We start from the raw sequence: 43,369 nt of genomic DNA, 5'->3' as shown, positions 1-43,369 counted from the left end.
AGCTACCAGGAGGCCCTTTCTTCATGCCCGCACAGCGGCGAACTCACCCGATCCAGCACCCTGTTCGATCAAGAACGACCGCACGATCGGAAAGACAACAGCTTGTCAGCCTCACTGGTCACGGAGATTCCCTTCTGAGCGCCAACGTCGTCGCATCACGCCGACGTGGTCTCAGCCCTTGGTGAGTAGTTCCCTGGCCGCGTAGTAGGCGTGCAGTGCAGCCTCGCTGCCGGAGCCCAAGGCAGTCATGATCCGCTGGAAGCGGGCGGAGCGGAGGTCGCCGGCCACGATGACGCGGGGGTGCTGGTCGGTCGGCGGGCAGTATCCATCCATGCCGCGGATGAGGTCGCCGGACGGGGCGGTCGGCGCGTTCCCGATGCTGAGGTAGGCAGCATCCGCCGTGATCGTCTGCCGTGCGCCGTCCTGGCCCACCGCTTCCGCTGTCACCGAGGTGCCTTCTGCCAGGCTCAGCGTCAGGTGCTCGACGGGGAAGAGGGTGACTCGGGGGTCCTCGCGGATCTCCTCGATCTTGTACTCGTCCGCCGCCGGGTACGCGACGAGCAGGCGGGTGGCGGTGGTCGGATTGGCGCGCAGGAAGGTGCCGATCGGACGGTCGCCGCCGAGGACGAGGAGAGTGCGCCCTTCGGCGTCGTCCGCCTCGGCCTGCCAGAACGGGGGCAGGGTCAGGCCGCTGGGGGCGGTGATCCAGGCGACGTCGCGGGGCTGGAGGGGGCCGACGCCGGTGGCGACGATGACGTACGAAGCGGTGAGACGGGCGCCGGTGTCGACCGTGACAGTCACGCGGACGTCGTCGGCGCGGAGTTCGGTGACGTACTGGCCAAGTTCGAGACGGCACAGCTCCGTGCTCTTCAGCTCCGAGACGATGGAGTCGGCCAGCTCGGGGCCGCTGATGTAGCCGCCGAGGACGTTGTTCAGGGCCTGGATTCGGTAGAGGTTGCGGCACAGCCGGTCCGGCTCGACCAGGATCGAACGCATGCCGACGCTGGCAGCCATGCGGGCGGCGGCGCAGCCGGCTGGGCCACCGCCGATGATGATCAGGTCTGTGTCGTGGGTGGCGGGCGAACCTGTGCGGGGCGGCGTGTCGGCCATGGTGCTATTCCAGCACCGGGGCCCCATCGTGCGCAGTGAGTTGGCCCATCAGGTGGTCGGTGGTGACGAGTTGACCGGTTCCGACCAGGCGGCGGGCGACGAGGAGGCCGGCGTCGTGGACGTCCGGGCCGGCATCGCTGGCGCAGGCGTCGGTGACGATCCAGGGCGCGTAGTTGTGCTCGAAGGCGTCGGTGGCGGACTTCAAGACACAGCTCTCGGTGGCGATCCCGCAGAAGACGAGGCCGGTCCAGCCAGCCTGGCGGATCAGTTCAGTCGCCTCGGGGGTGAAGAGCGTGTACCCGGTCTTGTCGACGACCGCGTGTGCGTGGGTAGCTGCTTCTGCGAGCTCGGGAACGATGTCGGTCTCGGGCGGTTCCTGGAGTCGGCGCCACTGGAAGAAGCGCTCGTAGGGACTGTCCGGATAGTTGAAGTACCGGGTGAAGACCACAGGACGGCCAGCGGCGGACCACTGGGCGACCAGGTCGGAGACTGCTGGCACGGCGTGGCGGCTGTGGTGGTTCACGAAGCCGTTCTGCATGTCGATCACGACCAGCGCGGCGCTACCGATGTCCATCCGCTGTCTCTCCTGCCCCGTGTTCTCAGCCAACGCTCTCGCGTAGAGCGTCCTGTGCGGCGCGCAGCCGTTCGGCCAGTCCGCTGGTCTTCATGATGGCCTCCCGCATCAGGACGTGCTGCGCGGTCTCCTGGGCACGGGCGGTGGTGAGCCGGGAGCACGCGGCGCGCAGGAAGCGCCAGCCGTACTGCTCGGGCATGGAGGGGTCCTGCCCGTCCTCGATCATCTGCTGGATCTGACGGGTGAAGCACCACAGGACCTGGACAGTCAGTTCGCAGGCGACCAGCTCGTCGATGGTGAGGCTGCGCTCGCGGGAGTGGGAGGCATAAGCGACGCCCGACCAGCCAGCGTAGGCGATGGAGACTCCCCGTACGCCGAAGGACACGATATCCGGGTGGTCGAAGCCGGTGGCGAGGAGCGACTCCTCGACCGTGCCGTCCAGGGGCGCAGGCCCTCCCGGGGCGCCGCGGTCGACCAAGACCGAGGGCGTGGACAGCAGGCGCAGTGCGGTGTCGTAGGCGTCTCCGGTCCACGGGCGTAGTCGATGGCCTGTCCGATGCGCTGCCGCTGCCCGGCTGCTTGGTGGCTCCGGTAACCAGCCGCGTTGGAGGGGGCGGACTGGTTGGGGGGCGTTGTTGACATAGGCGTACGGCGAGGAGTTGGGCGTTCCGGCCGTGGAGGGTTCCGGGTCGATGGTGGTGAAGCGGCGGTTGGCGGGGCATGGGTGTGGTCGCGTGGGTTCATCCGGCCGCCTATGTATGGGTTTCACGGTGCGGGGGCCTGCCGGTGCGGGACCACGTGCCACCAACCATGGCCGGCTCCGCAGAAACCCGCCGGGCCTGACCGCAGGCGCGCGGAAGGGGAGAACACTACCCGCCCGATCCGCCCCGAATGCCGAAGTTCAACGCAGCGTAGTCAGCACCAAGTCAGCACGGGACAGGTGATCAGGGGTGCTGACATGCGGTTTCAGGTCAGCACCAAACCAGCACGGGAGTCAGCACCAGGGCAATAAACCATGCCAAATAGCGCAATCCTGACAGGCGCCTGCCGACCTTCAATACAGTCCTCGAAGCAGTCTCGACGTGCCTGTCATGGTGGCCCCGCGCACACCCGGCCCGAGAACTATGGTGTCCCGCCACATGTGCCTCTGACCTGCCCATTCCTACGGTGTGGCGACACGAATCCGTCCCCGCCAACCGTCCGGAAGTGGTGTTCATGGCTGCCTCGCCATCCGCCCCGCCGACCACCCGCTCACTCAGACGCATCGTCGCCGCAAGCCTCATCGGCACCACCATCGAGTGGTACGACTTCTTCCTGTACGGGTCAGCTGCCGCGCTGGTCTTCAACGAGCTGTTCTTCCCCGAGTCCGACCCGCTCGTCGGCACACTCCTCTCCTTCCTCACCTATGCGGTCGGTTTCGCCGCACGGCCGCTCGGTGCCCTGGTGTTCGGGCACTACGGCGACCGGCTCGGCCGTAAGAAGTTGCTGGTGCTCAGTCTGTTGATGATGGGCGGAGCGACGTTCGCCATCGGGCTGTTGCCGACGCATGCCACGGTCGGGGCCATTGCCCCCGTACTGCTCACCGCCCTGCGTCTGGTGCAGGGCTTCGCCCTCGGTGGTGAGTGGGGTGGGGCCGTGCTGCTGGTGTCGGAGCACGGGGACGCCAAGCGGCGCGGATTCTGGGCCTCCTGGCCGCAGACGGGCGCACCGGCCGGGCAGTTGCTCGCCACCGGGGTGCTCGCCGCGCTCACCGCGCTGATGTCGGACTCGGCCTTCGGGGAGTGGGGCTGGCGGATACCCTTCCTGCTTTCCGGGGTCCTAGTGGTCGTCGGCTTGTGGATTCGTCTCTCTGTCGATGAATCGCCGGTCTTCAAGGTCGCGCTGGCGCAGGCCGAGGAGCGCAAGTCGGCCGCCGGGGCGACCGAGAAGATGCCGCTCGTCGCCGTGCTGAGGCACCACTGGCGCGATGTACTGATCGCCATGGGGGCACGGATGGGGGAGAACATCAGCTACTACGTCATCACGGCGTTCATCCTCGTCTATGCGACCACGACAGTGGAACTGAGCAAGCAGACGGCACTCAACGCAGTACTCATCGCCTCGGCCGTTCACCTCTCCGTCATTCCGATGTGGGGCGCGCTGTCGGACCGGGTCGGACGCAAGCCTGTCTATCTGGTCGGTGCAGTCGGCGTGGGGCTGTGGATGTTCCCGTTCTTCGCGCTGATCGACACCCAGAGCTTCGGAAGTCTGCTGCTCGCCGTCACCGTCGGGCTCATCTTCCACGGCGCGATGTACGCACCGCAGGCGGCCTTCTTCTCGGAGATGTTCGCGACCCGGATGCGGTACTCGGGTGCGTCGATCGGTGCGCAGTTCTCGTCGGTCGCGGCCGGTGCTCCGGCGCCGCTCATCGCCACCGCGCTGCTCACGGACTTCGGCAGCTCGACGCCCATCTCGCTGTACGTCATCGCCGCGACGCTCATCACCGTGCTGGCGATCGTTTGCGCCAGGGAGACCAGGGACCGGGATCTCGCGGACATCGGACGGGCTGCCACGGAGCCGGACGCGCCCGCCGCTCCGCAGGCCGACTCCCGTACCGTCTGAGCCGTGCTCGCCGTACGGGCCGGGAGCAACCGGGCACGTACGGCGAGCACCGCATGTCACCGCCGGGCGGTGGGCTCGAACCAGGTGGGTTCGTCGGTCAGGGACTGTTTGATCCTGAAGAGCGAGAACTCGTTCAACGCCGGCAGCGCGTCGACCGGGAACCAGCCCACCTCCAGCGACTCGTCGTCGTTGACGCGCGCCTCGCCACCGGTGGCCCGGCAGCGGAAGGTGACGTCCAGATACTGACAGCGGTCGCCGTTGGCGTACTGCACCGGTGCCAGGGCCTGCGTGAGCACCACCCGCTCCGCCACACAGTGCACGGCGGTCTCTTCGTACACCTCACGCTCCGCCGTTGTCGCCGGCTGCTCACCCGGCTCGCAGATGCCGCCGATGACAGACCACTTGCCGGTGTCGGAACGGCGTCCGAGGAGCACTCTGCCCTCGTCGTCGAAGACCACGGCGGTGACGCCCGGCAGCAGGAGCAGCTGCCGGCCCGCAGTGGCACGGATCTCGCGGATGAAATCAGGAGTAGCCATGGGGCCGACCCTACGTGGCACGTGAGGTGAGTCAGCGGCTCCGCCGCAGCCGTACCGAACGGACAGCGACCCAGCCGAGCCCCGCCACGGCGATCAGTGCGAGGACCGCCTCGGGAAGCGCGCCCATCCGGGTCGCGGGCGTCAGCGAGGACCTCAGCGGCACCTCTTCCACAAGTGCGTCCGCGGTGAACAGCTCCGTCTCCTGCACGACCGTCCCGTCCGGCCGGATGATCGCGCTGACCCCGCTGGTGACGGGGACGACGACGGACCTGCCGTGCTCGACCGCCCGCACCCTGGACATGGCCAGCTGCTGGTAGGTCATCTCGCTGCGCCCGAAGGTGGCGTTGTTGCTGGGTACGGCGATCAGTTGGCCGCCGTGCTCGACCGTGTCCCGTACGGCGTCGTCGAACGCGGCCTCGTAGCAGGTCACGAGCCCCACGTCCGTACCCGCCAGATCGAAGACGCCGACCTTCTCCCCGGGGCCGAAGTCTCGCTGCACACGGTCCACTTCGGAGCTGAAGAGGCGTACGAAGGAACGCATCGGGATGTACTCGCCGAACGGCTGGATGTGGCGCTTGTCGTACGTGTCGACGGGCCCCTTCTTCGGATCCCACTGGATGAGAGTGTTGCGCAGCTTGCCGGTGTCGGGCTGGAGCACCGCCCCGATCACGGTGGGTGCGCCGATCGCCTTCACGGCTTCGTCGATCACCATCCGCGCGTCGGCGTTCCGGTAGGGGTCGAGGTCGGAGGAGTTCTCCGGCCACAGGACGAAGTCGGGCTGGGGCACCTTGCCCGCCTTCACATCTTGGGCGAGCTGCTCCGTACGACGCGCATGGTTGTCGAGGACGGCGCGGCGCTGGGAGTTGAAGTCGAGTCCGAGCTGCGGCACATTCCCCTGGATCGCGGCAACGGTCGCGGTGCCGTCCTCAGCCGAGGCATCAACGAGCGGCAGGGCGGCGAATGCGGCGGCGACGGGGACGACGACGGTCGCGGCCGCCGCGGCGACGGCGGCCCGGGGCGCCTCCTGCGTGCTGCGGTAGGCACGGAACTGACGTACCGCTTCATAGAGACCGAAGCCGCACAGCACCACCGCGAAGGAGAGCAGCGGCGTGCCGCCCACGGCCGCGAGCGGCAGGAACACGCTGTCCGCCTGCCCGAAGGCGATCTTTCCCCAGGGAAAGCCGCCGAACGGCACCCTGGCCCGGATCCCCTCATCGAGGATCCAGACCGCGGCGGCCCACACCGGCCAACAAGCGAGACGGGAGACGGCGGCGATCCCGATGCAGCCGACCGCGATGAACAGCGCCTCGGCTGCGGCGAGTGCCAACCACGGCAGCGGACCGACCTCCTCGCCCGTCCAGCGCAGCAACGGCAGCATGAACCCCAGTCCGGCGAGAAGGCCGAGGCCGAACCCGGCGCGCAGTCTGCGTTCATGCAGCACCCAGCCGAGCAGGGCGAAACCGGGCAGAACCAGCCACCACAGGGGCCGGGGCGGGAAGCTCAGGTACAGCAGCACTCCCGAAATCACTGCGGCTGCAGGCCGTACGAGCCGCGGCAGCAGCCGTCTCCCCCGGAGCGCGGGGGTGGGTGCGGGCTGCTGCGGGTCGTCGACTGAGGTGATGGTGGCGCTCACCCGGCGGAGTCTACGGTGGTCGGCTGTGCGCCGGGCAGTCCCGCTCACGTGACGGATCCCTTGGCGCCGGATCGTTTCGCCACTTTCCCGCACAGATCCGGGCCTCTGTCATTACCGTGTCCGCCAGTCCCCCGCCGATCGGCGGGATCCGGCCGTTGCGAACGGGACGGTCACAGGTCGGGGGCGAACGTGACGATTGCACCGCGGGGCAGGCCGGGCACGGGAACACGGCAAGGCTTCCGACGGAGCCGTGGCCGTGATTCTCACCGCCTGCGCGATCTGGTCGTTGATCAGCGCCGCTGGACGGGAGACCGGCGCAAAGGGTGTTCATCCGGCTCTGCTCACCGTCGCCGCGGGCTTCGCCCGTGGGCGGATCTGCGAAACGCTGCTGCCTGTGGGCCACGGCGACGGTTGCCGTCGTCCGGGCGCTGCTCATGGGTCTCCCGCGCGTCATGGCATGCCGGGCGTTACGGCCACGGTGGACACGGCGCCCGGTCACACCGGGGCAACCGCCGCGATGTCGGCGCTCGCAGCGGGCGCTCGCAGCGGCGGGCCCGGCAGGCACCCCTGCGGCTGCCGGCGCTCGGCACGGCCTGCGCAGCGCCGACTCTGCGCTCGGTGGCGGGATTCGCCCACGAAGTTCAGCGCATCGGGCCGCGGGCCATGTCCTGGATCAGGCGCCTGCCGACGCGCCGCTCGCCGGCAGGTGCAGGCGCTCGCGGATGAACCGTACGCCCGCCTCCGCATCGTCGACCGTGATGGTGAACGTCCGGCCGTCACCGAGCCGGAGCACCAGGCCCTCGCCCCTGCGGACCACCACGGCCGTGCCCTGCTCGGGGCGCCAGCGGTAGCCCCAGCCGCCCCATTGGCGCGGGGTCACCTGGGATACGAACTCGGCGCCCACCACATGGGTGAGCAGAATCCGGCGGCGCGGCAGGCCCAGGTGGCCGCAGCGCACTTCGAGGGCGTCCTCGTCGACCCTGACAGCCACGTTCACAAAGGCGAGGGTGCCGAACAGCATGAGCAGTCCGGCGGCGACGCAGCCGACCACGGACATCAGCAGCGGGGCGATCCCGGAGCTCCAGCTGGAGGTGACGGCCAGCTGGATGCCGAGCGCCAGACAGGCCGCGCCTGCGGCGGCGAGCACCCACTGGGCCCGGTTGGTGGCCCGCCCGATCCAGACGTCGGAGTCGGGGTCGGCTCCGGTGCGTCTCGGTTTTCGGGAGTGATCCCTCATGTCAAGCAGCGTACTTAAAATTCCGCATGCCGGGGACGGGTCCGATGGCCCCCCGACGGGTCAGCGGGCGGGGCTGACGGCCTCCAGCAGTCGCCCCTCGGCGTAGGCCAGAGCCGCTTCCGGCAGCTCGGCGGTGCGCCCGCTGAGGAGCACGGTGAGACCGGCGGCCGGTTCGGCCGACGGAGCGGGTCCGACCCCGATTCGGCGCAGTGCCTGGGCGGCGACGGCACCGGCGGAGCCGTGCAGTGCGACGGGAGGCAGACCGGGCTGTCGCACGGCGGCGCGGATGCGTTCGGCGAGCAGTTCATAGTGGGTGCAGCCCAGGACCACGGCCCGCACATCGCACGGGGTGAGTGCGGCGGCGGCGGCGATGGCCCGGTCGATGGCCGGATCGTCCGCGTGCTCCACGGCGTCGGCGAGACCCGGGCACGGGACCTCGGTGACGGCGACGGAGTCGGCGAATTCGCGGATGAGTCCGCGCTGGTACGGGCTGCCCGTGGTGGCCGGGGTGGCCCAGATCGCGACGGGGCCACCGGCGGCGACGGACGGTTTGATGGCGGGAACGGTGCCGATGACCGGCAGCGCGGGTTCCAGCTCGGCGCGCAGGGCCGGTAGGGCGTGCACGGAGGCCGTGTTGCAGGCGACGATCAGTGCGTCGGGCCGGTGGGCGGCGGCCGCGCGGGCCACGTCCAGCGCGCGGGCAGTCACGTCCTCGGGGGTAAGCGGCCCCCAGGGCATGCCTTCGGGGTCCGAGGAGAGCACCAGATCGGCGTCGGGCCTCAGCCGACGTACCGCGGCGGCGGCCGCGAGCAGGCCGATTCCGGAGTCCATGAGCGCGATCTTCACCCGGTCACCATAGTCGACCGCCCTTGCGGTTCCGTCCTGGTGGGGCAGACTGCGGCGAATGAGTGCCGTTGCCTGGATCGCCGTGGGTTCGCTGGCCGCATGGGTGTGGCTGCTGCTGGGACAAGGATTCTTCTGGCGGACCGACCAGCGGCTGCCGCGCCGGCAGGCCCCGGAGCACTGGCCGTCCGTGGCGATCGTCGTGCCCGCGCGTGACGAGGCCGACATGCTGCCGGTGAGTCTGCCGTCGCTGCTGGCGCAGGACTATCCGGGGGTCGCGGAGATCTTCCTCGTCGACGACTGCAGCAAGGACGGCACCGGAGCTGTCGCCCGCGCGCTGTCCGTACGGCACGGAGGACTGCCGGTGACGGTGGTGTCGCCCGGTGAGCCGGAGCCCGGCTGGACGGGCAAGCTCTGGGCCGTGCGGCACGGGATCTCGCTGGCCCGGGCTCGGGAGCCGGAGTATCTGCTGCTGACGGACGCGGACATCGCGCATGAGCCGGACAGCCTGCGGGGACTGGTCGCCGCTGCCGTGTCGGGCGGGTTCGATCTGGTCTCGCAGATGGCCCGGCTGCGGGTGTCGAGTGTCTGGGAGCGGCTGGTCGTACCGGCCTTCGTGTACTTCTTCTCGCAGCTCTATCCGTTCCGGTGGGTGAACCGGGCGGGGGCACGGACGGCCGCGGCGGCCGGGGGCTGTGTGCTGCTGCGGACCGGGGCGGCGGATCGGGCGCGGGTGCCGGAGTCGATCAGGCAGGCGGTGATCGACGATGTGTCGCTGGCGCGGGCGGTGCAGCGCAGCGGCGGGCGGATCTGGCTGGGGCTCGCGGAGCGGGTGGACAGCGTGCGGCCGTATCCGCGGCTGGCGAATCTGTGGCGGATGGTGTCGCGGAGCGCATACGCCCAGTTGCGGCACAGTCCGCCGCTGCTCCTCGGGACGGTGCTGGGGCTCGCGCTGGTCTATCTCGCGCCGCCGGTCACGCTCGTCGCCGGGCTGCTGGGCGGCGCTCCGGTGGCGGCGTGGGCGGGCGGGTCGGCGTGGGTGGTGATGGCCGGGACGTACATGCCGATGCTGGGCTACTACCGGCAGTCCCTGTGGCTGGCGCCGCTGCTGCCGTTCACCGCCGTGCTGTATCTGCTGATGACGGTCGATTCTGCGGTGCAGCACCACCGAGGGCGAGGCGCGGCCTGGAAGGGGCGTACGTACGCCCGCCCCGAGGCCGCGCCGGACCGGTGAGCGGGGCCGGCCGTGGGCCGATGGCCGCACTGACGGCCGGCCCCCCGGGGGGTCATTTGCGGCCGGGTGTCCAGTTCATGCCCCACCCGTAGGCGTAGTCGATGGTGCGCTGCGGGCTCACTCCGCGCTCGGGTACGAGATAGCGGGCCTCGCGCTGCACCGAGAGGTCTCCCCCGTTGTTGGTGAGGAGCGCGAGCGCGCAGACGGTGGACGGGACGGTGCATTCGTCGAGCGAGAAGACGATCGGGGCACCGTGCTGGGGCTGGAGGGTGACGGTCGCATGGAGATCGGCGAAACTCCGGGCGCCTTCGTAGATGGTGACGAAGATCAGGACGCGCCGGAGCTTGTCCTTCTGGTCGAGGTTGACGGTGAGGTTCTCGCCGGTGGAGACGGCGCCGGTGCGGTCGTCTCCGTCGAGATGGATATAAGGGGGCTGCCGGAGTGCCCCGAACGCGTTTCCCAGCGCCTGCACGACTCCCTTGCGGCCGTCGGTGAGTTCGTAGAGAGCGCAGAGATCAAGATCGAGGTCCGCATGGTTGGCGACCGCTCTGCCGAATTTGCTTCCCCAGCCCTTGAACTGATGGCGCACTTCCCAGTTGAGATTGACCCGGAGGGCTCCTGAAGTGCCGCCCTGTTTGGCGAGGGAGACCGATGGCGCGTCCTTGGTGAGTGTCACCTTCGACAGGCGGACAGGCGGGGTGACAGGAGGTACGGGAGGTACCGGGGGTGCCGTCGGCGGCGCGGGCGGAAGCACCGGCGGGGGTGGTGGCAGATCGCCACCCCTTGTTGCGCGCTGGGACTGTTGAGGCGATTGGGGTTGCTGATACGGCTGGGTCTGCTGTGGTTCATCGACGGAAATACCGAAGTCCGTCGCGAGTCCTCCGAGGCCTGTGCTGTATCCCTGGCCGACGGCGCGGAATTTCCAGGCGCCCTGGCGCCGGTAGAGCTCCCCGAGAATGAATGCGGTCTCGACCGTCGCGTCCGCGCTGTCGAAGCGCGCGATCTCCGAGCCGTCCGCCGCGTCCATGATCCGTACGTACAGCCCCGTCACCTGCCCGAAGGTGCCACCGTCCGCGGAAGCCGCCAGGACCACGCGCTCAATGGCCGGCTCGATGCGCGCCAGGTCGACCGCGAGGCTGTCCGTCACCCCGTCACCGGCGGTCCGCTTGCCCTCGTGGCGTACCGCGCCGGATGCGTGGGAGGGCTGGTTGTAAAAGACGAAGTCGGCTTCGCTGCGCACCTTTCCCGACACGAGAAGGAGCGCCGAGCCATCCACATCCGGTGTCCCCGGGGAGGCGCGCCACCCCAATTCGACCCGCACGGCGTGAGCCGCCACCGGAACATTGGTTCCTTTCAGCATGTTCATGCTCGCCCCCATCGCGAGTCCGGCTGCCCGAAGGCCTCTCTCCGCCAACCTAATCCCCGGATCGACGCGAGGCCGCCACATGGGCCGCGCTTTGGCGCACCGGTGCCGCGATGAGGCGATCAGGCCGGTCCCAGACGAGCAGCACACCCGAAACGGCTACCCCGTCCCTTCGGGGAGCGGTCGGTCAAGGGCAACAACCGTCCGGGGTCACGCGGCGGGGTGGCTGCGGCGCCGTGGGCGGGTTCGGAAGCCGAACACATGCAGCGACCTGCCTGCCACCGGCAGGGTACGACGCCCGCACCCGCACCAACCGGACTGTGCATCCCCTGCGCCAGCCACGACGGGACGCACAACCGATCCATATTCAGCGGCAGTTCAGCCACTCCACTGATCCGGTGACTAGAACTCAAACCCCGTCCGGGCCCAATCAGCCGCTACGGATGCACCGTTCCGGCCGCGATTCCCCAAAGGGCCAACCCAGCTCCCTGTCGTAGAGACGACATGTCGCAATCACGGCACCCGCAGCAGGTGACACACGCACCTCGGAAGCCGGAGCCTTGATCCGAACCGCGCGCTCCACCCCCGCACCTTCTCGAAGAGGCTTCCGATGCACCCACGGCTTTGCCCCGCCGCGCTCATAGCGGCAGGTGCCCTCATCGCCGCCCTGGCCCCTGTCCTGGCCCCCTCCTCCCACGCGGCCGCCGCCACCGCCCGCCCGGCGGCCCCCGCCTCCCGGACCTCCACCGTCACCACCGCCTCACCTGGGACGACAGCAGCCCCCTGACCGCCGGCATGCTCCAGCCGACGCGGGCCTACCGGCCCGGTGAGCGGCTGACGGAGAGCTGGTTCGCCCCCGTCGTACGCCCCGCCATCCCGCGCGGCGTCAAAGGCACGGCCTCCTACCGCAAGGAGGACGAGCTGATCGTGCGCATACCGGAGTTCACCGACGCCACCGCAGGCCACTACAGCAGGCCCGACGGCGGCGACTGGGACGGTACCCCCTCTTACGACAGCCACCCCCGCCGCGCCGCCTGCCACACCAACTGCGTCCGCGTCGCGGCGCCGGCGCGCTGCATCAGCACCTGGATCCGGCGCTGCACCGTGCGCTGGCTGACCCGCAGCTGCGAGGCGATCGCCTTGTCCGCGACCCCGGCGACGACCAGGGACAGCAGATACCGCTCGTCGTCGGCGACGTTCGCACCGGGCCGCGGACTGCCGCCGAAGTCGGCCAGCTCACCGGAGGCCGTGACGTGCAGCGGCGACGCCGCCGCCCACTGGCTCTCGAACAGCGCGATCAGCGCGTCGAGCAGGCTGCTGCCGTGCACCACCGCGGCCGTCGGCTCACCCAGCGAACCACCCGAACCGCCGTGCATCAGCGGGCAGATGGCAATCGAACCGTCCGCTATCACCATCCGCACCGGCAGCGTCCCGGTAGCCCGCGCCTGCTCACCCGCGCGGATACTCCGGGCAACGTTGTCGACCATGCCGGGCTCCTCCAGCAGAGCGCGCTCGTAGATGGCCTCGTACCGCACTCCACGGGCGAGCAGCTCCCACTCCTCGTCGTTCTCCGCCGCAGGCATGGCCACATGGCCGGCCTTGCAGAGCCACCGCATCTCACTGGCCCCGTACGCCATATGACGCAGCCGCTGCCGGATCACACTCACCCCCGTGATCACCTCGACAAGCTGCCCCGCGTCATACCGCCGCCCCCCGGCCCGGTACTCCTCGGTGAGCTGCTCCACCCCCCGCCGCGCCGCCTCCAGCGCCTCCTGCCCACGCAACAGCAGCGGACGCAGCGCCGCATCGGGCGCCACCGGCACATAGCGCACCGCGCCCCCCGTCGGCGAAACGGCCACCCGCCCCACCAGCCCCTTGTCGTGGAGCGAGGCCAACAGCCTGTGTGCCTGCGCCACTTCGAGCCCCAGCTGCTCCGCGATCACTGCGGCATCAGCCTCACGCACCCCGACGAGGAAGCGGTACACCCGCTCCTCCCCCGCCCCGATCCCCGCGGCCTCCAGCATGTGCCCGCCTCTCACGACGCCCCCACCCACCCCAACCGATGTACCACCCACCGGAAACAGCGTGATCTAACCACACCCGCACACAGGGACGATGTCCGCGCTGTCACGCACGACGACCATCCGACTTCGATACACGCAAAGTGGCGGCGAGCGGACATGTCACTTCTTCGTCAGGCGCGGCCGTAGCGTCGGTGCCCCTTCCTCCCGAGGCTTGACCCGCCGGTCGCGGAACCCTCCCTACCGGCGGAAGGAGAGCGTTCAGCATGCGTTTCAGACGAAGAGCCGCACTGCTCAGCTTTACCTTGGCGACCACCATGGCCGGCGGCGGCCTGGTGTACGGTGCCACCCCCGCACCAAAGACCGGGGAGTACGCGGTAACCACCCCTTCCCAAGCAGAAGTCCGCACCGCGAAGGTCACCCTCGTCACCGGAGACCAGGTGACGGTGGCCACGAGGGCGGGCAAGACCCTCGCCGTCAATATCACCCCGTACCACCGCAGTGCGGCAGAGTTGCGGACGTACACCGTCGGCACCGATGTGTACGTGATCCCGCGCGACGTCGAAGCGCTGGTGCACAACGGCCAGGTGGACGGCCGACTGTTCAACGTCACCCAGCTCATCGCCCAGGGGTACGACGATGCCCACCGCGCGTCGACCCCGATGATCGTGCGCTACGCGTCCGGCGCCAAGGACACCGCACCCGGCGGAGCCCGCCTCACACGGAAACTCCCCGGCGTACGCGGAGCCGCCGTCAGCGCCGACAAGCGCAAGGGCGCCGCGTTCTGGGAGGCCGTCGACGACGACAGCGCCCGCGCGGGTACCCCCAAGGCCCGCCTGTCGGGCGGCGTCCAGCGCCTCTGGCTGGACGGGCGGGTCAAGGCGCTCCTCGACAGGAGCGTCCCGCAGATCGGCGCCCCGGAGGCGTGGAAGGACGGTTTCGACGGCACCGGCGTGAAGGTCGCGGTGCTGGACACCGGTGTCGACGCCACCCACCCCGACCTCGCCGACCGCATCGTGGAAAGCCGCAGCTTCGTCCCTGGCGAGACGGCGCGCGACGGCCACGGCCACGGCACCCATGTCGCCTCCACCATCCTGGGAAGCGGAGCCGCCTCCGGCGGGAAGTACCGGGGCGTGGCACCGGGCGCCGGACTGATCGTGGGCAAGGTGCTCAACGACGGCGGCAGCGGCTCGGAATCCTCGATCATCGAAGGGATGGACTGGGCCGCGCACTCGGGGGCGAAGGTCATCTCCATGAGCCTGGGCGGCGCGGAAGGCGCCGACGGCACCGATCCCATGTCGATGGCGGTCAACGAACTGACGGCGCAGACCGGTGTGTTGTTCACCATCGCGGCGGGCAACAGCGGCCCCGCGGCGATGTCCGTCGGCTCACCCGGAGCCGCCGACGCGGCTCTGACGGTCGGCGCCGTGGACTCCACCGACGCGGTCACCGACTTCTCCAGCCGGGGCCCACGAGGCGGTAACGGCGGGCTCAAGCCGGAGATCACCGCGCCGGGCTCGCGGATCGCCGCCGCCCGCGCCGCCGGCACGACGATGGGCACACCGGTGGACGGCTCGTACACCACCGCGAGTGGCACCTCCATGGCCACGCCGCACGTGGCCGGCGCCGCCGCGATCCTCGCGCAGCGCCACCCCGACTGGACGCCGGCCCGTTTGAAGAGCCAGCTGATCAGTACGGCCAAGACCACCGCCGCCACCTCCGTCTACGCCCAGGGCGCCGGCCGTGTGGACGTGGCACGCGCACTGCGGCAGCCCGTATCGGCCAGCGGCACGGCCGACTTCGGACTGCGGGACTGGGACGCCACCGCCCCGGTCGGGAAGAAGATCGAGTACGTCAACGACGGCGACCAGCCGGTCACCCTCGCCCTGAAGGTCGAGAACGCGGGCGAGGAACTGCCTGCCGGAGTGCTCAGCCTGGGAGCCGACTCGGTGACCGTGCCGGCGCACGGCACCGCCGAGGTCGACCTCACCCTCAACACCGTCGGCGTGACGACCGGATCCCACGGCGCGCACGTCACCGCGGTCTCCGCCGACGGGCGGACGGCGGCAGTGACGGCGGTCGGCTTCGGCCGGGACGTACAGCGCTTCGACGTCACGCTGAAGGTGCTCGACCGCGACGGCAAGCCGACGAGCGGCATCGCCGCGGTCACCGCCTGGCAGTTGGGCCGCTACGGACTGCCCGAGACGTACCCGGTGGCAGCGGACGGGACCGTCGTGGTGCGGGTACCGCGCGGCGAGCACGCCTTCATCTCGGAGATCTTCCACTACACCTCCGACTGGAGCCGACTGGAGGAGTACACCTACGCCGCCCAGCCGGGCACGATGATCGACTCCGATCGGGCCTTCACCCTGGACGGCGCCAAGGCCGGCCCGGTCACCATGACCACCTCCCGGCCGACGGAGACCAACCGCGCCCGCATCGGTCTGAACTTCCAGGCCGTGGACGGTGACCTCATCCACGACCGCGAGACGTGGCTGGACGGCGAGACGGCCGTGTACTCCATCCCGTCGCAGGCCGCGAACGAGCGCTTCGAATCGCGCGTCGGCTGGTCGCTCGGCGCACCCGCACTCGACGCCCGCCTCGTCGGGCACGGCAACCGGCCCCTGGACGCGGCCTACCTCGAGGGCTGGACGGGCTCCGCACGTATCGACGGCACCCGCGTCCTGCGCGTGGCGAAGGCCGGCGAGGACGTCCGGGGCAAGCTCGCCCTGGTGAAGCGGAGCGCCGAGCGCACGGTGGGAGAGCAGATCGACGACGCCGCGAGCGCCGGTGCGCTCGCCATCCTCATCTACAACGACATCCCCGAGAACTGGCTCGCAGGCAACTGGGGCCAGACGGCCACCAAGATCCCGGCAATGACCCTCTCCGGTACCCAGGGCGAGGAGCTCGCGGACCTGGACAACGCCGTGATCAGGATCTCCGGTACGGCGGTGAGCCCGTACTCCTACGAGCTGCTGAAGTACCGCAAGGGGGGCATCCCCGCCGACCAGCGCTACCGGGTACGCGACGAGGAACTGGCCACCGTGGACTCCTCGTTCCACGCATCGACGCCGGCCACCGAAGGCGGATACGCCCGGCTGACGCGCTCGCCGATGCAGCCGACGGCGTACTTCGGCTTCGACCGGGTGGTCCTGCCGCGCTCCCGGACCGAGTACGTCTCCGCGGACGTGCCCACCTGGGAAGCGGTGAAGGCAGGTCCCGTGTGGACGGCGGACGGCTCCTGGAAGCTGACGAACACCTCGACGCTCAAGGCCGGACAGCGCGTGCACCGCGACTGGAACAAGGCCGTGGTCCGCACCGCGCTGCCGGACGCACAGTCCAACTCGGCGGTCCGAAAAGGCGATGTCGGTGTGGTGGCGTCGGGCGGTCTGCTCGACTCCGCGCCGGACCAGTCCTTCTCCATCGAAGCCGGCAGCGACAAGGCGCTGTCCACCGTCTACCGGGACGGTCAGCTCCTCGGCAGCATCCGTTCGGCGCCCGTCGCCTTCCCGATGACGGCACAGCGCGCCGAATACCGCGTGGTCACCGACGTGCAGCGGGACGCCCCCGGATGGACGACCTCCACCCAGGTGCGCACCGACTGGCGCTTCCACTCCGAGCGGCAGGAAGGACTTACCCTGCTCCCCGTCCTGTCGGTCGACTACCGACTCGACGTCGACCAGGCCAACAGCGCCCGGCCGCACTCCACCACCCGCATCGGACTGGGCGTGCGCTACCCCAAGGGCCTGAACGGTCTGGAGCTCGCCGGGGCGAAGCTGTGGGCCTCGTACGACGACGGCACCAACTGGCGGCAGGTCCGCCTCGACAGCGGCCTCAACGGCACGATCGGCAACCCCGCGAACGCGGGCTTCGTGTCACTGCGCGTGCAGGCCACCGATGCCGATGGCAACACCATCGAGCAGACGGTGACCCGCGCCTACCAGATCCGCCGCTGATCGATGCCGGGGCGCCCGCACCGCAGGCGCCCCGGCATGCGCGTCCACCCGGGGGCGAACGACAGTGTGAGTATCCACCTCGATCTCACCACAAGGGCTTACGGTCAACAGAAGCTTTAACGATGTTTTAGCAGGTCAGGTAGGCAGATCTAGCGTAAAACGGATGACCCCAAGATTGGGTCTCCCCAACCAGCACATCGTGGGCTTAACTTAGGTGTCATGACCTCCCCCCGCTCCACCTACGGCGGCGGCTACTACGCCGCACCGTCGTTCTCCGAGACTCCGATCTACGACTCCTTGGTCGCGGAGCGGGGCACCCCTCAGATCGCTCCGATCCGAGTGCCTGCCGCCTATGACACCGGCAACAGCTACCTGCCGGCTCTCCCGGCGGCGCTGCCGGCTCTTCCCGCGGCACCTTCCCAGCCCCATCCGTCGTACGGCTACCAGCAGCCGGCCCAGCAGGGTTACGCGCCGATGCAGCCCGCACAGCTGCAGCATGCCCCGGCACCGTACATCCCGCAGCAGCCGACCGCGGCCCGCGGCGGGTACCAGGCGCCCTATCCGCCGCAGCAGCAGCGCCCGGCGCCCGGCACCGGTTACGAGGCGATGCGCCCGGCGTCACCGCGGCCCGCCCCGGCACCCTCTCCTTACGAGGACCCGTACAACCGCCCGTATCAGGGCCGGGGGTACTGAGCCGGGGTACTGAGCCGGAACATCACACACGGTCGCACGAGGTCGTCGTCGAGCCATGGGGACTCGACGGCGACCTCGGTGTCCCCCACCAGGCCGCACGCCCCACCCCCTCGATGGCACGCACGCCCCCGGACGGACCGTCAGCCCGAACCGGTGGGCGGGGAACTCACGGGGGCGGTCGGCGCGTTGACCGGGGCGGGGTTACTCTCTTCGCTGCTTCAGCACGCGAAGCGCGCCGTATCGGGTTATGACGGATACGGAAGGGGGTGCAGGACTGTGCGAGCGGTTACGGGAGTGTGGCGTTGGCGGCGCAATTCCCTGCGCCGCGCCACTGACCGGCGCGAGGCATGGGTGGCTCTGGTCGCGCTGCTCCTCATGGTGCTGGCGGCGCCGGCGCTGGGCTGGGCGTGTGGGTCGCTCACCGACGACGCCCTGCAGAAATCGGTGCGGACCCAGCAGGCTCAGCGTCATGCCACGACCGCGGTCGTGGTGCGCCGGGCGCCGGGAGCGCCGCATCTCGTCACCGATCCCGAGGTGTCCTCGGAGCGCGCCCCGCAGACCTCAGTGGTGGCGCGATGGAAGGCGCCGGACGGCACGAACCGCCACGGTACGGTGACCACCCTCTCCCGGAAGACCGAACCCGGGGCCGAGGTGGAGATCTGGACAGACCTCGACGGCCGCCCCGCGCAGCGGCCCATGGACGCGCCGACGGCTCATACGCATGCGGCGTTGGCCGGGTTCGGGGTGATGCTGCTCGCCATCGGGCTGATCGAGGGCGGCCGGCGCCTGATCGTCTGGCGCATGGTGCGGGGGCGATACACCCGGATCGACCGGGCCTGGGCGAAGACCGGTCCGGACTGGGGCAGGACGGGTACCGGCAAGTGATCGGGTCAACTCGCGCCCGCCGCGCGCGCTACGGTGGACCGGCCCGCCCGCTTCCTCGGCGGGCGGTCCCGGGGTTCGTCGCTGTCGGAAGACCGGCGAAACGGGTATCACACACGCACGAGGTGGGGGCACAACAGCGCCATGGCACAGGGCACGGTCCAGGTGACGCACACCGGCACATCGCGGTGGCGGCGCCGCACAGGCGAATACGCCTCCCTCACCGCAGCCCTGGAGGCCGCGGCGGACGGTGACGTCCTCACCGTCGCACCGGGCACCTACCGGGAGAATCTGGTCCTGCACCGCGCGGTGACACTGCGCGGTCCCGAGGGCTCGGTCGGCTCCGTACGGATCGCGCCGGTAGACGGCGTGCCCTTGACGGTCCGTGCCTCCGCCGTCGTCTCGGACCTGCACGTGGAGGGTCAGGACTCGACGGCCCCGGCGCTGCTCGTCGAGGACGGCGCACCGGAGCTCGCGGATCTGCGGATCGTCACGCGTTCGGCCGCCGGGATCGAGGTGCGCGGCGCGGCACGCCCGACTGTGCGCCGCTGCACGGTCGACAATCCGGCCGGGGTCGGCATCGCCGTACTCGACGGTGCGGGCGGGGTGTTCGAACAGTGCGAGGTCGTCTCGGCCGGCCAGTCCGGTGTCTCGATACGCGACGGTGCGCATCCGCGGCTGGAGCGCTGCCGAATCCACCATGCGTCGGGCGCGGGGCTGAACGTCACCGGTGAGGGCAGCGGTCTGGAGGCCGTCGGCTGCGAGGTGTACGAGATCAAGGGCAGCGGAATACAGGTGACCGCTCGCGCGGCCGCCCACCTCACCGACTGTACGGTGCACCGCACTTCGGCGGACGGGGTCACGCTCGACACCGACGCCGTGCTGACGCTCGCCGACTGCGACATCCACGACATCCCGGAGAACGCGGTGGATCTGCGTTCCCGGTCGGTCCTCACCCTGACCCGCTCCACGGTGCGCCGGTTCGGCCGCAACGGACTCTCGGTCTGGGATCCCGGGACCCGTGTCGACGCCAACCAGTGCGAGATACATGACAGTACGGGCGACTACCCGGCGGTCTGGGTGAGCGACGGGGCGACCGTGATACTGGACTCCTGCCGGGTCCGCGACGTACCGGACGCCATCTTCGTGCTCGACCGGGGTTCGCGTGCCGATGTGGTCGACAGCGATCTCTCCCAGGTCCGCAATACCGCGGTGTCGGTGAGCGACGGGGCGACCGCCCAGCTCGACGACTGCCGCATCCGTGAGGCCTCCACCGGCGCCTGGTTCCGCGACCACGGCAGCGGCGGCACGCTGAACAACTGCACCATCGACGCGGCACAGACCGGAGTGATCGTCACCAAGGGCGCCGATCCGACGATCGAACGCTGCACGGTCACCTCCCCCGCCGAGGCGGGCTTCTATGTCTCCGCCGAGGGCCGCGGCACCTTCCGCAGCTGCCGGGTCACCGGAAGCGAGGGCTATGGCTTCCATGTGATGGACGGTTGCCGTACGACGCTGACCCGTTGCCGCACCGAGCGGTGTGCCCGCGGCGGCTACGAATTCGCCGAAGGCGGCACCGCCCACGGCGACGGACAGGGAGCCGGGCCCGTCGTGGAGGACTGCACGAGCGACGAAAGCGCACTGCGCTCACCCGCTCCCCCTGCCCCGACCGTGCTGACGGCGACGCAGTCGGTTTCCGGGCTGCTCGGCGCGGTCCCCGGCCCGCGTGCCGTCGACCCCGCCCCGGCCGAGGTGCCCGCTGCCGAGCCGGTACGCGCGTCGGACGCCGTCCTCGGGGAACTGGACGCGCTGGTGGGTTTGGACAGCGTCAAGCGGGAGGTGCGTGCCCTCACCGACATGATCGAGGTCGGCCGTCGGCGTCAGGAGGCGGGGCTCAAGGCCGCGTCGGTGCGGCGCCATCTCGTCTTCACCGGCTCCCCCGGAACCGGCAAGACCACCGTGGCGCGGCTGTACGGCGAGATCCTCGCCTCGCTCGGGGTGCTGGAGCGGGGCCATCTGGTCGAGGTGTCCCGCGTGGATCTGGTCGGCGAGCACATCGGCTCGACCGCCATCCGCACCCAGGAGGCCTTCGACCGGGCGCGCGGCGGGGTGTTGTTCGTCGACGAGGCGTACGCCCTGTCGCCCGAGGACTCCGGCCGGGACTTCGGCCGGGAGGCGATCGACACGCTGGTGAAACTGATGGAGGACCACCGGGACGCGGTGGTCGTCATCGTTGCCGGGTACACCCATGAGATGGAGCGGTTCCTCACGGTGAACCCCGGTGTGGCGTCCCGTTTCTCACGGACCATCACCTTCAGCGACTACGAGCCTGCCGAGCTGCTGCGGATCGTCGAGCAGCAGGCCGACGAGCAGGAGTACAGCCTGGCCTCCGGGACGGGTGAAGCGCTGCTGAAGTACTTCATGGAGCTTCCCAAGGGCCCGGCATTCGGCAATGGGCGAACGGCTCGGCAGACCTTCGAGTCGATGGTGGAGCGGCATGCGGGCCGGGTCGCCCAGCTCGCCGAGCCGAGCACGGACGACCTCACGCTCCTCTACCCGGAGGATCTGCCTGAGCTTCCCTGAGCCCGCGGGGTCTCCTGTACTCCCTCCCCGTCGGCCTGGCGCGGCAGGACCGGTGCCAGCCGGTCCAGCAGCGCGGCCCGCTCCTGGGCGAAGACCGGGTCGGCTTGATAGTCCGAGTGCCCCAGAACGGGTTCGGGCAGCGGATGTTCATGGGTCCGCCCGTAGACCAGGGGGTCCTTCAGCGGGCCCCGGTCCACCTCGGGCCCCGGTCCCTCGTCGAGCTGGACCCGGCCGCCGATCGGGTCGGTGGCCCGCCAGAGGTTGCGCCAGCAGTGCACGGACCGGTGCAGTGCGTTCAGCGGTACGGGGCTGAAGTAGGCCGGGAACCAGCGCCCGTAGAGTCGCTCGATCGGCGAGCCGTAGGTGAGCAGGGCGACCCGGCTGCGGGTCTCGGCGGGCAGCTGCCAGACCGCGGACGCCGCAAGAACGCTGCCCTGGGAGTGGCCCGAGATGACGAGCCTGCCGCGGGTGAGTCCGGTCCAGCCGGACATCCGGGAGACCAGATCGGGGACGGCGCGCTCGGCGTAGCAGGGCGGCGCGAAGGGGTGGGCGGCGCGCGGCCAGAATGTACCGATGTCCCAAAGGATGCCGATGGTGCGTCGGGCGGAGGCGTCGCGGTAGGCACGCCGTCCCCAGGTGACAAAGAGTATGAAGCCGAATCCGATCATCCAGGAGCCGGTCGACTGGGCCGCTTCGGCCACGGACTCGGCGAACGGGCCGCTTCCCTCCATCGCACGCCCGGGCACCTCACCGCTCGCCCAGGCACCGCCGACCGCTGCCGCACCGAGCAGCAGCGTGGCGCCGGAGATCGGACCGAGGAGCCAGGGCGCGGAGTCGGTGAGGGCTGCCGTGGCCCGGATCCGGGCGATTCGCCGGGTCCGGGCGGGGTCCCGCCGCTCCTCCTCGTACTCCCGGTCCACCTCGGGCTCCTGGGCGCGTGCGGCGAGCCAGGTGCGTACGAGAAGCAGGATGCCGGGAACCACCATCAGGACCAGGAGCACAGGGATGGCCGAGGCCTGCCAGCTGAGCAGCACGGGCGGTCCCTCGATGGTGGCGCTCCTGCCCATGCCCGGGGTGCCGGAGCCGTCGAGCCAGTCGGCGACGCGCTGGGCGACCCCGCCGGTCATGACGCCGCCGAGAGCGCACGCGAGCATGGCAACCACTGGTCCGCCGAATCCGTACATGACGGTGCGGGGCTCGGGGGTCCGGCGGTACAGGCTCAGTGACACCGCGGCGAGGACGACGACGAGCACCCCCTGGCCGAGGGTGAGGACGCTGAAGGCGATGTCGCCGGGCAGGGCGCCCGCCGAGACCCAGGCGGGGCGCGACCAGGCGGCGTACACCGCGGCGAGGACGAGCAGGGCCAGGGCGGCGCCGGGCAGAAAGGTGATGAGGGCGCGGTCGAGCCGGATGTCGAGACGTCGTTCGCTGCGGCCGCGGCGGCAGACGACCCAGAGGACGACGAGCGCGCCCAGGACCAGCGCCGCCTCGATCAGCCGGCCGAGGAACACGGGCACGGGGCCGGTGACGGCGCCGTCGTGGCGGGCCGCGGCGCCTGCGACCGACGCGGCGACGGTCAGGAATCCGGCGGCGGTGTGGGCGGCGCGCAGCCGGGCGACCAGTCGGCGGCCGTACCAGAATCCGGGCCGGCCGAGGGCCGGACGTCCATCGGCGGCGGAGGCGTTCAGGTCCTGCGCGGTCTCCGGGCCGGCGTCGTCCGGTTCGGATCCGGCGAGCGGGCGCTGCGATTCGTACGCGCTCCATGTCCGGTTGGACAGGAACCAGAGCAGCCCCACCAGGGCGGTGGGCACGAGCGAGGCGACGGCGAGCCTTCGGCCCGGCTGGGACCACCAGCCGTCCTTCGCCGTCGAGAGGAAGCCGAGCCAGGACCTCCGGTTCGAGCAGTCCGGCACGCCCGCGCACTGCCAGGCCGTCAGATCGAGCGCGACCTCGCAGGCCGCCGCGGTCAGCAGGACCGTGAGGCTGAGCGCGACGAGCCGGACGAGGACGCCGTACAGGCGCACGGCGCGCGTACGGCCCCGGGCGGCGGGGCGCATCCAGTGGGCGAGGTTGACCACCATGAACGGGAGCAGCAGCAGCCACAGGGCGCGGGAGCCATTGCCGGAGGTGAGGTTGGACCAGCAGTAGGCCTCGGCGATGGGCCGGTCTTGGTACCGCTCCGGGTGCTGTTCGGCGTCCATGTCCCCGGTGCGCCGGTAAATGGCGGCGGTCGCGTCGCCGGTGACGCGGATCGGACGCGGATCGTGAAGCATCTCCTGGGGGGTGGCTCCGCCCACGCCGTGGACCAGCAGTTCCAGCGCGGGCCCCGGACTCTGCGGGGCCTGGGTGACAGGTGGCACTGAAGTGCCTCGCTCTCTCGGTCGTGGGGGGAGTGCTGATGCACGGTCACCAGAATCATGGAAGAGGGCCTGTGTACGCACCGCTCTCACGGAATCTCCCCAGTGCGACGGCCGACGACACCGCGTGGCAGGATGACCCCGTCCGAAGAGACCGTTGTACGGCCAGAGAAAAGGACCGGACCGGCGTTGAGCGAGAATCAGAACCTGCTCGCGGAGCAGCGGCGTGCCCTGATCCTCGATGAGGTGCGCAGGCGTGGCGGGGTCCGGGTCAATGAGCTGACCCGCAAGCTGAGCGTCTCCGACATGACCGTCCGCCGGGATCTGGACGCGCTGGCCCGCCAGGGTGTCATCGAGAAGGTGCACGGCGGGGCCGTTCCGGTGGTCGAGGCCAGTACGCACGAGCCCGGTTTCGAGGCCAAGTCGGCTCTGGAGCTGACCGCCAAGGAGGACATCGCGCGGGCGGCCGCGGCGATGGCGGTGCCCGGCAGCGCCATCGCGCTCTCCGGTGGTACGACGACGTACGCACTCGCCCAACAGCTGCTGGACGTACCGGATCTGACGGTGGTGACCAACTCGGTGCGGGTCGCCGACGTGTTCCACTCCGCGCAGCGGTCGGGGGCTGGGGGCGGTGCGCGGACCGGGGCCGCCACGGTGGTGCTCACCGGTGGGGTACGGACGCCGTCGGACTCGCTGGTCGGCCCGGTCGCCGATCAGGCGATCGCCTCGCTCCACTTCGATGTGCTGTTCCTCGGGGTGCACGGGATCTCGGTGGAGGCCGGTCTTTCGACACCGAATCTGGCGGAGGCCGAGACCAACCGCCGTTTCGTCCAGTCGGCGCGGCGTGTCGTGGTGGTCGCCGACCACACCAAGTGGGGCACGGTGGGCCTGAGTTCGTTTGCGACTCTGGAGCAGGTGGACACGTTCGTGACGGACGCGGGTCTGTCGGCCGCTGCCCGCGAGGAGATCGAGGAGCATCTGCCGGGCCTGCTGGTGGCGGGCCGGACCGTGGACGGCGACTCCTGAGCCTCCGTGCGGTGCGCGGCTTCGCTCGGCTCGCGCCGGGCGGTCCACGTCCTAGGATCACGCTGTGGCCGTCTTCCGGATCGAGCGATTCACGCCCCTGCCCGCAGCGGAGTCCTGGCGTCGGGTGACGGACTGGCAGCGGCACGCCGCGCATGTACCGCTGACCACGATCACCGTCCGCTCGGGGCCGCCGACCGGGATCGGGACCGTCTTCGTGGCACGCACGGGTCTGGGTCCGCTGGGGTTCGACGATCCGATGGAAGTGGTGCGGTGGACACCGCCCGCCGCCGGGCGCGCGGGGCTGTGCCGGCTGGAGAAACGCGGTTCGCTGGTGCTGGGCCGGGCGTCGATCAATGTGTATCCGACGGATTCCGGATCCCATGTGGTGTGGGTGGAGGAGCTGAGTCTCCGGCTGCTGCCGCGGTGGGCCGACCCATTGATCGCAGGTGTGGGCCGCCAGGTCTTCGGCCGGGTGCTCGACGGCATGCTGGACCGTCCGGCGCGGCCGTATCCGTAGACAACCGCGGTTGAGCGGGGCCGGTGGCGGTGCGGTGAGCCCGGGTGCCCGCGTGACCGGGTTCCGCTGTTCGGAGTCCTCCACCGGGCCCCGTACACCAAGCCGGTGGAAGACTTGGGCGGGTGACCGAATCCTCCGGTGGTACGCAGCTGCGGTGTCTGGTGACCGGTGCCTCCGGGTACATCGGCGGCAGACTGGTGCCCGCACTCCTCGACGCCGGCCACCGGGTGCGCGCGCTGGCCAGGACCCCGCAGAAACTACGTGACCACCCGTGGGCGGACCGGGTGGAGGTGGTCGAGGGCGATGTCTCCGACGCCGCTTCGGTGTTGGCGGCGATGCGGGACATGGATGTGGCGTACTACCTGGTCCACGCGCTCGGCACCGGGCCCGGATTCGAGGAGAAGGACCGCGAGGCGGCCCGGATCTTCGGTGCGCAGGCGTGGGCGGCGGAGGTCGGCAGGATCGTATACCTCGGCGGGCTCACCCCGGCCGGCGTACCTGAGCAGGAACTGTCACCGCATCTGCGGTCGCGGGCCGAGGTGGGGCGCATTCTGCTGGATTCCGGGGTGCCGACGGCCGTACTGCGGGCCGCGGTCGTCATCGGATCGGGATCGGCCTCGTTCGAGATTCTGCGTCATCTCACCGAACGGCTGCCGGTGATGATCACCCCGAGCTGGGTACGCACGTCCATCCAGCCGATCGCGGTACGGGACGTGGTGCGGTATCTCGTCGGCTGCGCCCGTCTGCCGGCCGAGGTGAACCGCACGTTCGACATCGGCGGCCCGGACGTCATGACGTACCGGGACATGATGCGGCGGTACGCCGAGGTCGCCGGGCTGCCGCACCGGGTCATCCTCCCCGTACCGGTGCTCACCCCGGGACTCTCCAGTCTCTGGATCGGCCTGGTGACACCGGTGCCGCCCTCCATCGCCCAGCCGCTGGCGGAGTCGCTGCGTCACGAGGTGGTCTGCCACGAGCGCGACATCGCCCAGTACGTACCCGATCCGCCCGGCGGCACCATCGCCTTCGAGCAGGCGCTTCGACTGGCGCTCCAGCGGATCAAGGATGCCCGGGTGGACACCCGCTGGTCGTCCGCGGCGGTGCCCGGTGCACCCAGTGACCCGCTCCCCACCGACCCCGACTGGTCCGGTGGCAGTCTCTACCGCGACGAACGGGAACTGACGGTGCCGGTGGCGCCGGACGCGCTCTGGCGGGTGATCGAGGGCATCGGCGGCGAGAACGGCTGGTACTCCTTCCCGCTCGCCTGGGCCGTGAGGGGCTGGCTCGACCGGATCGTCGGCGGCGTCGGGCTGCGGCGCGGGCGGCGGGACGCACAGCGGCTGCGGGTGGGTGACTCATTGGACTTCTGGCGTGTGGAGGAGATCGTTCCGGGTGAGCTGCTGCGGCTGCGCGCGGAGATGCGGCTACCCGGTCCGGCCTGGCTCGAACTGTCGGTGGGCCAAGACGAGCAAGGGCGAACGCTCTATCGACAGCAGGCGCTGTTCCATCCGCACGGACTGCTCGGCCACGCCTACTGGTGGAGCGTGTGGCCGTTCCACTCGGTGGTGTTCGGTGGAATGGCCCGCAATATCACCGCAGCGGCACGGGCGTACTCGCAGCGCTCCGCCGCATAACACCCGGATGGCCAAGGACATCTGATGATGCGCCAGCTATGGTGTGCGTGGCCTGTCCGTCGCCGACCGCACGGGAGGTGCGCTCCGTGTCACGCCGACTGCGTTCCGTGGAACTCGACTTCGTCGAATCCGCTCCACTGCGACTGATCTTCGCCGCCGAGGTGTCCGCGCCTCCCGAGGCGGTCTATCGTGCGCTCGCCGATGATGTGGCGGGCTGGCCGAGTTGGTTCACCTCGGTGACGGCGGCCCGGCCCACCGAAGAGGGCGCGGGTCGCGAAGTCCGGCTCAAGGGCGGCGCGGTGATGCGCGAGACGATCCTCGCGGCGGAGCCCGGCGAGCGATACGCCTACCGCGTCGACGAGACCAACGCCCCCGGCCTGCTGGCCCTGCTGGAGGAGTGGCGACTCACCCCGTCCGGGACCGGGACGCAGGTGCGGTGGACCTTCGCCGCGGACGGTTCCACACCCTTCCGGTTCGCCCTGCGGCTGGGCCGGTCGGGGGTGGGCCGGGCGTTCCGGGACGCGGTGCGCAATCTCGACAGGCGGCTGGACGGGCCCGCGGCCCGATAGCCGCCGCGGACCGCGCACATCTCGCTGCGTCCGGGCTATCCGGGCCAGTCGCCGCTGCTCAGGAAGGCGTCGATGGTTTCCGTGTAAGGGGCGATGTCCAGGCCCTGTTCGGCGAGCCAGCTGTCGGAGTAGTACTTGTCGAGGTAGCGGTCGCCCGGGTCACAGATCAGGGTGACGATGCTGCCGGTGCTGCCCCGCTCGACCATCTCGGCGACCAGCTTGAACGCGCTCCACAGGCCGGTGCCGGTGGAGCCGCCGGCCTTCCGGCCGATGGCCTGCTCCAGGGCGCGTACGGCCGCGACGCTGGCCGCGTCCGGCACCTTCATCATCCGGTCGATGGCCCCGGGCACAAAGCTCGGCTCCATCCGGGGCCTGCCGATGCCCTCGATCCTGGAACCGCAGTCGCTGGTGGCCAGGGGGTTGTGCTGGGTCCAACCGTCGAAGAAACAGGAGTTCTCCGGGTCGGGCACACAGATCAGGGTGTCGAACTGCATGTAGTGCACGTAGCGGGCGATGGTCGCCGAGGTGCCACCGGTTCCGGCCGTGGCGACGATCCACGTCGGCTCCGGATAGCGCTCAAATCTCAACTGCTGGTAGATCGACTCGGCAATGTTGTTGTTGCCGCGCCAGTCAGTGGCCCGTTCGGCGTAGGTGAACTGGTCCATGTAGTGGCCGCCGGTGTCGGCGGCGAGCGTGGCGGACTCCTCATACATCTTCCGTGAATCGTCGACGAAGTGGCAGCGACCGCCGTGGAATTCGATCAGCCGGCACTTCTCGGGGCTGGTGGTGCGGGGCATCACCGCGATGAACGGCACACCGATCAGCTTGGCGAAGTACGCTTCCGAGACGGCTGTCGAACCGCTGGACGCCTCGATCACCGGCTTGCCCGGCCGGATCCAGCCGTTGCAGAGCCCGTAGAGGAAGAGCGAGCGCGCCAGCCGGTGCTTGAGGCTGCCGGTGGGGTGCGTCGACTCGTCCTTGAGGTACAGGTCGATGCCCCATGCCTCGGGCAGCGGGAAGCGCAGCAGATGGGTGTCGGCGGAGCGGTTGGCGTCGGCCTGGACCTTGCGTACGGCCTCCTTGAGCCAGGTCCGGTACTCGGGGTCGGAGCGGTCGACGTCGACGGTCGCCGCGGCCCGGCCGCCCTGTCTGTGCTCACGTGTGCCCATCAGCGCGTTCCTCCTCGTGTCACCGGACTCTCCGCCGTCAACGATATTCCCCCTACTTGCACAAACGTTCACTTTGATGCCCCATAGCCCTGCCTTGGCGTGACGGACGGGACAGGTGCGGCATTGAGCCAAGACGCGGCCTGGCGCGTCGGCCCCGGCTTGTGCAGACTGCCCATCAGAAGCGTTACTTAGGGGGCGAAGCAGTCATGGCGGAAACGGAGTTCAGTGCGACGGGGGTACGGATCGAGCGGTGGGCCCGCTCGCTCACGAGGGCGGGGCAGGTCATCGTCAAGGACGGCAGGCTGGCCCTGCTGACCAGTTATGGCCGGGAGATCGACAGCGCCCCCGTGGTGGCGGTGAGCGCGGGCAGGCCGTGGTTCGCCGGAGCCGGTGCGGCCGTGGCACGCCTCAACGGGACGCGGTACCGGCTGACGATGGGGCAGCGCAACCACGGTCCGGACAAGGCCGGGTTCGCCCACAGATTTCTCGAGACGCTGCGCAGTGCGGGCGGCCGGATGATCTGACAGGGGGAGCCACCGGGGCACCGCGAGTTGCGGAGCCGTGACCCCTGAGCGACATTGGACCTGTGTCACTCGTGGTGCGTCGGCGGTGACACTGTGATCGACGCCGCCGGACCAGAATCAGCAGCCGCCCGACTGCTGGATCCGTCCCTTCGTCTTCTTCCGGACCTATTTCGGGGAGTCGCAGCCGTGATCAGCAAGCCAAGGAGGCACTGCACGGTGGAGCTCCAGGCCCTGCCGTCGCGGATCGGCCAGGTCCGCAGAATCGTTTCGGCGCAGCTGCGCTACTGGCATCTCGATCCTTTGATCGACCATGCGGCGCTCGGCGTCACCGAACTGCTGACCAATGTCCACCGGCATGCCCAGCCGGACAAGTCATGCACCGTCGAGATCGAGTTGCTGCTCGAACGGCTGACGGTGTCCGTCCACGACCACGACCCCCGGCTGCCGACCGTGCGCGAGGCCAATGCGTCCAGTACGTCGGGGCGCGGACTCGCACTGATCGCCGCGGTCAGCGAGAGCTGGGGGGCCCACCCCAGGGGCAGGGCCGGGAAGGTTGTCTGGTTCACTCTTCCGGCGCCTTGCCTGTTTGCCGCGAAGCCGCCGCACTCGGTGTACGGGGCAACCACTGATGGGCCGTTCGAGCCGGACGCCGTCACGTATCTGGAGAGCAGGACACCCTCCGTCGCACGGTCGGCGGTGGTCGGCTAGGGCGTGTTTCGAAAGTAGCGCCGTCCGCCCGGAGGGCGGGCCCCGCGGCGTCTGGTGCGTGCGATCGCAAGGCGCCGGAATGGTCTCGGATGGGGTCTCCCCTGCTCGAACGAAGCTGAGAGCTTGGGGAAGGAGCTACTGGGGCATTTTTGCAACGCCGCGAGCGTGCGCGCCAGACGCCGCGGGGCAGGCGGGACTTTCGAAACACGCCCTAGCGACCGGCAAGTTCGCCCGTCAAGGAGCGGCAGCCCGTGCGTGTGATCGCAACTCGGCCGGAAGCCCTTGCAGCGGAGCCACCTGGACTTTTGGCCGAGGCCTCGAGCGCGCGTGCCCGTCATGCAAGCGCGGCCAGCGGATCGTCCAGCACCGGTTGCCAGGCCAGTTCCGCCGCCCCCACCAGGCTGTTGTGGTCGAGCGTGCACGGCAGGATCGGCACACTGCCGCTGCGCCCCCACAGGCTGCGGTCGGCCACCACCGCGCGCAGCCGCACCGGATCCGCTTCGAGCAGGGCGCGGTGCAGTCCGCCGAGGATGATGCGGTCCGGGTTGAGAAGGTTGACCAGCCCGGCGAGTCCGAGGCCGAGCCGGTCGATCAGCTCCTCGGCTGCGCCCCGCACCGCCGCGTCCTCGTACTCCCTGCGCAGCAGATCACCGGCCTGCTTGAGCAGCGACTCCTCCGGGCCTGGTTCGCGTCGGGCGGTTGTGAGGAAGGCCAGCGGGTCGGTCTCGACGTCCAGGCAGCCGCGACCGCCGCAGTGGCACGGGCGACCCTCGGGGTTCACCGTGAGATGACCCACCTCCAGGGCGAGTCCCGAACTCCCGGTGTGCAGACGGCCGTCGAGAACCAGTGCACCGCCCACGCCGCGGTGGCCAGTGGCCACACAGAGCAGATGCTGGGCGCCTCGCCCGGCACCGTGCCGGTGCTCGGCGAGCGCGGCGAGGTTGACGTCGTTCCCGGTGAACGCGGGTCCGGGGATGCCCGCTGCCTGTACGCAGTCGGCGAAGATATCGCGCACCGGGGCGCCCGCCGGCCAGGCGATGTGCAGCGGGTTGAGCGCGGTGCCCTCCGGTTCGGCGACCGCGGAGGGCACCGCGAGGCCCGCGCCGACGCAGCGCAGTCCACTGTCTCGCAGCAACCGGGCGCAGTCGTCGACCACTTCACCGATGACCTGTGCCGGGTCCGCCGTGATGGTGACACATCCGGGGGCGGTGGCGACGAGCCGTCCCCCGAGCCCTACGAGTGCGGCCCGGAACCCGTCGACATGCACCTGCGCGGCGATGGCGACGGGCCCGGACTCCCTGATGGCCAGCCGGTGCGAGGGGCGGCCCTGCGAGCCGGCGGCGGAACCCGGCCGGGAGTCGACCCGGATCAGGCCGAGCGCCTCCAGTTCTGCGGCGACCGCACCGGCCGTAGCCCGGGTGACGCCGAGCTCGGAGGTGAGGACGGCGCGGGTGGGCGCGCGTCCGGTGTGGATCAGTTCCAGCGCGGGTCCGAGCGCGCTGCGGCCCCTCTCCAACTTTGTCCGGGTGGTGGTCACCTTGCCGTTCATGGGGGCGAGTCTCCCATGATCCGCCAGTGCTGCCGACTCCCCGGTGGCGCACTTGCGCCCCTTGCGGCCACGGCGGGCGGCCATCTTGCGCCTGTTGTCCGAACGCCCCTATGCTGACTTTGTGCCGCAACTAAACAAATTCTGGACGGCACTGCCGGGGAAACCGGGCGGAAACACCGCCCCATCTTCGTCGGCCCGCCTCCGTACCGCGCTGACCGTGTTCTTCGCCCTCGACGGCTTCCTCTTCGCCGGCTGGGTGGTCCGGATCCCCGCCATCAAGCACCAGACCGGCGCCTCGGCCTCCACCCTGGGCCTCGCCCTGCTCGGCGTATCCGCCGGGGCCGTGGTGACCATGATGCTCACCGGCCGACTGTGCCGGCGCTTCGGCAGCCATCCGGTGACCGTGGTCTGCGGCGTTCTGCTCTCCCTCAGCATCGCCCTGCCCGCGCAGACGCATTCGGCGCTCGCGCTCGGCCTGGTGCTGCTGGTCTTCGGTGCCGCGTACGGCGGGATGAACGTGGCGATGAACAGCGCGGCGGTCGATCTGGTCACCGCTCTGCGGCGCCCCGCGATGCCCAGCTTCCACGCCGCGTTCAGCCTCGGCGGAATGGTCGGTGCCGGTCTCGGCGGGCTGGTCGCGGGCAGCCTCTCCCCCGCCGCGCATCTCTTCGCCCTGACCGGGGTCGGGCTCCTGGTCACCGCGGCGGTCGGGCCGGCGCTGCTGCGTCACCCGGCACCGAAGGCCGCACCCACGGCCGGCGACTCCGAGGAGCCGCGGCAACTGGACGGGCGGGCCCGCCGGATGGTGCTCCTGTTCGGCGCGATCGCGCTCTGCACCGCGTACGGCGAAGGCGCGCTGGCCGACTGGGGCGCCCTCCACCTGGAACAGGACCTGCATGCCCACCCGGGCGTCGCCGCCGCCGGATACTCCCTGTTCGCACTGGCCATGACGGCCGGTCGCCTCAGCGGCACGACGCTGCTCGAACGGCTCGGCCAGACCCGGACCCTCGTCGCGGGCGGTGCGACGGCCGCTGCCGGCATGCTGCTCGGCTCGCTCGCCCCGACCACCTGGCCGGCGCTCCTCGGTTTCGCCGTCACCGGTCTCGGTCTGGCCAATATCTTCCCCGTCGCGGTCGGCCGGGCGGGCGAGCTGGCCGGGCCCGGTGGCGTGGCCGCCGCGTCGACTCTCGGCTACGGGGGGATGCTGCTCGGACCGCCCTCGATCGGCTTCCTGGCCGACTGGTTCTCCCTCCCGGTGGCCCTCATCACAGTAGCGCTGCTGGCCGCGGTGGCCGCGGTACTGGGGTACGGAGCACGCAACGCGGCCCATGCCTGAGAGCTCGGCCGACCGTACTGCGGAATCGGCCGAACTCGCTCCGTCGGGCAGCCCGGACCACTGAAACAATCGAGGCCATGGAGATCAAGGATCACATCGAGTCCCTGACCATCGAAGGACAGCTGCTGGCGACCGCGGCACAGGAAGCGGGGACCGGGGTGCCGGTGCCGACCTGCCCGGGCTGGCAGGTACGCGACCTGCTCCGGCACACCGGGATGGTCCACCGCTGGGCGACCGCGTTCATCACCGAGGGCCACACCTCGTACCGTCCGAACGGCGGGGAACCCGATCTGGACGGGACCGAGCTGCTCAACTGGTTCCGCGAGGGCCACGATCTGCTGGTCGACGCACTGGCGGCCGCACCGGCCGGGCTGGAGTGCTGGACCTTCATGCCCGCGCCGTCCCCACTGGCCTTCTGGGCCCGGCGCCAGGCGCACGAGACCACGATTCACCGGGCGGACGCGGAGTCGGCACGGGGCGGTCGGCTGTCACCGGTGACGGCCGAACACGCGGTGGACGGAATCGACGAACTGCTGCGCGGCTTCCACGCCCGCCCGAAGAGCAAGGTGCGTACCGACACTCCGCGTTCCCTGCGGGTACGGGCCACCGACAAGGGCACCACCTGGACCGTGCGGCTCTCGCCCAAGCCACCGCAGGCCGTACAAGAGGAAGCTGCGCCCGAAGAGGGCTCTGTGGACTGCGAGTTGAGTGCGACGGCCGAGGAGCTCTACCTGACGCTCTGGAACAGGATGCCGCTCACAGCGGTCACCATGACGGGCGACCCGGAGCCGGCCCGGCTCTGGTGCGAGAGCTCCGGAGTCACCTGGTCCTGACAGCGGGCCGGGGCGAGGCGGCGTCCGACAAGGCTCTCGGCCCCGGCCCATTCAGCCTCCGGGCGAGCACCGACCTCTGCCACGGCTTCACCTCGGCGTGCCGCGCCCGGCCCTTCGCCGTCAGCTCGCCCCTGGCACCTCGCCGGCCCTTCGCTGCACATCCCCCGGCGTACGAGGTCGCCCTTCTTCAGCCGTGTGACCAGGCGGGACAGCGCGCTGATCACCCGTACTCGCTGTGAAGTACGTCGTACAGGGCGGGCGGGGGCCCCAGAAGTACGGAAGCCTCTTCAGCGGCTCCGGCTGCCGAGGAGGCCGACCGTGCGGGCCAGTTCGGTGACGGCTTCCCGGAAGAAGATCTCCCGGGCCTCCACCACCCGGTTGAACTGGCCGAAGATCTCGAAGGAGATCAGCCCGAAGAGCTGCGACCAGGCGGCGATCAGGGGGGCCGCAACCTCCACAGGAAGGTCGGGGGCGAACTCGGCGACCATCCGCTCGGCCTCGGCGCGCAGCTCGTCGGCGAGCGGCGGCACGGCAAGACCGTCCGCGCGATAGGCCTCGCCGACGACGGCGATCAGGACGAGCCCGACACGGGAGGCGGGGCCGATCGTCGCCTGCGGTGCGGTGTAACCGGGCACGGGCGAACCGTAGATCAGGGCGTACTCATGGGGGTGCTCGAGGGCCCAGCCGCGTACGGCGCGGGCGACATCGGTCCAGCGTGTGAGGTGGGGGGCGGCCTCGTCGCGGGCGGCCCGGTGGGCGGCCTCGGCGGTCTCGCCCACGGAGTCGTACGCATCGACGATCAGGGCGGTGAGCAGTTCGTCCCGGCTCGGGAAGTAGCGGTAGAGCGCGGAGGACGCCATACCGAGCTCCCGTGCGACGGCGCGCAGTGAGAGCTTTGCGGCACCTTCGGCCGCGAGTTGCTTCTTCGCCTCGTCCTTGATGGCGGCGGTGACCTCGATGCGGGCCCGTTCCCTGGCTCCTCGGATAGCGCTCATGGTTTTCAGTCTGCCACGAGTCAAGAGCACCGACCGACAACGAGAGCGCCGCTCTTCTTTTGAGCGCCACTTCCGTGCACACTGACCTCAAGCGAGAGCACTGCTCTCAAACCAGTGGGGAGTCACCATGTCTCAGCCGTACTACCTTCAGGGCAACGCCTTCACCGTCCGAATGAACGGCATCATCGGCTGGCTGGCCCGGCACGGCGTCAGCCTGTTCGGCTCGGCCGAGATGTCGGTGCGCGGCCGGAAGAGCGGGCAGATGCAACGCATCCCCGTGAACCCCCACACCCATGACGGCGCGCAATATCTGATCTCCGCGCGGGGCCACTCCCAGTGGGTGCGCAACATGCGGGTCGCCGGCGGCGGCGAGCTGCGGATGGGCCGGAAGATCCTTACCTTCACGGCCGTGGAGATCGCGGACGACGAGCACAAGGCGCTGATCGTCCGCACCTACCTGGAGCGGTGGGGCTGGGAGGTCAACCAGTACTTCCGGGGTATCACCGCAAAGTCCACGGATGCCGAACTCCTGGCCGCCTGCCCGGACCACCCCGTTTTCCGGATCACAGTGGAGGGCTGACCGTGCGTCCCGGCCCGCCCTCGACGACGGGTCCTAACGGTCCATCGCCGACAGGGCCCGCTGCGCAAGCGGATGCGTACGGACCAGCTCGGCCAGCGAAGTCGTTCCCCGCGTGACCCCGGCGAACGCGTTCCAGGCCGGGCGGAATCCCGTCAGCACCGCATGCAGCACCCCCGGACGGCGCTCGAACAGCTTCAGCATGCGCCGCCCGACGCCCATCTCAACACCCAGGCCGGCCTTGATGGCGAAGGCGTAGTTGAGCGCCTGGCGTCGGGCGTCGACCGCATCGTGCGACTCCGCGATCCGGACCGCCCACTCACCGGCGAGCCGCCCCGACCGCAATGCGAAGGAGATGCCTTCGCGGGTCCACGGCTCCAGCAGCCCCGCCGCATCCCCACACACCAGCACCCGCCCGCGCGACAGCGGCGAGTCGTCGCTGCGGCAGCGCGTCAGATGCCCGGAGGAGATCTTCGGCTCGAAGCCGGCGAGACCGAGCCGGGCGATGAAGTCCTCCAGATACCGCTTGGTCCCGGCCCCGTCACCCCGCGCCGAGATCACGCCGACGGTGAGGGTGTCACCCTTGGGGAACACCCAGCCGTAACTCCCGGGCATGGGGCCCCAGTCGATCAGCACCCGCCCCGCCCAGTCCTCCGCGACCGTCTCCGGAACCGGGATCTCCGCCTCCAGGCCGAGGTCCACCTGGTCGAGCTTCACCCCGACATGGGCTCCTATCCGCCCCGCGCTGCCGTCGGCACCGACGACCGCGCGGGCCAGGACCGTCTCGCCGCCGGACAGCACCACGGCGACCGTGCGCCGGTCCGGTACCGCGGCGCCGTGCTGCTCGACCCTCGTCACCGTCGCTCCGGTGCGGAGTTCGGCGCCTGCCTTCTGTGCCTCCTCGACCAGCCCCGCGTCGAACTCGGGGCGGTTGATGAGCCCGAAGAGCATCCGCTTGGAGCGGCGGGTGCGCGCCAGTCTGCCGTTGAGCGAGAACGTGACCGCGTGGATCCGGTCCCGCAGCGGCAGTTCGAACCCGGGCGGCAGCGAATCACGCGAATACCCGATGATGCCGCCGCCACAGGTCTTGTAGCGTGGCAGTTCCGCCTTCTCGAGGAGCAGTACCCGTCGGCCGGCGACCGCCGCCGCGTATGCCGCGGAGGCTCCGGCCGGTCCGCCGCCGACTACGACGACGTCCCACACGGACGACTCTTCGTGCTCATGTCCGGCATCTGCGTTCTCGCTGCTCACGATGTGCTTCTGCTCCCGATCCCACCAGTGGCCCATGCTGCTCCCGGCATCCTACGGCGCGCCCGGCCCAACCCCCGCTGTGGGAGGATCGACCGTGCGTTCGTCATACATGCAACGCCGCACACTCGGTGTGCATGTACCCGGATTCGTACATATAACGTCGCACCCACGAGGAGCGTGCCCATGACCGCCCGTCCGATCTCCGAGACCATTGCCTCGCTGATGCCCCGTGCCATGGCGGAGCTGACCGAGCTGGTGGCCTTCCAGTCGGTGGCGGATCCCGCGCAGTTCCCGAAGAGCGAATGCGAGGCGGCCGCCAACTGGGTCGCCGACGCACTGCGCGCCGAGGACTTCCAGGATGTCGCCCTTCTCGACACTCCCGACGGCACCCAGTCGGTGTACGGCTTCCTGCCCGGCCCCGCCGGCGCCCCGACCGTACTGCTCTACGCGCACTACGATGTGCAGCCGCCGCTCGACGAGTCCGCCTGGCTCTCCCCGCCGTTCGAGCTGACGGAGCGGGACGGCCGCTGGTTCGGTCGCGGCGCGGCCGACTGCAAGGGCGGCTTCATCATGCATCTCCTCGCCCTGCGCGCCCTCAAGACCGACGGTGGCGTCCCGGTCTCCGTCAAGGTGATCGCCGAGGGTTCCGAGGAGCAGGGCACCGGCGGTCTCGAACGGTACGCCGAGGCGCACCCCGGACTGCTGGCCGCCGACACGATCGTCATCGGCGACACCGGCAACTTCCGGGTCGGTCTGCCGACGGTCACCGCGACGCTGCGCGGTATGACGATGCTGCGGGTCACACTGGACACCCTCGAAGGGAACCTGCACTCCGGGCAGTTCGGCGGCGCCGCCCCGGACGCGCTGGCCGCGATGATCCAGCTGCTGGCGTCGCTGCGCGCCGAGGACGGCACCACGACCGTCGATGGGCTCGCCACCGACGCCGAATGGGACGGACTGCAGTACCCGGAGGCCGAGTTCCGCAAGGACGCGAAGGTCCTCGACGGCGTCGAACTGATCGGCACGGGTACGGTCGCCGACCGGATCTGGGCCCGGCCCGCCGTCACCGTCATCGGTATCGACTGCCCGCCGGTGGTCGGCGCGACACCCTCGCTGCAGGCGAGCGCACGGGCACAGGTCAGCCTGCGGGTGCCGCCGGGCCAGGACGCCGCTGCGGCGACCGAACTACTGACCGCCCACCTCAAGGCGCACGCCCCGTGGGGAGCCCGGGTTTCGGTGGAACAGGTCGGCCAGGGCCAGCCGTTCCGCGCGGACACCTCCAGCCCGGCGTACACGTCGATGGCGCAGGCGATGGAAGCGGCGTACCCGGGCGAGAAGATGCAGACGTGCGGGATGGGCGGCTCGATCCCGCTCTGCAACACCCTCGCCGCCCTCTACCCGGACGCCGAGATCCTGCTGATCGGCCTGAGCGAGCCGGAAGCCCAGATCCACGCGGTGAACGAGAGCGTGTCGCCCGAGGAACTGGAGCGGCTGTCGCTCGCCGAAGCGCTGTTCCTGCGGAACTACGCGGAGTCCAAGCGGTCCTGACTGCGCGTCACTGACTCCGCCAGGCTGCGCGGAGCCGGTCCGCCGCCCTGTCGGCACCGGACCGGCTGTGCCCCTCGCGCCCGGGCCACCCGCCACCGGTCGGTCCGGGCCGGTCTCATAGGATCGGCCCGTGCCAACGGGTACGGGGACGGGAATCGGCTGGCGATCCGCTCACCGACGACGCCGCCGCGGTGCTGCGTGCCTCAGCCGACCGGGACTCCGGCCTCCAGGTTGAGCACGGTCGACCGCTCCCGGGCTCGCAGTGCCCAGCGCAGCCGTTCGTACCGGGTGGGAGGCAGCATGGTGGCCGCCTCCGCCTCGGTGACGAACCGCCAGCCGCGCAGTTCGGAACCGGGCAGCAGCAGCCGTTCGGCGTCCGCGCCGGGCAGCAGGCCGCCGTCGAAGAGCATCCGCAGTCCTCCGTAGCCGGGTGGGGCGGGCGCCTCCCAGTCGACGACGAGGAGTTTCGGCACCCGGTCGAGGTGGATGCCTATCTCCTCCGCCACTTCACGGATCCCGGCCTGTGCCGGTGCCTCGCCGGCCTCTACTATTCCGCCCGGGAACTCCCAGCCGGGCTTGTACGTCGGGTCGACCAGCAGCACCCGGTCGTGTTCGTCGAAGAGCAGTACGCCGGCCGCGACGGTCTCCGCGGTCGGCTCGGGCGTCTGCACGATTTCGCATGCGGTGGCCGCTCCGGTGCGCACCGCATCGGCTATCCGCTCGGCCGTCTCGTACGGGGTGAGCGAGCTGGTGTCGATGGTATGGGCGTCCTGGCTGAGCCAGCCGAGCGCCGCCCGGTAGGGCTCGATGTGCTCGTAGGCCCACTGCCGGATCCGTTCGCTGTGCTCCGGGTCGTCGGCGAACTCCACCCGGTCGGCGATCCGTTTACGCAGGATCGTTTCCTCAGGTGAGAGCAGGACATGTCGCACCGGAATGCGCCGGGAGGCGAGCCCTCCGAAGATCTCGTCACGGTACTCCTGTCGCAGCAGTGTCATCGGCACCACCAGCACCCCGGACACCTCGGCGAGCACGGCCGCGGCGGTGTCCACCACCAGACGCCGCCAGATCGGCAGGTCCTGGAAGTCCGTCACCTCGGCAAGTCTCTTCTGGGGCAGCAGATACCGCATCCCCGCGCCGATCAGTTCGGGGTCGTAGAAGGTGCTGTTCGGGATCAGATCGACCAGTTCGCGCGCGGCGCTCGTCTTGCCCGCGCTGAACGCACCGTTGATCCAGACGATCACGGTTCCCCCTCTTCCGTAGCCCCCTGTGGCTTGCCCGCAACACCCTGCCGCGAAAACCCGGCTGTGGCGATGCTGTTACCCGAAAGGAACCAACGGATGCCCGCGGTCGGCGTCCCCCTGTGAAGCCGACCACGGCGAGTGACAGCACAACGGGCATGTACAGCGTCGACTCGTAGAAGCGGCTGAAGCGCACGCCCCGGTCGATGAGTACGGCGAGCAACAGCCCGAATGGTGCGGCGACCAGGCCGAGGAAGGCGAGCCAGAGCAGATTGTGCCGGGCGGCGGGCCAGAGCTGCGGGTAATTGGTGAAGAGGGTTGCGTTGTTCTGCGTACCGCCCCATCTGATGTCACCGATGCCGTCCCAGCTGGTGAGGGAGGGCACGACGGTCGGTGCACAGCTGGTACGTCTGGTGGTCACCGATGGCGGACGGCGTCGATTCCGACCACGCGGACTGGGCGGACCTGCGTATCACCTGCTGACAGGGAGCTGACGCGCAATCGCGGCCGCGTCGCGGCTCCGATCGCCGGACGGGCCCGGGACATCGGTCCAGCCCGTACGGCGCTTCTCGCCTCGACGCCGACGGCCTGGCCCTACACAGCCACCGCACCGCCCGGGCGCACCCGCACCGCCGCGGCTGCCGCGCCCACCAGACCTGCGTCGGTGCCCATCACCGCCGGGGTCACCGTGAGCTGCTGGACGAAGGAGAGCGTGGCGTACTGGCTCAGGGCACGGCGCAACGGAGCGAAGAGGATGTCGCCCGCTCCGGCCACTCCCCCGCCGATCACCGCGATGTCGATCTCGACGAGCGTGGCGGTGGCGGCGATTCCGGCGGCCAGTGCCTGAGCGGCCCGCTCGAACGAGGCGATGGCGACCGGGTCCCCGGCGCGCGCGGCAGCGGCCACGGCGGCGGCCGAGGCATCGCCGTCCGGTCCGGGCCGCCAGCCGGCCTCCAGCGCCCGGCGGGCGATGTTCGGTCCGCTGGCGATGCGCTCGACGCAGCCGCGCGAACCGCACGGGCACGGGTCACCGTCCAGATCCACGCTGACGTGACCGATGTGCCCGGCGTTGCCCGTGGGACCGGGGTGGAGCTTTCCGCCGAGGACGAGCCCGCCGCCGACCCCTGTCGACACGACCATGCACAGCGCGTTGTCATAACCGCGGGCCGCGCCCAGCCAGTGCTCTGCCGCCGTCATCGCGACCCCGTCGCCGACCAGTTCGACGGGCAGTCCGCCGACCGCCTTGCCGACCCGCTCCACCAGCGGGAAGTCGCGCCAGCCAGGAACGTTGACGGGGCTCACCGTACCGGCCGAGGCGTCCACCGGGCCCGCGCTGCCGATACCGACGGCCGTCGCCCTCCCCCACAGCGGCGAACCGGACAGCTCGGCCAGGACCTCCGCCACGGCCCCCATCACCCTCTCGGCGCTCTCCCGGGCGGGCGTCGGCCGCTGCGCCCGTACGAGAAGCACGCCGCTGCCGTCCACCAGCGCGGCGGCGATCTTGGTGCCGCCGATGTCCAGCGCGGCAACGAGGTCGGTATGCATCGGTGGCTCCGTGAGTCGGGGGCGAGGACCTGCGGTTTCAGTAAGTGGTCTGCCCAGTCTCCATTCAGCTGACAACGTTGTCCAGGGCCTATGCTCGACGGCACAGCCTCCGGCCCCCTTGCAGCACCGCTCGCGGACACGCCGGACCGCCCGCACCCGACGACAGGACAGCGCACCGTGGCCGAGACCGCCCGTCATTCCGAGATCCGTTACGGCAACAGGCCGACCATGAAGGATGTGGCCGCCCGTGCCGGAGTGGGCCTCAAGACGGTCTCCCGTGTGGTCAACAGCGAGCCGGGGGTCACGCCCGACACCGAACGCCGGGTCCAGGAGGCCATCGAGGCGCTCGGTTTCCGCCGCAACGACAGCGCGCGCGTCCTGCGCAAGGGTCGCACCGCTTCCATCGGCCTGGTCCTGGAGGACCTCGCCGACCCGTTCTACGGGCCTCTGAGCCGCGCGGTGGAGGAGGTCGCCCGGGCACACGGCGCCCTGCTCATCAACGGGTCGAGCGCCGAGGATCCGGAGCGCGAGCAGGAGCTCGTACTCGCCCTGTGTGCGCGCCGGGTGGATGGGCTCATCGTGATTCCGGCCGGTGACGACCACCGCTATCTGGAACCGGAGATGAAAGCCGGCATCGCCACCGTCTTCGTGGACCGCCCGGCGGGCCGCATCGACGCCGACACGGTGCTGTCCGACAACTTCGGCGGCGCCCGCGAGGGCGTCGCGCATCTGATCGCGCACGGCCATCGCCGGATCGGCTTCATCGGCGACCAGCCGCGCATCCACACCGCCACCGAGCGACTGCGCGGCTACCACGCGGCCATGGCGGACGTCGGGACGGCGGTCGAGGACTCCTGGGTCTCCCTCGGGCCGACCGACCCCGACCGGGTTCGGGCCGCCGCCGAGAAGATGCTCTCCGGCCCCGAGCCCGTCACCGCGCTGTTCGCAGGCAACAACCGGGTGACGGTGACAGCGGTACGTGTCCTCGCGGAGCAGGATCACCGGGTCGCCCTGGTCGGCTTCGACGACATCGAACTGGCCGACCTGCTCGGCATCACCGTCATCTCCCAGGACGCCGCCGCCGTCGGCCGCACCGCCGCCGAGCACCTCTTCCGCCGCCTGGACGGCGCCGACCACGCCCCGGCCCGCGTAGAGCTCCCCACGACGCTCATTCCACGCGGCTCGGGCGAGGTGCCGCCGGCCTGAGACACGGGGCAGCCACGGTCAGCATGAACACAACGGCCGACGCGAGCCCCCTACGGTGCGGTCACCGTGAGCCCGCCCCGCCCCGGCGACGCGAACGCGTCCAGGTCCGCGCGCGTCAGCCCGGTCAGTCGGCCGACCTCCGCGGTGTCCAGGGCGCCGCAGTCGATTCCGCGCAGGAGATAGCCGCTGAGCGCCTTGGCGGTTGCGGGTTCGTCCATGACGTCGCCGCCGGCCTTGGCGACGTACGCGGCGAGTCGCGCGGCGGCCTGCTCCAGGCCCTCACGGTAGAAGGTGTAGACGGCCGCGTAGCGGGTCGGCAGGTGGCCGGGGTGCATGTCCCAGCCCTGGTAGTAGGCGCGGGCCAGGGCGCGGCGGGTGAGGCCGTAGTGGAGCCGCCAGGCCTCGTGGACCTGGTGGGTGGGGCCGACCGGAAGGACGTTGGTGGAGCCGTCGGAGACCCGTACGCCGGTCCCGGCGGCGGCTACCTGCATGACGGCTTTGGCGTGGTCGGCGGCCGGGTGGTCGCCGGCCTGGTAGGCGGCGCTGACACCGACGCAGGCGCTGTAGTCGAAGGTGCCGTAGTGGAGACCGGTGGCGCGGCCCTGCGCGGCGTCGATCATGCGGGCGACTGCGGCGGTGCCGTCGGCGGCGAGGATGGACTGGCTGGTCTCGATCTGGATCTCGAAGCCGAGTCGGCCGACCGGCAGCGCGTGCGCCCGCTCGAACGCTTCGAGGAGCCGGACGAAGGCCGTGACCTGCTCGGGGTACGTCACCTTGGGGAGGGTGAGAACCAGCCCGTCGGGGAGGCCTCCCGCCTGCATCAGGCCGGTGAGGAAAATGTCCGTGGTGCGGATGCCGCGGTCGCGTACGGCGGCCTCCATGCACTTCATCCGGATGCCCATGTACGGCGCCGCCGTGCCGTTCTCGTACGCCTTGGAGACGAGCCGGGCGGCGCGGGCAGCGGCCTCGTCCTCCTCGGCGTCGGGGCGGGGGCCGTAACCGTCCTCGAAGTCGATGCGCAGGTCCTCGACGGGCTCGCGCTCCAGCTTGGCGCGCACCCTGTCGTGGACGGGTGCGGCAAGTTCGTCCGGGATGCCGAGGACGGCGGCGAAGGAGGCCGCGTCGGGGGCATGCTCGTCGAGGGCCTTGAGCGCCTGGTCGCCCCAGGAGCGGATGGTGCCCGAGGTGAACGTGTCACCGGGGACGTAGACCGTGTGGACCGGTTGGCGCGTCCCCGGGTCTCCCGGGTAGCGGCGAGCGAGCTCGGCGTCGACCGGGGTGAGGGAGGAACTGATCTCCTCACTGACCGCACCGGCAAGGCTCGTTGCCACCTTCTCCTGCTGACCCATATCCACACCCTCCACAGTCACGCCGTTTCCGTGTACTGGAGTCAACAGTCCGCATAGTGAAGTTATAAGGCCAGCAAACCCGCGTCAATGGTGATCGGAAACGGTCCGGGGCCGCGTGGTGAGTTCACACCGCGCGGCCCCGGACCGTCGGAAAAGGGGTGCAGCTGGACGG

At 70.5% G+C, this 43,369-nt stretch carries 35 protein-coding genes and 2 pseudogenes; 19 read left to right on the top strand and 18 right to left on the bottom strand.

Going from position 1 to position 43,369, the window contains the following annotated elements:
* Positions 1–171: 171 nt before the first annotated feature.
* The 3 genes from ACZ3IC_RS31735 to ACZ3IC_RS31725 are packed head-to-tail and all read right to left on the bottom strand — an operon-like array spanning position 172 to position 2,162.
* Complete coding sequence (locus ACZ3IC_RS31735; protein WP_467421920.1) at positions 172–1,110, bottom strand: FAD-dependent oxidoreductase; 939 nt, start codon at positions 1,108–1,110, stop codon at positions 172–174.
* A gap of 4 nt (positions 1,111–1,114) precedes the next feature.
* Positions 1,115–1,684, bottom strand: coding sequence for a cysteine hydrolase family protein (locus ACZ3IC_RS31730; RefSeq protein WP_467421919.1), 570 nt, complete (start codon positions 1,682–1,684; stop codon positions 1,115–1,117).
* Positions 1,685–1,709: 25 nt separating this feature from the next.
* Entirely contained in the window at positions 1,710–2,162 is a 453-nt protein-coding gene (locus tag ACZ3IC_RS31725) for a hypothetical protein (RefSeq protein ID WP_467421917.1), read from the bottom strand.
* Positions 2,163–2,899: 737 nt separating this feature from the next.
* Between ACZ3IC_RS31725 and ACZ3IC_RS31720 the strand changes: the two genes are divergently transcribed.
* Positions 2,900–4,285 carry an MFS transporter gene (locus ACZ3IC_RS31720; RefSeq protein WP_467421915.1) on the top strand — a complete coding sequence of 462 codons (1,386 nt, stop codon included), beginning with the start codon at positions 2,900–2,902 and terminating at the stop codon, positions 4,283–4,285.
* 56 nt (positions 4,286–4,341) lie between these two features.
* Here ACZ3IC_RS31720 and ACZ3IC_RS31715 read toward each other — a convergent pair whose 3' ends face one another.
* From ACZ3IC_RS31715 to ACZ3IC_RS31700, 4 genes are all read right to left on the bottom strand, one after another.
* Positions 4,342–4,821: an NUDIX hydrolase gene (locus ACZ3IC_RS31715; protein WP_467421913.1), complete on the bottom strand. Its 480-nt coding sequence runs from the start codon at positions 4,819–4,821 to the stop codon at positions 4,342–4,344.
* 31 nt (positions 4,822–4,852) lie between these two features.
* The gene (gene lnt / locus ACZ3IC_RS31710; RefSeq protein WP_467421910.1) at positions 4,853–6,454 is read right to left on the bottom strand and encodes an apolipoprotein N-acyltransferase; all 1,602 of its coding nucleotides are present in this window, start codon (positions 6,452–6,454) and stop codon (positions 4,853–4,855) included.
* A 673-nt stretch (positions 6,455–7,127) separates the two neighbouring features.
* Positions 7,128–7,691, bottom strand: a complete 564-nt coding sequence (locus tag ACZ3IC_RS31705) for a hypothetical protein (protein WP_467421908.1) — start codon at positions 7,689–7,691, stop codon at positions 7,128–7,130.
* Positions 7,692–7,751: 60 nt separating this feature from the next.
* Entirely contained in the window at positions 7,752–8,537 is a 786-nt protein-coding gene (locus ACZ3IC_RS31700; RefSeq protein WP_467421906.1) for a glutamate racemase, read from the bottom strand.
* Positions 8,538–8,595: 58 nt separating this feature from the next.
* On the opposite strand from ACZ3IC_RS31700, the gene ACZ3IC_RS31695 reads away from it, so the two are divergent.
* A complete protein-coding gene (locus tag ACZ3IC_RS31695) occupies positions 8,596–9,768 on the top strand; it encodes a glycosyltransferase (protein ID WP_467421904.1) in 1,173 nt (390 codons plus the stop codon).
* Between the two features lie 52 nt (positions 9,769–9,820).
* Here the strand turns inward: ACZ3IC_RS31695 and ACZ3IC_RS31690 are convergent, their stop codons facing one another.
* Positions 9,821–11,146, bottom strand: coding sequence for a TerD family protein (locus ACZ3IC_RS31690; protein WP_467421902.1), 1,326 nt, complete (start codon positions 11,144–11,146; stop codon positions 9,821–9,823).
* Positions 11,147–11,741: 595 nt separating this feature from the next.
* On the opposite strand from ACZ3IC_RS31690, the gene ACZ3IC_RS31685 reads away from it, so the two are divergent.
* Positions 11,742–11,918, top strand: coding sequence for a hypothetical protein (locus ACZ3IC_RS31685; RefSeq protein ID WP_467421899.1), 177 nt, complete (start codon positions 11,742–11,744; stop codon positions 11,916–11,918).
* A 220-nt stretch (positions 11,919–12,138) separates the two neighbouring features.
* On the opposite strand, the gene ACZ3IC_RS31680 is transcribed toward ACZ3IC_RS31685, so the two are convergent.
* Positions 12,139–13,155: a helix-turn-helix domain-containing protein gene (locus tag ACZ3IC_RS31680; RefSeq protein ID WP_467421897.1), complete on the bottom strand. Its 1,017-nt coding sequence runs from the start codon at positions 13,153–13,155 to the stop codon at positions 12,139–12,141.
* A gap of 263 nt (positions 13,156–13,418) precedes the next feature.
* On the opposite strand from ACZ3IC_RS31680, the gene ACZ3IC_RS31675 reads away from it, so the two are divergent.
* The 4 genes from ACZ3IC_RS31675 (at position 13,419) to ACZ3IC_RS31660 (ending at position 21,266) form a co-directional block, all read left to right on the top strand.
* A complete protein-coding gene (locus ACZ3IC_RS31675) occupies positions 13,419–17,108 on the top strand; it encodes a S8 family serine peptidase (RefSeq protein WP_467421894.1) in 3,690 nt (1,229 codons plus the stop codon).
* Between the two features lie 219 nt (positions 17,109–17,327).
* Positions 17,328–17,801 carry a DUF6643 family protein gene (locus tag ACZ3IC_RS31670; RefSeq protein ID WP_467421892.1) on the top strand — a complete coding sequence of 158 codons (474 nt, stop codon included), beginning with the start codon at positions 17,328–17,330 and terminating at the stop codon, positions 17,799–17,801.
* A 276-nt stretch (positions 17,802–18,077) separates the two neighbouring features.
* Complete coding sequence (locus ACZ3IC_RS31665; RefSeq protein WP_467421890.1) at positions 18,078–18,686, top strand: Rv1733c family protein; 609 nt, start codon at positions 18,078–18,080, stop codon at positions 18,684–18,686.
* A 141-nt stretch (positions 18,687–18,827) separates the two neighbouring features.
* Entirely contained in the window at positions 18,828–21,266 is a 2,439-nt protein-coding gene (locus ACZ3IC_RS31660) for a right-handed parallel beta-helix repeat-containing protein (protein WP_467421887.1), read from the top strand.
* Here the strand turns inward: ACZ3IC_RS31660 and ACZ3IC_RS31655 are convergent.
* Positions 21,236–23,626, bottom strand: coding sequence for a hypothetical protein (locus ACZ3IC_RS31655; protein WP_467421885.1), 2,391 nt, complete (start codon positions 23,624–23,626; stop codon positions 21,236–21,238). The genes ACZ3IC_RS31660 and ACZ3IC_RS31655 overlap by 31 nt on opposite strands.
* A 186-nt stretch (positions 23,627–23,812) precedes the next feature.
* Between ACZ3IC_RS31655 and ACZ3IC_RS31650 the strand changes: the two genes are divergently transcribed.
* The 4 genes from ACZ3IC_RS31650 (at position 23,813) to ACZ3IC_RS31635 (ending at position 27,369) form a co-directional block, all read left to right on the top strand.
* Positions 23,813–24,649, top strand: a complete 837-nt coding sequence (locus ACZ3IC_RS31650; RefSeq protein WP_467421882.1) for a DeoR/GlpR family DNA-binding transcription regulator — start codon at positions 23,813–23,815, stop codon at positions 24,647–24,649.
* 64 nt (positions 24,650–24,713) lie between these two features.
* Complete coding sequence (locus tag ACZ3IC_RS31645; protein ID WP_467421880.1) at positions 24,714–25,166, top strand: SRPBCC family protein; 453 nt, start codon at positions 24,714–24,716, stop codon at positions 25,164–25,166.
* Positions 25,167–25,288: 122 nt separating this feature from the next.
* Positions 25,289–26,800, top strand: coding sequence for an SDR family oxidoreductase (locus tag ACZ3IC_RS31640; protein WP_467421878.1), 1,512 nt, complete (start codon positions 25,289–25,291; stop codon positions 26,798–26,800).
* 86 nt (positions 26,801–26,886) lie between these two features.
* Positions 26,887–27,369: an SRPBCC family protein gene (locus ACZ3IC_RS31635; RefSeq protein WP_467421875.1), complete on the top strand. Its 483-nt coding sequence runs from the start codon at positions 26,887–26,889 to the stop codon at positions 27,367–27,369.
* Between the two features lie 35 nt (positions 27,370–27,404).
* On the opposite strand, the gene ACZ3IC_RS31630 is transcribed toward ACZ3IC_RS31635, so the two are convergent.
* Positions 27,405–28,538, bottom strand: coding sequence for a PLP-dependent cysteine synthase family protein (locus ACZ3IC_RS31630; protein ID WP_467421873.1), 1,134 nt, complete (start codon positions 28,536–28,538; stop codon positions 27,405–27,407).
* A gap of 206 nt (positions 28,539–28,744) precedes the next feature.
* Here ACZ3IC_RS31630 and ACZ3IC_RS31625 point away from each other — a divergent pair, with 206 nt between their 5' ends.
* The gene (locus tag ACZ3IC_RS31625) at positions 28,745–29,062 is read left to right on the top strand and encodes a hypothetical protein (RefSeq protein ID WP_467421870.1); all 318 of its coding nucleotides are present in this window, start codon (positions 28,745–28,747) and stop codon (positions 29,060–29,062) included.
* 186 nt (positions 29,063–29,248) lie between these two features.
* Positions 29,249–29,770: an ATP-binding protein gene (locus ACZ3IC_RS31620; RefSeq protein WP_467421868.1), complete on the top strand. Its 522-nt coding sequence runs from the start codon at positions 29,249–29,251 to the stop codon at positions 29,768–29,770.
* Between the two features lie 334 nt (positions 29,771–30,104).
* Here ACZ3IC_RS31620 and ACZ3IC_RS31615 read toward each other — a convergent pair whose 3' ends face one another.
* Complete coding sequence (locus ACZ3IC_RS31615) at positions 30,105–31,319, bottom strand: ROK family protein (RefSeq protein WP_467421866.1); 1,215 nt, start codon at positions 31,317–31,319, stop codon at positions 30,105–30,107.
* Between the two features lie 121 nt (positions 31,320–31,440).
* Here ACZ3IC_RS31615 and ACZ3IC_RS31610 point away from each other — a divergent pair, with 121 nt between their 5' ends.
* The gene (locus ACZ3IC_RS31610; RefSeq protein WP_467421864.1) at positions 31,441–32,655 is read left to right on the top strand and encodes an MFS transporter; all 1,215 of its coding nucleotides are present in this window, start codon (positions 31,441–31,443) and stop codon (positions 32,653–32,655) included.
* 77 nt (positions 32,656–32,732) lie between these two features.
* Entirely contained in the window at positions 32,733–33,488 is a 756-nt protein-coding gene (locus ACZ3IC_RS31605; protein WP_467421862.1) for a maleylpyruvate isomerase family mycothiol-dependent enzyme, read from the top strand.
* Positions 33,489–33,775: 287 nt separating this feature from the next.
* On the opposite strand, the gene ACZ3IC_RS31600 is transcribed toward ACZ3IC_RS31605, so the two are convergent.
* Positions 33,776–34,483 (bottom strand): TetR/AcrR family transcriptional regulator, encoded by a 708-nt coding sequence (locus ACZ3IC_RS31600; RefSeq protein WP_467421860.1) that lies wholly within the window; start codon positions 34,481–34,483, stop codon positions 33,776–33,778.
* 127 nt (positions 34,484–34,610) lie between these two features.
* Between ACZ3IC_RS31600 and ACZ3IC_RS31595 the strand changes: the two genes are divergently transcribed.
* Positions 34,611–35,063 carry a nitroreductase/quinone reductase family protein gene (locus ACZ3IC_RS31595; protein WP_467421858.1) on the top strand — a complete coding sequence of 151 codons (453 nt, stop codon included), beginning with the start codon at positions 34,611–34,613 and terminating at the stop codon, positions 35,061–35,063.
* 33 nt (positions 35,064–35,096) lie between these two features.
* Here the strand turns inward: ACZ3IC_RS31595 and ACZ3IC_RS31590 are convergent, their stop codons facing one another.
* A complete protein-coding gene (locus tag ACZ3IC_RS31590) occupies positions 35,097–36,311 on the bottom strand; it encodes a geranylgeranyl reductase family protein (protein WP_467421856.1) in 1,215 nt (404 codons plus the stop codon).
* Positions 36,312–36,494: 183 nt separating this feature from the next.
* On the opposite strand from ACZ3IC_RS31590, the gene ACZ3IC_RS31585 reads away from it, so the two are divergent.
* Positions 36,495–37,859 (top strand): M20/M25/M40 family metallo-hydrolase, encoded by a 1,365-nt coding sequence (locus ACZ3IC_RS31585; protein WP_467421854.1) that lies wholly within the window; start codon positions 36,495–36,497, stop codon positions 37,857–37,859.
* Between the two features lie 203 nt (positions 37,860–38,062).
* On the opposite strand, the gene ACZ3IC_RS31580 is transcribed toward ACZ3IC_RS31585, so the two are convergent.
* The gene (locus ACZ3IC_RS31580) at positions 38,063–39,100 is read right to left on the bottom strand and encodes an NUDIX hydrolase (protein WP_467421852.1); all 1,038 of its coding nucleotides are present in this window, start codon (positions 39,098–39,100) and stop codon (positions 38,063–38,065) included.
* 121 nt (positions 39,101–39,221) lie between these two features.
* A pseudogene (locus ACZ3IC_RS31575) lies at positions 39,222–39,518 on the bottom strand (hypothetical protein); the annotation flags it as partial.
* Between ACZ3IC_RS31575 and ACZ3IC_RS31570 the strand changes: the two are divergent.
* Positions 39,490–39,580: pseudogene (locus tag ACZ3IC_RS31570) on the top strand (NPCBM/NEW2 domain-containing protein); the annotation flags it as partial. The pseudogenes ACZ3IC_RS31575 and ACZ3IC_RS31570 overlap by 29 nt on opposite strands.
* Before the next feature lie 111 nt (positions 39,581–39,691).
* Here the strand turns inward: ACZ3IC_RS31570 and ACZ3IC_RS31565 are convergent.
* On the bottom strand, positions 39,692–40,642 hold the full coding sequence (locus tag ACZ3IC_RS31565) for an ROK family protein (protein WP_467421850.1): 951 nt from the start codon (positions 40,640–40,642) through the stop codon (positions 39,692–39,694).
* Positions 40,643–40,819: 177 nt separating this feature from the next.
* On the opposite strand from ACZ3IC_RS31565, the gene ACZ3IC_RS31560 reads away from it, so the two are divergent.
* The gene (locus ACZ3IC_RS31560) at positions 40,820–41,848 is read left to right on the top strand and encodes a LacI family DNA-binding transcriptional regulator (RefSeq protein ID WP_467421847.1); all 1,029 of its coding nucleotides are present in this window, start codon (positions 40,820–40,822) and stop codon (positions 41,846–41,848) included.
* A 50-nt stretch (positions 41,849–41,898) separates the two neighbouring features.
* On the opposite strand, the gene ACZ3IC_RS31555 is transcribed toward ACZ3IC_RS31560, so the two are convergent.
* Positions 41,899–43,197, bottom strand: coding sequence for a DUF6986 family protein (locus ACZ3IC_RS31555; RefSeq protein ID WP_467421845.1), 1,299 nt, complete (start codon positions 43,195–43,197; stop codon positions 41,899–41,901).
* Positions 43,198–43,369 lie beyond the last annotated feature (172 nt).

Source organism: Streptomyces sp. NPDC002958 (assembly GCF_055563255.1).
The sequence above is the reverse complement of the archived record's forward strand: the minus strand, read 5'-3'. Positions and strand labels throughout refer to the sequence as shown.

Excerpts from the sequence above, each read along its gene's own strand:
- ACZ3IC_RS31685 (WP_467421899.1), top strand. The coding sequence starts at position 11,742 with ATGCACCCACGGCTTTGCCCCGCCGCGCTCATAGCGGCAGGTGCCCTC.
- ACZ3IC_RS31660 (WP_467421887.1), top strand. The coding sequence starts at position 18,828 with ATGGCACAGGGCACGGTCCAGGTGACGCACACCGGCACATCGCGGTGG.
- ACZ3IC_RS31715 (WP_467421913.1), bottom strand. The coding sequence starts at position 4,821 with ATGGCTACTCCTGATTTCATCCGCGAGATCCGTGCCACTGCGGGCCGG.
- ACZ3IC_RS31675 (WP_467421894.1), top strand. The coding sequence starts at position 13,419 with ATGCGTTTCAGACGAAGAGCCGCACTGCTCAGCTTTACCTTGGCGACC.
- ACZ3IC_RS31720 (WP_467421915.1), top strand. The coding sequence starts at position 2,900 with ATGGCTGCCTCGCCATCCGCCCCGCCGACCACCCGCTCACTCAGACGC.
- ACZ3IC_RS31585 (WP_467421854.1), top strand. The coding sequence starts at position 36,495 with ATGACCGCCCGTCCGATCTCCGAGACCATTGCCTCGCTGATGCCCCGT.
- ACZ3IC_RS31600 (WP_467421860.1), bottom strand. The coding sequence starts at position 34,483 with ATGAGCGCTATCCGAGGAGCCAGGGAACGGGCCCGCATCGAGGTCACC.
- ACZ3IC_RS31615 (WP_467421866.1), bottom strand. The coding sequence starts at position 31,319 with ATGAACGGCAAGGTGACCACCACCCGGACAAAGTTGGAGAGGGGCCGC.
- ACZ3IC_RS31690 (WP_467421902.1), bottom strand. The coding sequence starts at position 11,146 with ATGGGGGCGAGCATGAACATGCTGAAAGGAACCAATGTTCCGGTGGCG.
- ACZ3IC_RS31565 (WP_467421850.1), bottom strand. The coding sequence starts at position 40,642 with ATGCATACCGACCTCGTTGCCGCGCTGGACATCGGCGGCACCAAGATC.
- ACZ3IC_RS31730 (WP_467421919.1), bottom strand. The coding sequence starts at position 1,684 with ATGGACATCGGTAGCGCCGCGCTGGTCGTGATCGACATGCAGAACGGC.
- ACZ3IC_RS31680 (WP_467421897.1), bottom strand. The coding sequence starts at position 13,155 with ATGCTGGAGGCCGCGGGGATCGGGGCGGGGGAGGAGCGGGTGTACCGC.
- ACZ3IC_RS31555 (WP_467421845.1), bottom strand. The coding sequence starts at position 43,197 with ATGGGTCAGCAGGAGAAGGTGGCAACGAGCCTTGCCGGTGCGGTCAGT.
- ACZ3IC_RS31630 (WP_467421873.1), bottom strand. The coding sequence starts at position 28,538 with ATGGGCACACGTGAGCACAGACAGGGCGGCCGGGCCGCGGCGACCGTC.
- ACZ3IC_RS31595 (WP_467421858.1), top strand. The coding sequence starts at position 34,611 with ATGTCTCAGCCGTACTACCTTCAGGGCAACGCCTTCACCGTCCGAATG.
- ACZ3IC_RS31605 (WP_467421862.1), top strand. The coding sequence starts at position 32,733 with ATGGAGATCAAGGATCACATCGAGTCCCTGACCATCGAAGGACAGCTG.
- ACZ3IC_RS31735 (WP_467421920.1), bottom strand. The coding sequence starts at position 1,110 with ATGGCCGACACGCCGCCCCGCACAGGTTCGCCCGCCACCCACGACACA.
- ACZ3IC_RS31670 (WP_467421892.1), top strand. The coding sequence starts at position 17,328 with ATGACCTCCCCCCGCTCCACCTACGGCGGCGGCTACTACGCCGCACCG.
- ACZ3IC_RS31705 (WP_467421908.1), bottom strand. The coding sequence starts at position 7,691 with ATGAGGGATCACTCCCGAAAACCGAGACGCACCGGAGCCGACCCCGAC.
- ACZ3IC_RS31695 (WP_467421904.1), top strand. The coding sequence starts at position 8,596 with ATGAGTGCCGTTGCCTGGATCGCCGTGGGTTCGCTGGCCGCATGGGTG.
- ACZ3IC_RS31625 (WP_467421870.1), top strand. The coding sequence starts at position 28,745 with ATGGCGGAAACGGAGTTCAGTGCGACGGGGGTACGGATCGAGCGGTGG.